Annotated in this window: 44 protein-coding genes and 3 pseudogenes; 22 read left to right on the plus strand and 25 right to left on the minus strand. The window is 58.1% G+C overall.

Annotated features, from left to right (window positions below; all coding sequences use genetic code 11):
• Positions 1 to 125: 125 nt before the first annotated feature.
• The 7 genes and pseudogenes from MRBLMR1_RS18905 to MRBLMR1_RS18935 form a co-directional block, all read left to right on the plus strand.
• Positions 126 to 299: pseudogene (locus MRBLMR1_RS18905) on the plus strand (autoinducer binding domain-containing protein); the annotation flags it as partial.
• Positions 279 to 560, plus strand: a complete 282-nt coding sequence (locus MRBLMR1_RS18910; protein WP_500065698.1) for a helix-turn-helix domain-containing protein — start codon at positions 279 to 281, stop codon at positions 558 to 560. The pseudogene MRBLMR1_RS18905 and the gene MRBLMR1_RS18910, both read left to right, overlap by 21 nt.
• 237 nt (positions 561 to 797) lie before the next feature.
• Complete coding sequence (locus MRBLMR1_RS18915) at positions 798 to 1,541, plus strand: helix-turn-helix transcriptional regulator (RefSeq protein WP_148148661.1); 744 nt, start codon at positions 798 to 800, stop codon at positions 1,539 to 1,541.
• Between the two features lie 75 nt (positions 1,542 to 1,616).
• The gene (locus MRBLMR1_RS18920) at positions 1,617 to 2,378 is read left to right on the plus strand and encodes an acyl-homoserine-lactone synthase (RefSeq protein ID WP_148148662.1); all 762 of its coding nucleotides are present in this window, start codon (positions 1,617 to 1,619) and stop codon (positions 2,376 to 2,378) included.
• Between the two features lie 710 nt (positions 2,379 to 3,088).
• A complete protein-coding gene (locus MRBLMR1_RS18925) occupies positions 3,089 to 3,982 on the plus strand; it encodes a DUF3991 and toprim domain-containing protein (RefSeq protein ID WP_500065655.1) in 894 nt (297 codons plus the stop codon).
• A gap of 233 nt (positions 3,983 to 4,215) precedes the next feature.
• Positions 4,216 to 4,398, plus strand: a complete 183-nt coding sequence (locus tag MRBLMR1_RS18930; RefSeq protein ID WP_404946139.1) for a DUF1419 domain-containing protein — start codon at positions 4,216 to 4,218, stop codon at positions 4,396 to 4,398.
• 13 nt (positions 4,399 to 4,411) lie between these two features.
• Positions 4,412 to 4,537, plus strand: a complete 126-nt coding sequence (locus tag MRBLMR1_RS18935; RefSeq protein ID WP_500065657.1) for a hypothetical protein — start codon at positions 4,412 to 4,414, stop codon at positions 4,535 to 4,537.
• Between the two features lie 419 nt (positions 4,538 to 4,956).
• On the opposite strand, the gene MRBLMR1_RS18940 is transcribed toward MRBLMR1_RS18935, so the two are convergent.
• Positions 4,957 to 5,217: a hypothetical protein gene (locus MRBLMR1_RS18940; RefSeq protein ID WP_148148665.1), complete on the minus strand. Its 261-nt coding sequence runs from the start codon at positions 5,215 to 5,217 to the stop codon at positions 4,957 to 4,959.
• 292 nt (positions 5,218 to 5,509) lie between these two features.
• Here MRBLMR1_RS18940 and MRBLMR1_RS18945 point away from each other — a divergent pair, with 292 nt between their 5' ends.
• Entirely contained in the window at positions 5,510 to 5,812 is a 303-nt protein-coding gene (locus tag MRBLMR1_RS18945) for a hypothetical protein (RefSeq protein ID WP_148148666.1), read from the plus strand.
• Between the two features lie 33 nt (positions 5,813 to 5,845).
• Here the strand turns inward: MRBLMR1_RS18945 and MRBLMR1_RS18950 are convergent, their stop codons facing one another.
• Entirely contained in the window at positions 5,846 to 7,315 is a 1,470-nt protein-coding gene (locus MRBLMR1_RS18950; RefSeq protein ID WP_148148640.1) for a sensor domain-containing diguanylate cyclase, read from the minus strand.
• Between the two features lie 362 nt (positions 7,316 to 7,677).
• Between MRBLMR1_RS18950 and MRBLMR1_RS18955 the strand changes: the two genes are divergently transcribed.
• Entirely contained in the window at positions 7,678 to 8,130 is a 453-nt protein-coding gene (locus MRBLMR1_RS18955; RefSeq protein ID WP_500065701.1) for a hypothetical protein, read from the plus strand.
• A 230-nt stretch (positions 8,131 to 8,360) separates the two neighbouring features.
• Positions 8,361 to 8,669: a DUF736 domain-containing protein gene (locus MRBLMR1_RS18960; RefSeq protein WP_183686418.1), complete on the plus strand. Its 309-nt coding sequence runs from the start codon at positions 8,361 to 8,363 to the stop codon at positions 8,667 to 8,669.
• Positions 8,670 to 9,355: 686 nt separating this feature from the next.
• Here MRBLMR1_RS18960 and traG read toward each other — a convergent pair.
• From traG to MRBLMR1_RS18975, 3 genes are read right to left on the minus strand one after another with little or no spacing between them, the layout of a single operon-like run.
• The gene (gene traG, locus MRBLMR1_RS18965; RefSeq protein ID WP_148148637.1) at positions 9,356 to 11,314 is read right to left on the minus strand and encodes a Ti-type conjugative transfer system protein TraG; all 1,959 of its coding nucleotides are present in this window, start codon (positions 11,312 to 11,314) and stop codon (positions 9,356 to 9,358) included.
• Complete coding sequence (gene traD / locus MRBLMR1_RS18970) at positions 11,301 to 11,516, minus strand: type IV conjugative transfer system coupling protein TraD (protein WP_148148635.1); 216 nt, start codon at positions 11,514 to 11,516, stop codon at positions 11,301 to 11,303. The genes traG and traD overlap by 14 nt, the downstream gene beginning before the upstream one ends.
• 4 nt (positions 11,517 to 11,520) lie before the next feature.
• Positions 11,521 to 11,784 carry a TraC family protein gene (locus MRBLMR1_RS18975; RefSeq protein WP_148148633.1) on the minus strand — a complete coding sequence of 88 codons (264 nt, stop codon included), beginning with the start codon at positions 11,782 to 11,784 and terminating at the stop codon, positions 11,521 to 11,523.
• A gap of 250 nt (positions 11,785 to 12,034) precedes the next feature.
• Here MRBLMR1_RS18975 and traA point away from each other — a divergent pair, with 250 nt between their 5' ends.
• The 5 genes from traA to traR all read left to right on the plus strand — a co-directional run bounded on the left by traA (position 12,035) and on the right by traR (position 19,289).
• Complete coding sequence (traA, locus tag MRBLMR1_RS18980) at positions 12,035 to 15,667, plus strand: Ti-type conjugative transfer relaxase TraA (protein WP_500065662.1); 3,633 nt, start codon at positions 12,035 to 12,037, stop codon at positions 15,665 to 15,667.
• Positions 15,664 to 16,230 (plus strand): conjugative transfer signal peptidase TraF, encoded by a 567-nt coding sequence (traF, locus tag MRBLMR1_RS18985; RefSeq protein WP_148148630.1) that lies wholly within the window; start codon positions 15,664 to 15,666, stop codon positions 16,228 to 16,230. The genes traA and traF overlap by 4 nt, the downstream gene beginning before the upstream one ends.
• A complete protein-coding gene (locus MRBLMR1_RS18990; protein ID WP_148148628.1) occupies positions 16,220 to 17,383 on the plus strand; it encodes a conjugal transfer protein TraB in 1,164 nt (387 codons plus the stop codon). The genes traF and MRBLMR1_RS18990 overlap by 11 nt, the downstream gene beginning before the upstream one ends.
• Positions 17,384 to 17,396: 13 nt before the next feature.
• A complete protein-coding gene (locus MRBLMR1_RS18995; protein ID WP_500065664.1) occupies positions 17,397 to 18,008 on the plus strand; it encodes a TraH family protein in 612 nt (203 codons plus the stop codon).
• Positions 18,009 to 18,584: 576 nt separating this feature from the next.
• Positions 18,585 to 19,289 carry an autoinducer-binding transcriptional regulator TraR gene (gene traR / locus MRBLMR1_RS19000; RefSeq protein WP_500065666.1) on the plus strand — a complete coding sequence of 235 codons (705 nt, stop codon included), beginning with the start codon at positions 18,585 to 18,587 and terminating at the stop codon, positions 19,287 to 19,289.
• Here traR and MRBLMR1_RS19005 read toward each other — a convergent pair.
• Positions 19,282 to 19,599, minus strand: a complete 318-nt coding sequence (locus tag MRBLMR1_RS19005) for a transcriptional repressor TraM (RefSeq protein WP_500065668.1) — start codon at positions 19,597 to 19,599, stop codon at positions 19,282 to 19,284. The genes traR and MRBLMR1_RS19005 overlap by 8 nt on opposite strands.
• 424 nt (positions 19,600 to 20,023) lie before the next feature.
• Between MRBLMR1_RS19005 and MRBLMR1_RS19010 the strand changes: the two genes are divergently transcribed.
• Both MRBLMR1_RS19010 and MRBLMR1_RS19015 read left to right on the plus strand, forming a co-directional pair.
• Positions 20,024 to 20,332 carry a type II toxin-antitoxin system TacA family antitoxin gene (locus MRBLMR1_RS19010; protein ID WP_206828908.1) on the plus strand — a complete coding sequence of 103 codons (309 nt, stop codon included), beginning with the start codon at positions 20,024 to 20,026 and terminating at the stop codon, positions 20,330 to 20,332.
• Positions 20,332 to 20,874 carry a GNAT family N-acetyltransferase gene (locus MRBLMR1_RS19015; protein WP_500065670.1) on the plus strand — a complete coding sequence of 181 codons (543 nt, stop codon included), beginning with the start codon at positions 20,332 to 20,334 and terminating at the stop codon, positions 20,872 to 20,874. The genes MRBLMR1_RS19010 and MRBLMR1_RS19015 overlap by 1 nt, the downstream gene beginning before the upstream one ends.
• An 11-nt stretch (positions 20,875 to 20,885) precedes the next feature.
• Here the strand turns inward: MRBLMR1_RS19015 and trbI are convergent, their stop codons facing one another.
• The 11 genes from trbI to trbB are packed head-to-tail and all read right to left on the minus strand — an operon-like array spanning position 20,886 to position 30,426.
• A complete protein-coding gene (trbI, locus tag MRBLMR1_RS19020; protein ID WP_500065672.1) occupies positions 20,886 to 22,187 on the minus strand; it encodes an IncP-type conjugal transfer protein TrbI in 1,302 nt (433 codons plus the stop codon).
• 15 nt (positions 22,188 to 22,202) lie between these two features.
• The gene (trbH, locus tag MRBLMR1_RS19025; protein WP_500065674.1) at positions 22,203 to 22,649 is read right to left on the minus strand and encodes a conjugal transfer protein TrbH; all 447 of its coding nucleotides are present in this window, start codon (positions 22,647 to 22,649) and stop codon (positions 22,203 to 22,205) included.
• Between the two features lie 3 nt (positions 22,650 to 22,652).
• Positions 22,653 to 23,483 carry a P-type conjugative transfer protein TrbG gene (gene trbG / locus MRBLMR1_RS19030; RefSeq protein ID WP_500065699.1) on the minus strand — a complete coding sequence of 277 codons (831 nt, stop codon included), beginning with the start codon at positions 23,481 to 23,483 and terminating at the stop codon, positions 22,653 to 22,655.
• 15 nt (positions 23,484 to 23,498) lie between these two features.
• Complete coding sequence (locus MRBLMR1_RS19035) at positions 23,499 to 24,161, minus strand: conjugal transfer protein TrbF (protein WP_500065675.1); 663 nt, start codon at positions 24,159 to 24,161, stop codon at positions 23,499 to 23,501.
• 24 nt (positions 24,162 to 24,185) lie between these two features.
• A complete protein-coding gene (gene trbL / locus MRBLMR1_RS19040; protein ID WP_500065677.1) occupies positions 24,186 to 25,364 on the minus strand; it encodes a P-type conjugative transfer protein TrbL in 1,179 nt (392 codons plus the stop codon).
• A 4-nt stretch (positions 25,365 to 25,368) separates the two neighbouring features.
• Positions 25,369 to 25,545, minus strand: coding sequence for a DUF2749 domain-containing protein (locus tag MRBLMR1_RS19045; protein ID WP_500065679.1), 177 nt, complete (start codon positions 25,543 to 25,545; stop codon positions 25,369 to 25,371).
• Positions 25,539 to 26,306: a P-type conjugative transfer protein TrbJ gene (trbJ, locus tag MRBLMR1_RS19050; protein WP_500065681.1), complete on the minus strand. Its 768-nt coding sequence runs from the start codon at positions 26,304 to 26,306 to the stop codon at positions 25,539 to 25,541. The genes MRBLMR1_RS19045 and trbJ overlap by 7 nt, the downstream gene beginning before the upstream one ends.
• Positions 26,307 to 26,340: 34 nt before the next feature.
• On the minus strand, positions 26,341 to 28,776 hold the full coding sequence (locus MRBLMR1_RS19055; RefSeq protein ID WP_148148420.1) for a conjugal transfer protein TrbE: 2,436 nt from the start codon (positions 28,774 to 28,776) through the stop codon (positions 26,341 to 26,343).
• 10 nt (positions 28,777 to 28,786) lie between these two features.
• Entirely contained in the window at positions 28,787 to 29,086 is a 300-nt protein-coding gene (locus MRBLMR1_RS19060; protein WP_148148419.1) for a conjugal transfer protein TrbD, read from the minus strand.
• Entirely contained in the window at positions 29,079 to 29,471 is a 393-nt protein-coding gene (locus tag MRBLMR1_RS19065) for a TrbC/VirB2 family protein (RefSeq protein WP_148148418.1), read from the minus strand. The genes MRBLMR1_RS19060 and MRBLMR1_RS19065 overlap by 8 nt, the downstream gene beginning before the upstream one ends.
• On the minus strand, positions 29,461 to 30,426 hold the full coding sequence (trbB, locus tag MRBLMR1_RS19070) for a P-type conjugative transfer ATPase TrbB (protein ID WP_148148417.1): 966 nt from the start codon (positions 30,424 to 30,426) through the stop codon (positions 29,461 to 29,463). Before trbB ends, MRBLMR1_RS19065 begins: the two co-directional genes overlap by 11 nt.
• A 356-nt stretch (positions 30,427 to 30,782) precedes the next feature.
• Here trbB and MRBLMR1_RS19075 point away from each other — a divergent pair.
• The 3 genes and pseudogenes from MRBLMR1_RS19075 to MRBLMR1_RS19085 form a co-directional block, all read left to right on the plus strand.
• A pseudogene (locus tag MRBLMR1_RS19075) lies at positions 30,783 to 30,980 on the plus strand (plasmid partitioning protein RepA); the annotation flags it as partial.
• An 85-nt stretch (positions 30,981 to 31,065) separates the two neighbouring features.
• Positions 31,066 to 31,705: pseudogene (gene repB / locus MRBLMR1_RS19080) on the plus strand (plasmid partitioning protein RepB); the annotation flags it as partial.
• A gap of 29 nt (positions 31,706 to 31,734) precedes the next feature.
• Positions 31,735 to 32,181 carry a helix-turn-helix domain-containing protein gene (locus MRBLMR1_RS19085; protein ID WP_500065683.1) on the plus strand — a complete coding sequence of 149 codons (447 nt, stop codon included), beginning with the start codon at positions 31,735 to 31,737 and terminating at the stop codon, positions 32,179 to 32,181.
• 339 nt (positions 32,182 to 32,520) lie between these two features.
• On the opposite strand, the gene MRBLMR1_RS19090 is transcribed toward MRBLMR1_RS19085, so the two are convergent.
• From MRBLMR1_RS19090 to MRBLMR1_RS19115, 6 genes are read right to left on the minus strand one after another with little or no spacing between them, the layout of a single operon-like run.
• On the minus strand, positions 32,521 to 33,291 hold the full coding sequence (locus MRBLMR1_RS19090; protein WP_500065685.1) for an amino acid ABC transporter ATP-binding protein: 771 nt from the start codon (positions 33,289 to 33,291) through the stop codon (positions 32,521 to 32,523).
• Positions 33,292 to 33,325: 34 nt separating this feature from the next.
• Positions 33,326 to 34,000, minus strand: coding sequence for a 4-carboxy-4-hydroxy-2-oxoadipate aldolase/oxaloacetate decarboxylase (locus tag MRBLMR1_RS19095; RefSeq protein WP_148148847.1), 675 nt, complete (start codon positions 33,998 to 34,000; stop codon positions 33,326 to 33,328).
• Positions 34,001 to 34,017: 17 nt separating this feature from the next.
• On the minus strand, positions 34,018 to 34,749 hold the full coding sequence (locus MRBLMR1_RS19100; protein ID WP_500065687.1) for an amino acid ABC transporter ATP-binding protein: 732 nt from the start codon (positions 34,747 to 34,749) through the stop codon (positions 34,018 to 34,020).
• Entirely contained in the window at positions 34,746 to 35,456 is a 711-nt protein-coding gene (locus MRBLMR1_RS19105; protein ID WP_148148849.1) for an amino acid ABC transporter permease, read from the minus strand. Before MRBLMR1_RS19105 ends, MRBLMR1_RS19100 begins: the two co-directional genes overlap by 4 nt.
• On the minus strand, positions 35,456 to 36,154 hold the full coding sequence (locus MRBLMR1_RS19110; protein ID WP_148148850.1) for an amino acid ABC transporter permease: 699 nt from the start codon (positions 36,152 to 36,154) through the stop codon (positions 35,456 to 35,458). The genes MRBLMR1_RS19105 and MRBLMR1_RS19110 overlap by 1 nt, the downstream gene beginning before the upstream one ends.
• Before the next feature lie 33 nt (positions 36,155 to 36,187).
• Positions 36,188 to 37,024: a transporter substrate-binding domain-containing protein gene (locus tag MRBLMR1_RS19115; protein WP_500065689.1), complete on the minus strand. Its 837-nt coding sequence runs from the start codon at positions 37,022 to 37,024 to the stop codon at positions 36,188 to 36,190.
• A gap of 125 nt (positions 37,025 to 37,149) precedes the next feature.
• On the opposite strand from MRBLMR1_RS19115, the gene MRBLMR1_RS19120 reads away from it, so the two are divergent.
• The gene (locus tag MRBLMR1_RS19120) at positions 37,150 to 38,070 is read left to right on the plus strand and encodes a LysR family transcriptional regulator (RefSeq protein ID WP_500065691.1); all 921 of its coding nucleotides are present in this window, start codon (positions 37,150 to 37,152) and stop codon (positions 38,068 to 38,070) included.
• Between the two features lie 52 nt (positions 38,071 to 38,122).
• The gene (locus MRBLMR1_RS19125; RefSeq protein ID WP_500065693.1) at positions 38,123 to 39,160 is read left to right on the plus strand and encodes a LacI family DNA-binding transcriptional regulator; all 1,038 of its coding nucleotides are present in this window, start codon (positions 38,123 to 38,125) and stop codon (positions 39,158 to 39,160) included.
• 15 nt (positions 39,161 to 39,175) lie between these two features.
• On the opposite strand, the gene MRBLMR1_RS19130 is transcribed toward MRBLMR1_RS19125, so the two are convergent.
• The gene (locus MRBLMR1_RS19130; RefSeq protein WP_500065695.1) at positions 39,176 to 40,207 is read right to left on the minus strand and encodes an L-idonate 5-dehydrogenase; all 1,032 of its coding nucleotides are present in this window, start codon (positions 40,205 to 40,207) and stop codon (positions 39,176 to 39,178) included.
• Between the two features lie 9 nt (positions 40,208 to 40,216).
• Positions 40,217 to 41,161 (minus strand): 2-hydroxyacid dehydrogenase, encoded by a 945-nt coding sequence (locus MRBLMR1_RS19135; RefSeq protein ID WP_500065696.1) that lies wholly within the window; start codon positions 41,159 to 41,161, stop codon positions 40,217 to 40,219.
• Positions 41,162 to 41,281 lie beyond the last annotated feature (120 nt).

Genomic DNA, 41,281 nt, shown 5'->3' on the forward strand with positions numbered 1-41,281 from the left:
CCCTTGAGACAATCGCTACGATGAGCGATGATCCACTCATCAGCCTGCCAGCAGCAAGCTGACACTCATCCGGCCCTCTGGGATGAGCCGTGGCCGTCTAAGCTACACCACTCCCTGGGACACGATCGTTTCGCCTTGAGGCTTTATCTTACGACATCGGCCCAAACGGCCTCTCGGTCCCTGTTCGAGGACCGAGAGGTGCTCAAAGCCTGCTTTCCGCTTCATCTGCGGTCGATGGTACGGAGTGGTTTAAGTTCCGCGATCACCGTACTCACGACATGCTGGTCTTGTCCCATTATCTCTACGAGAAAATCCTGCGCATCAGCGGATTTATCCAACACGACCGCCCTCATCATTTGTCAAAGCGCGAGCGCGAATGCCTCTGCTATTTGGCGAACGGTTCCATCGCAAAGCAAACAGCAATGTATCTGCAAATTTCAGAGAGCGCCGTGAGGCTATATCTCCAATCTGCCAGAAGAAAACTCGGGGTTCGTACGAGCCACCACGCGGTCGCGAAAGCCATCATCCTTGAGATCATCTCCGCAGACAGCGAGCGCTGATAAAATCCGTGCCTCACTCGAAATCGTCAATCTGTTGATTTCGATAGGTTGTCGAAAGCAGCGTCTCAGGCACGATGCGCCACGGCCATGGTCACTACGACCTCCGGTTATGCCTATGAAGCCGGCCTTTTGAAAATTCGTTAAGCCAAACTTCATTATTGTGACAGTTTATCATATTTTATACAGGCTGTTTCATAGCGGCCATTCTCCCGATCGAAACTATTCAATCAAGGAACAATGACTACCGAATTTCACTCGAAAACACTTCTAGCAGCGTCAGTGCGAATATCCGAAGCTACTGAATTAACTGACGCTTTGATTGCTTTACAAAAAATCTACGACATTGATTTTACGACCTATCATCTCGCACACACGATTTCCGACATTGTCGATACGCCTTTCGTCCGTACGACCTATCAGGACGCCTGGGTCGCTCGCTACCTCCTACGCGGCTATGTCCGGGTCGATCCGGTCATTCAGGAGGGGCTTGTCCGGCAGCTACCGTTCGACTGGCGTGAGATTGCGGTCAAAGACAGCGCTGTTCGAGCGTTTATGCTCGATGCTCGAAAACACGGCGTTGCGCAGAATGGTTTTTCCATTCCAATCATCGACAAGTCACGGCGCGCGCTGTTGACCCTCAATTCAGGCGTTGACGGCCCAGCTTGGACTAGAAGGATAACACGATATCGAAGTGAATGGATTGAAGTCGCGCAGCTAATTCACCGCAAAGCCGTTCTACAATTATACGGCACTCGCGATCCTATACTTCTCCTTAGCCAGCGCGAGCTCGAGTGCCTCCATTGGGCCGCTCTCGGAAACGATGCCACGGGTATTTCAACAATCCTCAACCTGTCGCAGCATACCGTCAAAACTTACCTGAAATCCGCTCGTTATAAGCTCGGCTGCATCACCTTGGCCGCAGCGACCACCAAAGCCAGACATCTTCGTCTCATCCATCCGTATGGCAATACCCCCATATGAGGGAACGCATAGAAGGATATTTTTCGTCTCCGGGAGCAGCTCCATGCTGCAGTGCACCAAGCACTGGAGATGAACATGTACCTCCTCATTCAAGCACATCAATATGACAGGTATCCGGATCTGCTCGACCAATCCTTCCGGCTGAGAAAGCGAATTTTCGCTGACCAATTGGGATGGTCGGTCTCCGTCGTCGGCGACTATGAAAGAGATATCTATGATGATCTCAACCCGGCCTATTTCATGTGGTGCGATGACGACGCGCTCACGCTGTACGGCTGCGTGCGGCTGATGCCGACCACTGGACCGACGCTCCTTTACGACGTGTTCAGAAGTACCTTCCCAAATGCTTGTGATCTTGTGGCGCCATCAATCTGGGAAGGGACGCGAATGTGCATTGATGACGTGGCGATTTCCCACGATATGCCTGATCTGAAACCCGAGAGGGCCTTCTGTTTGCTGCTCGTCGCGCTTTGCGAAGTCGCGATGACAAACGGCATCGATACCCTCGTGTCGAATTACGAACCTCACATGCGACGTCTTTACAGGCGGGCGGGCGCAGAGCTCGAGGAGCTCGGACGCGCAGATGGGTACGGCCGACTTCCCGTCTGCTGCGGGGCCTTCGAGGTTTCGGCCAGGATCCTGTCGAAGATGAGAGCGGCTTTACACGTGACACAGCCGCTAAGCGGTTATCGACAGTCCATTCCGGAACCAAGTACACCAACTCGCGTGGCACGTTTGCCGTTTGTCGACCATCGGCATCAGCTCTATCTCGAAAGCGTGAAAGTGGTGGGCACGGCTAAAGGAGACAAACCACTTTCTCAATGGAAGCAAGGCTGATGCCTCCAGTGATTAGTGTCGCACCCTCGCCCATTGAACGCCGCGAATTTGAATGCCGGGGATGACCGATGGGCAGACCCTACAGTGCGGTCTTGGCGAGGCGGCAGTCATGTCATTCGGCGAGCTATCATGGAGGCGAACCAAACCCGCTCTCATGTGATGGCGTTCTAGGCTCAGGGCCGGATCTTCCACGTTCAACCCGCAAGGGGTCGGCAGCCATGCTGCGGCCGCTTGGCTTCGCCAGCGCGGTGATCGCCCCCGTCCACAGCCTCTTGAAAAGCCATCGAGCGGGAATTTGCCCGCTTGCAATCGGAGCCTCTCAGATGTCATACGATCTTGTCTTGCACAATCCCAAGCTTTCCAGCTTTCCCGCGACCTGAGGGTCCCGGTTACCGTCTTTGAAGTTGACGGTGAATATAGCGTGCTGCCCTCCGACGAAATCGACGCAAGCGACGACCTCGACATCGTGCATGAATTTTCCCTTCGCCAGCTCATTGAGCCGGCCGTGGCCGTTCAGGCCAGGGTGGTATCGCTTGCGAGCAGGCGCCCGCAAGGGAGGCTTCCCCGCGGTTGGAGTGTGAAGAACCCCATTTTGGGGAACAGCCTGCTGCGCCCTTGCAGGCTTTCCTTTTCGCGGTGGACCAGAAGTGCACCGCATATTGCGGATAAATTGAGGTGAGAGGACCGATCTTAGTGTGATCGGATAAGGAATGGACAGAAAAGAGATAGAAGAATTGCGGGAGCGTGTTTCATGCGTCGCTGTGCTTGAGACGGCGGGATTTGCGATCGACGCCAAGGAAAGCACAAGGCGCGCGGTCAAATACCGACGGGCATCGGAAATCGTCATCTTGACCCATGAGGGGCAAGGATGGTTCGATCCGCTTGGCGATGCGAAGGGCGATGTGTTTGCACTCGTCTCTCATCTCGAGAGCGTCGGGTTTCCGCAAGCGTTGGAGCATGTGGCCAGCCTCAGCGGATTTCGATCCGCTTCGCCCGTATGGCAGACTGGACCTAAAAAAGTGACGATAGTGCCAGTGTTCCAACGATGGCTAGCACGGAGCAGTCCTGCACCGGCGTCCGGCGTTTGGCGCTATCTAAACAGGGATCGTTGTCTGCCAGATGATATTCTTCGACAAGCCATCCGACAGAATCTTCTTCGCGAAGGACCGTCCGACAGCATGTGGGCCGCTCACACCGACGACACGGGCACGGTCACCGGCTGGGAGGAGCGTGGGCCCGACTGGCGCGGTTTTTCGAGCGGCGGCACCAAGGTGCTGTTCCGATTTGGCGCTGCTGCCGGGTTGCGGATCTGCGTGACAGAGGCCGCAATCGATGCGCTGAGCCTCGCGGCAATCGAGGGTCTTCGGGACGGTACGATCTATCTCAGCACCGGTGGCGGCTGGTCGCCAAATACCGAAACTTCGCTTCGACATCTGTTGCGTCAGCCCTCTGCGCAACTCATCGCGGCGACAGATGCCAACTCGCAGGGTGAGACTTTTGCGGATCGCTTGCGCGCCCTCACTGACGAACTGGATCGAGACTGGCTGCGCCTGCGTCCAACTGCAGACGACTGGAATGAGGTTCTGAAGCAAAGAGGTGGGTGAAAACAGGAGGTGGAAGGACCCTGCCGCATGCGCGCCGGCCGCATCAAGGGAGGCTTCTCCCGGCTAGTGCCGGCGCTTGACCCGCCCGGACACGAGAGCGGCCGAGCGGGACGGGTGATGAAGGACTGAAGAGACGGGTACGTCGACAGGACACCACCCGCTTCGGTGCCTGAACCCTGGAAATCGACGAGTTCTGCTACACCTACCTGCTCGATATCCTGCCGCCGCTGTGGATGCGTGGGCCGATCTTTGCCATGCGTGAGTTCATGACCGGGTCGATGACCTCGATCTTTTACGCTATCCATATAGACGGCGCTCTCCGTCACTTCCATGCCTATTGCGACCTTTCCGATGCCACTTCCGTGCAGATAATACGTGCGGCGATTATCGCACGCGAAAGTCCGGCGGTCAGGTAATGCGCCGCGAGGAGTGCCTCGAGCATATCTGGAGCACGACCGCTGGCCGAGGCCGATGCAGGGCCATCGCACAGTGATGCTCTATCGCGGCAAGGAAGGCAGCTTCCTCAAGCTTCTCAACGCGCTGACCGACGAATAGAGCGCCGCCAAGCTGCAGGTGCATCTGCGCCGCCTGCCCTCAGACCTGGCCACCTGAGCCAAATCTGATCCTCAACAAATCTGCGCCGCGGCTGGCGAAGCACAGCGTCGATTGGTGTCTAATCAAACGCGCACCGGTGGCCTCTTGCAGTTCGCCGCCGAACTGGATGCCAAACTCAAACAGCGTCGGGACGACGAAGATAAACTGGCTGCGGAGGTATTCACCGAGGCTAATGCAGCCAGGGCCGCACCGGCTGCATAGCTGCGCTGCACAATAAATGGATGCGGCGCGATCAAAAAAGGATCATAACGCCCGGAGCTGATGCACATTGCGACCTCCCAGTCGCGCAGCAGCTGTTCCCCTCTGGAGGTTCAAGATCTCCACACTTCATGGGCCGCGTTCTCCGCAGGCCCATTTTTTTATGCCTCGGTCGGCTCGTTCGGCATTGCCAGGCGCGTTCTGCCAACACGGCTCCTCCAACTGCCGCGCCGCTCGGCGGCCTGGAGCGCCAGTAGGTCCAGATATCGCTCGCGCATTTCCTTGAACTCGATATCCCCTCGGATCCAGTCACTCAGCAAGGCGATGAAGGCTGGATCCTGATCGATCGGAGCGCCTCGGGCTGCTGCGCGGTCGATGGCGCGTTGCGCGATTGCTTTGCGGGTCTCGGGATCAGCGACCATATGGACCTCAGCTTCTGTTTGGCATGGGCCGCGACCTCTAGCAGGCACTTCCGCATGACGCGACTTGAAATCCTCCTTCGTCAACAATATCTGACGATCACTTCCCGATGAAACGACGTCCTGCTCGCGGCAATCGCCGCGGCGTTCGACATTGTGCCGGGACACAGAGAAAGGCGCTTCCCTGATGGGTCGAGCGCCTTTTTCCTATTTGTGACGGCGGCAACTGATCTGTTGCATCTTGACCGGGATCGCATCGAAGATGAGATTTGCGCATAAAAAATCATGGGAACACATGCCATTCTATCTTGTAACGCAGACATTGCTGGTCGAAGCCGCCGCTGAGACGGAAGCTGCCCAGCTCCGCTCCGGCGCGAAAATCACCGTCTCCGTGACGTCCGATGAAACCACGATAACGCATATCACTGTCGCTGCGACAGGCGACGGGCAGCCGCCTGTCTTGCACCCGATTGTGGAAGCCGCTGAGCAACCACACGTCGCTCAATCGGAAGCCGTCCTCGTCACGCCAACTGATAGGAAACTCATATTGAGGCGCATGATGGCGGATGCGGTTGCGCTTTTGAGACCGCGAACTTAGTCCGTTCGTCCCTTTACGGCGCTTGCTGTTATCCTAGCGTGTCCGAGTGTCGACGCGTCGTATGCCAGCGCTGACGGCGGCCGCGGCATAATGTGCCTTCTTGTGCTCGTACATCAGAAAATCGGCACGCCTCACGACGGATTCCATCGCTTCTCCGGTCTCGCTGGTCGCGACCCCGTAAGACATGCTGAGCGGCATGGTAGAGTAGAACTGATTATTGATGTTCAGTAGTTCCATGATCGTTTCCACCATCGCCCCAGCGGTTTTGGCGTCTGCACCTGGCAAGAGGACTGCAAACTCGTCGCCGCCTATGCGGCAGGCATGGTTCGGCGCAGATACGGCGCCGTTGAGGATCTCGCCGAACCGGCGCAACAGACCGTCGCCGGCATCGTGCCCGAGTTGATCATTGGCATCCTTCAGGCCGTTGAGATCGATCACGATCGCCGAGACCGGACGTAGCGACTTGCGCTCCAGCCGGTTCATCTCATCCGCATAGAATGCGCGGTTATAGAGCTTGGTCAGAACATCGTGCTTGCCGAGATATTCGAGATAGGCCTCCGCTTTCTTGCGCGCGGTGATGTCGGCGAGTGCCACCTGAACTCGCGACCAGTCGCGCTCGTGGCCGGGAAACACGGAAAAGTGCAGCAAAATATGTCGCTGGGAGCCATCGAGCGCGTAATTGATCACTTCACGATGGTGAAAAAGATTGCCATTCCAGAGCTCCATTAGCTGTTCGCGGAATGGCTTTTCCATATCGTCTCGGAAAACTTCGCCGAGGCGCTGCAGGAGATCTGACCGGTCTTTTGCGCAGAACAGGTCGAGCGTCGCCTGGTTGACATCAATCACCCTGATCTCGCTCATGCATTGGCGCACAAACTCCGGATGAACGTCCATGAATGTGCGGAAATCGCTGATACCGCGATCACGTATGTCCTCGATCAGCGCCCGGATGCGGCTGAAATCCTCGATCCACAGTGACACGGGTGAATGCTCGAAGACGCCCTCTGCCTGGCGACGTTGCTCGGCTTCGGCGCGGCGGGCATCTTCGCGGTCAGTAATGTCTTCGGTCGTCAGAAGCAGCCGGTCGAGTGTCCGTTCATAACCGGGTAGCACGGCGCCACGCAGCTGGATATCCAGCCGCCGCCCAGCGATCGTGTAATTCACCGTCGTGCTCGTAAATGTTTGTGCGCCATCGAAAAGTGCTGCAAGCTCGTTGATATGGGTGTCCAGCATATCGTCGCGGAAGACGGAGGCGATATTAGCTGTCAGATGATCGAGGCTTTCAGCCTCGAATAATTCCAGCGTCTTGGAATTGACGTCGAGAACCCGGATGCGGGTTGAACAGGCGATGACCCGGTCGCGATTCTCGCGCAGGAAGGCCCTGATATCAACCACGCCGTCTGCGCGCCAATCATCGAATAGTGCCTTCACCCCGCTGAAATCCTCGATCCACATGGCAATCGGCGCGAGGTTGAAAATGTCGGAATCAAAAACAGCGGTCATGAAGAGTGCCTAAGAGAAGACTGATACAGCCGGACCTACGTATCCGGAAAGGCCACCTTATGGGCAAGAGGTAAACCGCTGCTTGCCTACACGCTTATTAAGTGAGGTGTGAAGGTGAATGAGGAAAGAACCCGATCGCCGATCGTTCCTCCTGCCGCCGCTTTCGCTCAACTGCCGCCTACGCGATCCCGGCCGCTCGTCGTTCGCAGGGCTCAAGAGCCCCGCTTGTCCGGCGCAGCAGCGATGCTCGGCCGCAGTTGCGGCAGTCCGGCCGCCCGGCGGTTCGGGGGGTGTCCTCGAGAAAAATGAAGACAGGAAGGGCTGGCAAGGTGCCGGTCCCAAGCCTCAAAAGGACACATCACATGCAGATCATGAAGGCTGACCCGCGCGCTTTGAAGGAAAACCCCGACCGCATGCGCCAGTCTAAGTCGTCACCGCAGGCAGACGTGCTAATGCTGGCGACGATCGAAGCCGTGGGCATCGTCCATGTCCATCCAGCCTTCCCCAGATCGGCGGCTTTGGAGCGTCGCGCCTGGGTTTGCGGGATGGTTGCGTTCGACAATGAACGGCTTGGTCTGCTGCGGCATTTGTCCTCCTGGCTGCGATTCTCGGTTGCAACGATATCCCACAGATCGTTGCGGGCAAGCGGGGCTCTGTTTGCGATGAGCGTATCTTTCTCGAAGAGGCAAGCAATGACGATGGTTCTATGGGGCATGATCGTGACTGCCACTCGTAGTTATGGCAAATGCGGCGGAACGCCATTGTCAGATCCCTTCACGTCAGAGCCTCGGGCAACCCATCTGCGGGCTCGATGAGGCATGTCTGACCGGAGATCGGCTCGCCTCGATCGTCTTCCCGCAACGACAACGTTCAGATTTCTTGCCCCGGAGCCTTACTGGCTCCTCCTTTCCCACCAACAAATTTGCACCTTGCCGTCCTCCATTTCATTGCGGCCTTATCAGGTGCGGTCCGATCGTCACCGGTCTTTCGACAGCCATCGAGGCCGCGATGGGCGCGGCCCGATACACAAGAAAGGAATATGACAATGGCTACCATCGGCACCTTCACCTCTTCCGAAAATGGCTTCACCGGCTCCATTCGCACTCTCGCCCTCAACGTCAAGGCCCGCATCGCCCGGGTCGAAAACCCCTCCGACAAGGGCCCGCAGTTCCGCGTCTACGCCGGTAGTGTTGAACTCGGCGCCGCCTGGCAGAAAACCTCCGAGCAGGGCCGCGACTACCTCTCGGTCAAGCTCGACGATCCGAGCTTCCCGGCTCCGATCTACGCAACGCTCGCTGAGGTCGAAGGTGAAGATGGCCTTCATCTCATCTGGTCCCGCTCGAACCGGGACTGATCGACATCATGAGGCTCCGCCACCAGCGGGGCCTTCTTCGCGACCGAAAAGCCAAAGCCGGACCTGGTATCGAGCCATGTCCCGCTTTTTCGGGTGGGGAACCTGCTCAGAATGCGTGATGGTACAATCGTCACTGCCTGCGTCAGAGAATGAACGGTTTCCCCAATTTGCTCCAGCCCCCCCCTGACGGACCTTCTTCGCAAACCGTCTCCCCCGCTCGCCGGCTTTGCCGGTCGCTTGCGAGATGATCTACGAACTAGCAATCCAGATCGAAGAACTCCGGACTGAGCTGCGCAACGCTGAAAACGGTGCGGAACGCCGTCAGATCCAGGCCGAGCTCGAAATCGCAGGCAGAGCTGATTGTCGCGGGCGCCGAGGTGGACGGCTTTGCAGAAAGCTAGCCGTCTTTCTGAGGCGGTTTCCATCGTCCGTCGTCTTCGAAATCGAGCTGCCGCAATATTCCAATCAATCCCATTTCATCGGCATCGGGAATGATGCGGATCGTGCGTCCTGCCGCAACCTGATACCGGCAGAATTTACCTTGGCCTTTGGCTCCTCGCGCAGGATATGTGAACACCCCCTTCGTCAAGCCTTTCCACAATCACAAATCGCATTCCGCAATAGCCTCGTCTGCCGTCACATTCGCCTCGCAAGCTTCCCAGTATCGCATCGCTGCCTCCCGTCCTTTATCCAGTTCGATCAGCAGCCTGCGACGAGACGTCCGCGGTGGTGGTGCTCTTCTGGAACCGGTTTTCTCCGACGCAGGATCTCATGTCAGCGCGGCGGAACCAGATCGCGCGCCCGCAGCGCAGCGGCGCGTTGCCCGCCGTAAAGACAATCTGCTCGTCGGCACGCATGCGCAGCACCTCGTGCGGCTGGATCAGTGGCCTCGACGCCAGTTGCTTGGATCGCGTGCGAGAGGATCCGCGCGCCTGGAAACCGTGGCTGACCTGATCGATCTCGACCGTGGTCGTGCCGCAGCGCCGCGAAATGTAATCCGCGGTCTCTGGATCGTTGATCGCAGCGAACGAGATCCAGCTGGCACTCTCGAACCATTTGCTCGCCGCGTCCCGCCCGCCATAGGTTTCGCGCAACTGGCCGATCGACTGATAGATCATCGTCAGGCTGATGCCGTACTTGCGGCCAGCGTCTCGCGCCGTCTCCAGGATCCGCATGTACCCAAGGCGCGCCACCTCATCGAGGAGGAAGAGCGCCCTGCCCTGCATCGCGCCATCGCGATTGTAGATCGCGTTGAGGAACGAGCCGATGATCACTCTTGCAAGCCCGGCATGCGTCTCCAGCGTCTTCAGGTCGATATTGATGAAGACGTCGGTCTGACCGTCTGCCAGCGCGTCAGTCGAAAAGCTCGATCCTGAGACAAGCGCGCCGTAGTTCGCGTAGCTCAGCCAATGGGTTTCCTTGATCGCATTCGCATAGACGCCGGAAAAAGTCTCAGGCGTCATGTTGACGAACGCGGCGACATTTTCCTTCACGAAATCCGATTCCGAATTGTCATAGATCTCCTGCAACCGCGCCCGCAATTTCGGCTCGGGCTCCGAGAGATTGGCGCGGACCTGCCGCAGCGTCTGATCCTTTTCGGCCGTGTGCCCGGACAGGCAAACATCTGCGATCATCGCCGTTAGCAGATGAAGGCCGGAGGCTCGGAAGAAGTCGTCGCGGACACCCGTGGCGCGGCCGCTGTCGCTCATGATCCAGGAGGCGATGGCCGCGATATCCTCTTCCTTCGTCCCGCCGTTCCGGCCGATCCAATCCAGCACGTTGAAGCCCGATTGCGGGTTCTTCGGGTCGAGCACGACGACGCGACGGCCTGCCTTGCGCCGGTGTCCGCTCACCATCGGCGCTACTTCGTTCGAGGGGTCGAGGACGACCAGCATCCCGCCCCATTTCAGTGCCGTCGGTATGGTCACCGACGTCGTCTTGAAGCCGCCGGAGCCGGCAAAGACGACACCATGCGATGAGCCGAAGGATCCGTCGAAGCACAGGAGCGGCGACTTGCCGCCGCTGCCCCAACTCGTGGGATCGTCTGATCGAAATGCCAGAGCCGCGACATTGTCACGATCGACGCGATACTTTTCGCCGATGACAATTCCGCCGGCTCCGGAAAACAGCTTCTCCGCCTCCGGCATCTTCATCCAGTCGGCCTCGCCATGGAGTGAGCGCTTCCCACGCATCCGCTTCGGCTCATCCCGTGCAAAGGCAGCATTGCCCTTCACGGCGACCCTGAGCGCGAACGCCCCGGCGACGACGGCCGCTCCACTTCCGATTACCGTAGAGGGGTCGGTATAGGAGAGCAGATTTCGGCCGGCTGGCAACTGTCCGATTAATCCGGCAAGCCTTGTTCCTTCCCGGATGAACGCGATAGCCAGCACGCCCAGAGTGCCGCCAGCCACGCCCCATCCAGCCGCCTTGATGCTCCGCGACCCTTGTGCGGAAAACAGGATGGTGACGCCCGATGCGGCGGCGAGCACATAGGGCGCCACCAGTCCAATCCGACCGAGCGTCAGCCTGGCTTGCTCCGATTTGCCAAATGCTGCCAGCCAGTTTTCGATACCAGGAAAGACCAGGCAAATCGTTGCCATAAGCACGACCGGCATGATGACAAGCACGATTCTAATGATCGTCATGGCCGAAGGCCTCCGCACCGATCGCCAGCAGCCGATCCCGTTCCTCGCCGTCCGCTTTCACGCGCAAGGCGCCGTCGATCAGAAGACCCAGCAACAGCGCGCGCTTCTCAAAGCGCAGACCGGCCTTGACGATCAGTCCGCCGAGCTCGATTTTCTCGCGGGTGTCCTTCCTGCGGCCTTCGGTGATACTGGTCCGGGTCATCCGCTCAAGCCTCCTGAGATTGGCCCGCAGCCTGGACAGCCCTGACCGCCGTCTTCGCGTAACTGCCCGCTGCTTTGCTGCCGTTCCGAAACCGATTGGTGATTTCCTCGAAGGCCGATTGAAGCTCACTTGCCTCGACCTCGAAATTTCCGAGGCCCGCCTTGAGAGCAATGCGCCCGATCCGCTCGGCATCTCGCGTTTCGGCTTGCTTCAGTTCTTCCTGAAGTCGAGCGAGTTCCTCGCGAAGTTTTGCTGTTGGCTTCTTCATGCTGGCGATCTCCTGTCTTCGCTACGGGATGATGAGGTCCAACCGTCCCTCAATTTTCTCCCGCTCGAAAGGTGCAAATTTGCACCTCGCCAAAGCGCCAGCTGTTGGCGAATGATCCCGCCGTTTCGAAGAAGCGGATCCAAGGGCGCAATTATACGTCGCTGGCGCGACGTGCTCGAAGAGCGGCCTGGCGGCGCCGCCGTTATCTTCGAACCGATTAAAATCGCTTGCAGAAAGGAGAAATTACCTCGTGGCCGTCCCGCATTTCTCAGTCAGCATCGTTGCGCGAGGCTCCGGCCGCAGCGCGGTCCTGTCTGCGGCGTATCGGCACTGCGCGAAAATGGATTTCGAGCGGGAAGCAAGGACGATCGACTACACCCGCAAGCAGGGTCTTCTGCATGAGGAGTTCGTGATCCCGGAAGATGCGCCCGACTGGTTGCGGGCGATGGTGGCTGAGCGGTCCGTCTCAGGGGCGTCCGAGGCCTTCTGGAACAGGGTGGAGGCGTTCGAGAAGCGGTCCGACGCCCAGCTTGCAAAGGACGTCACCATAGCCCTGCCAATCGAGCTGTCGGCCGAGCAGAATATCGCACTGGTCAGGGATTTCGTTGAGCGGCATATCACGGTAAACGGCATGGTGGCCGACTGGGTCTATCACGACGCGCCGGGCAATCCGCATATCCATCTGATGACGACGCTGCGACCGCTGACCGAGGATGGTTTTGGGGCGAAGAAGGTTGCAGTCCTCGCGCCCGACGGCAAGCCTCAACGCAACGATGCCGGCAAGATCGTCTATGAGCTTTGGGCCGGCGGGGCCGATAACTTCAACGCCTTCCGCGACGGATGGTTTGCCTGGCAGAACCGGCATATTGCGCTTGCTGGATTGGACATCCGCGTAGACGGCCGCTCCTTCGAAGAGCAGGGCATTGCGCTCGAGCCGACAATCCATGTCGGCGTCGGTGCAACTGCGATCGAGCGGAAGGCAAATGGACCTGGTGACACCGCATCCGCCGCTGCGGTCAAGCTCGAACGGATCGAGCTTCAGGAAGAGCGCCGCGAGGAAAACGCGCGGCGGATTCAGCGCGACCCCGGTCTCGTCCTCGATCTCATCACCCGCGAAAAAAGCGTCTTCGACGAGCGCGATATTGCCAAGGTCCTGCACCGCTATATCGACGATCCGACCCTGTTCCGCGATCTGATGGCGCGGGTTCTGCAGCACCCTGATGCGCTGCGGCTGGACAAAGAGCGGATCTCGTTTTCGACGGGTGCCCGGTCTCCGGCAAAATACACGACGCACCATCTCATCCGCATCGAAGCGGAGATGGCGAACCGGGCGCTGTGGCTCGGCCGACAGCAGACGCATCACGTTGAGAGCCGTGTGCTTGCTCAGACTTTTGAACGGCATGATCGTCTTTCGGACGAACAGAAATCGGCAATTGAGCACATCTCGGGAAATCGCCGCATTGCAGCTGTGGTCGGGCGCGCTGGCGCCGGCAAGACGACAATGATGAAGGCCGCCCGCGAGGCCTGGGAAGCGGCAGGATACCGCGTTGTCGGCGCGGCCCTTGCCGGCAAGGCCGCAGAGGGTCTGGAGAAGGAAGCGGGTATAACTTCGCGCACGCTAGCGGCTTGGGAGCTGCGCTGGGATCAGGACCGTGACCGTCTCGACGAAAAGACCGTCATGGTCATGGACGAGACCGGCATGGTCTCCTCGCGGCAGATGGCGCGCTTCGTCGAAGCAGCGACACTATCAGGGGCCAAACTCGTTCTCGTCGGCGATCCCGATCAGCTCCAGCCGATCGAAGCAGGTGCGGCCTTCCGCGCGATTTCCGAGCGGATCGGCTATGCAGAACTCGAGACGATCTACCGGCAGCACGAGCAGTGGATGCGCGATGCCTCGCTCGAGCTTGCCCGTGGAAACGTATCGGATGCGCTCTCCGCCTACGAGAGCAAGGGCATGGTGCGAAACGGTTGGACTCGGGACGATGCCATCACGATGTTGATCGACGACTGGGACCGCGAATACGACCCAGCCAAGTCCTCCCTGATCCTTGCCCATCGCCGTATCGACGTCAGGATGCTGAACGATCTGGCACGCAGCAAGCTCGTCGAGCGCGGCCTCGTTGAGCCCGGCCATGCGTTCAAGACGGAAGATGGATTGCGTCAGTTTGCGGCAGGAGACCAGATCGTCTTTCTGAAGAATGAAGGATCGCTCGGTGTCAAGAATGGCATGCTGGCGCGTGTCGTTGAAGCGCAGCCAGGCCGCATCACCGCTGAGATCGGTAATGGCGGTGACCGGCGTCATGTCGTCGTCGAACAGCGCTTCTATACCAATGTCGACCATGGCTATGCCACGACCGTTCACAAAAGCCAGGGCGCCACCGTCGACCGAGTGAAAGTGCTGGCATCGAGAACGCTGGACCGGCATCTTTCCTATGTCGCGATGACCCGCCATCGCGAGACGGCCGAGCTCTATGTCGGGCTGGAAGAGTTCGCCCAGCGGCGCGGCGGCGTGTTGATGGACCATGGCGAAGCGCCCTACGAGCACAAGCAAGGCAACCGGGCCAGCTACTATGTCACGCTCAACTTTGTCGACGGTCAGGAACGCACGGTCTGGGGCGTCGATCTCGCGCGGGCGATGCATGAATCGAGAGCCGAGATTGGAGATCGCATCGGTCTTAAGCATATCGGATCGGAGCGCGTTACGCTGCCTGATGGCACCGAGGCGGATCGCAATTCCTGGAAGGTCGTGCCCGTCTCGGAACTCGCGATGGCGCGCGTGCATGAACGGCTGTCTCGTGACGGCTCCAAGGAAACGACGCTCGATTATCAGCACGCCTCTGCCTATCGCGGAGCACTCCGGTTTGCCGACACGCGTGGCCTGCATCTGATGAACGTCGGGCGCACCCTGCTGCGCGATCGGCTGCAGTGGACCATCCATCAGAAGGACAAATTGACCGATCTCGTTTCGCGGCTCGCTGCCATCGCGAGCCGTCTCGGATTGGGTCCAGGTTCTGCCAGCGAAATCCACACCCGCGGCGCATCCGAAACCCGCAGCCAGACCAACTCTGTCATACACGAGGAAAGGAAGCCCATGGTTGCTGGCATCAGCACATTTGCAAAATCGATCGAAAAATCCGTCGAGGACAAGGTCTCCGCCGATCCCGCCTTGAACAGGCAATGGCAGGAGGTCTCGGCCCGCTTCCACCTCGTTTATGCCGATCCGCAGGCGGCGTTCAATGCGCTCAATGTCGACGCCATGGTTGTCAATTCCGAAACTGCGCAGACAACAATCATGACGATTTACAAGCAGCCGGAAACCTTTGGCGCGTTAAAGGGCAAGACTGGTCTATTCGCCGGCAAGGCCGAAAGTCAGGCGCGCGAGACGGCGCTTGTGAATGTTCCGGCTTTGGCCCGTGACCTCGACGGCTATCTGCGGAAGCGGGCTGAAGCCGAGCGTCGCTACGAGGCCGAAGAGCGCGCAGATCGCTTGAAGGTCTCGATCGATATTCCGGCGCTGTCCGGTGCGGCCAAGCAGATCCTCGAAAAGGTGCGTGATGCTATCGACCGCAACGACCTTCCCTCCGGATTGGAATATGCGCTTTCCGACAAAATGGTGAAGGCAGAGCTGGAGGGATTTGCCAGAGCCGTCTCCGAGCGTTTTGGGGAAAGGTCGTTCCTGCCGCTCGCTGCGAAGGAGGCAGATGGCAAGGTGTTCGAGAAGCTTTCCACCGGCATGGCGCTGGCCCAGAAGGCCGAACTGGAGTCAGCATGGAACACGATGCGGACGGTGCAGCAATTATCTGCCCATGAGCGAACCGTGACCGCCCTCAAGCAGGCCGAGACCATGCGCCAAACGAAGACCGCGGGACTCTCCCTGAAATGAGCACCGAAACATTGTACAAGCGTCGTCCCAAGAGCGCAGGCCGACCTGTGGCTTTCATCCTGCTGGGCGCCTTGCTCTGCCTCACGGCGGTCCTGGCGGCAGGCTTCGGTGCTGGCATTAGGATCAACACGACACCGAGCGAGCCGCTCGGGCTCTGGCGCATCGTGCAGATCAATCGCCCGGTCGAGATCGGCGATCTCGTCTTTGTCTGCATGCCTGACAGCACCGAGCGTGAGGAGGGAAAATCGCGTGGCTATCTGAGATGGGGAATTTGCCCTGGCGGGACCGGGCCGCTGATCAAGGAAGTCGTTGCGATGGCTGGACAACAAGTTGCAATCGACACGAGCGTATCGATCGATGGTGTAAGGTTGGACCGCTCCCTACTCGTCAAACGTGATGGTCTCGGCCGGCCGCTACGCCCCTATCTCGGTGGGATCGTGCCGGCGGGACGGGTCTTTCTCCACTCTCCTTTCGAAGGCTCATGGGACAGTCGGTATTTTGGCCCGGTTCCGGTTTCGGGAATACTCGGACGCGCGCGCGAGGTGCTGACCTATGCGCCCTGATCGGTGGAAGACAGCGGTCCTCATAGCATGCGCGGTTGCAACTGGCTGGGTTGGATGGAGCGGCAATCTGTCCCTTCTGCCGGTTTCAGTGGCCTTCCCGTATCTGTGGTCACGCGCGCCAAGTCGGGCTTCGGCGGCGCTCTTGTCCGCGGGGTATTTCCTGGCAGCCTCGCGGGGATTGCCGTTGGGTGTCGCGGCCTTCTACCAATCCGATATTTGGCCAGGATTAATCTTGTGGCTGGTGGCGTCGAGCGGGTTTGTCTTCGTCCAATCTGTGCTCTGGACGGGTCGACAAGGTGGTCGAAGCGGTCTGGCCTATCTCATCGCCATGATCCTCATGGCTTCGCCTCCATTCGGAGTTCTCGGCTGGGCTCATCCAATCACCGCTGCAGGCGTCGTCTTTGCCGGCTGGGGTTGGGTGGGGCTGATAGGGATGGCAGCCGGCCTCTCGGTCATGGCGACGCGGTTTTGGCCGACTGCAGCCCTCACCTTCGCAGGTTGCTGGCTGTGGTCCGCCGCATTCTGGACACAGCCTCAGATAGGGCGCGAATGGCGGGGCATCGACCTCCAATTGGGGGCCAGAATGGGCCGTGAAGCAGGACTCGCCTATCAGCATGATCTTCTTGCAACGATCGTTCGAAGCGAGACCCCGAACCGGTTCGTCGTCCTGCCGGAAAGCGCTCTTGGCTTTTGGACGCCGACCGTCGCGACCGTGTGGCAGGCCAATGCTGTGAAGGGCCGCATGACTGTTGTCGCCGGGGCCGCCGTCGTCAACGAAACGGGATACGACAACGTTCTCGTCCGGATCACAGGCCAGCGCGCCGAGGTCGTCTACCGCGAGCGAATGCCGGTGCCGGGCGCGATGTGGCAGCCTTGGCGACAGCTGGCCGGCGAGAGCGGTGGTGCGCGCGCACATTTCTTCGCGAACCCTGTAGTCGAAATAGCCGGGAAGAAGATCGCCCCCCTGATTTGCTACGAGCAGCTCATCGTGTGGCCCATCCTCCAATCCATGCTGCATCACCCTGACATGGTCCTAGCCGTAGGAAACGGCTGGTGGACGACGGGCACATCCATAGTCGAAATCCAGCGCACGAGCGTCGTGGCCTGGGCTCGCCTTTTCTACAAGCCTTTCGTGATGTCCTTCAACACCTGACGGAGAGAGAAAAATGTACGCTGCCTTGACGAACGATTGCCTTGACGCAGCATTGCCCCCTGCCATAATCGAGCAGTTCGTTGCATCCGCCGGCTCAGACGATCCTTTGGCCATAACAATCAAGCAAGGGGGGCGCCTTGTCCTGATCCCGAAGCAGCGAACGCCCGAAGAGGCGCTGAGCACTGTAAGGGACTATGTGGGGCGCGCAGCGGTTAGAGTCGGGGTAACCCAGCTCCCCGCCGGAATAGGACTTAACGAGCCGTCTCAACTGCAGCCGGGTATTTTTGACCGCTGTGAGAATATGCGCATTGGGACCGCCCTGTTCGCGAAAGTCGCCCGGATCGTGACCAAGTGGTATGGCCGCCCAACTAACATGGAGCTTCTTCCTCAAATGATGGATGACGCGATCTATGCCTGGAGAACAGGAGAGTTTGAAGGACAGAATGTTTTCAAGACCGAAGATCCGGGCGGTCCTACGTTTTTCTTCAATGGATCCGGGGAAGTTCAGCCGATGGCGCTTATCAACGAACCGACGCGCCGCGACGAGAGGGAGAAAAACACTGCCCCCAAAGACGCTGCAACTACAGGCATCCGCATCGATCTGTCGCGCATCGGTGGGCAGTAACGATGTCGATATTGAGAGCGAGGCCGAAATGACACGAAAATGCTCTAACGGATGCGTCGACACATTTGAATCATCATGGGGCAGTTTGCTTACAGAGCTTGTCGGATCTCTTGTCATCTTCCGCATCGCCAATCGCGTCGAAATGGCCTTTCAACAAGCGGTAGCTGGTCTGGACGGGGGCTATTACTTGCGCGTGATCAGATCAAGGCGATTACCACCATTGACGATCGCGCCCAGAACGTACGGCTCGCTGTAAGTCCACTGGCGGCTTTATAACTCGGGCCGATCGACCCGTTGTTGTAGGTCGTTCTTCCTGAAGTAGGTACCCGAACCAGGCCACTCGTGGCCTTCAGAAACGGCCTGTTTGACCCATGGGTGAGATAGACAATGGGTATAATCTGTTTGCAATTCAACCAACTCACGTTAAAATATGATATTTAGTCCGATATGTTTATGAAGTTTGCGATCTAGTATGCCCCATATTTTCGGCGATCACCGTCCGATCGCGCTGTAGTTTTATGCTTCCCTCTGAGAATTAGAGTCGATCGCGGGGCTTAAAGAGATGAGGAATCATTGATGGCCCGGTGGGTTGAAAAGCTTTTGGACATTAACGCGATAGCTCGTGATCAAAAGACGCTGAAATCGGCGCTTGCAGAACTCGCAGATAGGTTCGACTGTTCTGGATATGCTTTCGTCAACTTGCAACCCGGTCAGGCTTATGGAATCTCGAACTATCACCCCGAGTGGCAAGCGCGATATCGCGACAAAGGTTTTCAACTGGTCGATCCGGTGATGACGCAAGCGCGGCGCCTCATGCGCGCATTTTCATGGTCTGGTGACGCGCTGCGAAGTTCCCTATCCGCCAAGGAGCGGGGCTTCTTTTCTGACGCTTCCGATTATGACATCAGATCGGGTGTCTCCATCCCGATCGCCGCGCCGAACGGGGCAATCTCCATGCTGACTTTTGCATCTTCTAAACCAAAGCTGGTCATGGAGCGAGACATCAATGCAATTGCAGCGGCTTCTGCTGTCGGGCAATTGCATGCTCATATTGAGCATTTGCGGGTAAGGCCGACCATTGAGGAACAGGTTTATCTGACCCCTAAGGAGGCCACTTACCTTCGGTGGATCGAGCTTGGTAAGACCGTCGACGAGACGGCCGACCTCGAACAGGTGAAGTACAGCGCGGTCCGCATCACCCTGGACGGTGCCAAGGAACGTTACAACCTAACCAACAATACGCAGTTGGTAGGACTGGCGATCCGGCGTGGCCTTATATGATTTGCGTAATCAAACCTTTTGGGGGCCGGCCCAGAATTTTCAAAAGCGTCGTCAATGCGGACATCTGCGCGTGCATTTCGATCGTTGCCTGAAGGTAGGCTAGATGTTCATTGCTACCGGCTGCAGCACCTAATCTCTCCTCGGTAGGAAGCGCCTCAAATAGGGCTTCCGCTTTCTCTAAAAGATTGCGATGAGTTTTCATCGCTAGGGTAGTCAAATGTTCTACCACAGGCTCCGGCAAGCCTGCGAGAAGACCCACGAGGGGTCTGAGCTCGACGTCGGTGTATTTACCATTGGTTTCATCGGACAAGGACGCTCCTCCCAAAAAAGACAATGCGCGGTACGCCCCCGCATTGTTCCTGACGCCTGGCGATCGGGGAGTTTGTAACCGAGCATACTCAGCCATGGACCTTTAGTCCCAAGGAACCTGGACATACGTCCACGGCTCCCCGACCATAAGTCGAGGAATTCGGCACCCTGACGGCGGACACCAGATCAGTATGCTTCGGGTTACAAAGCCCGGAGACAGCGCGTACTGCCTCGCAGGTGCTTATAGCGGTTGGCTTTTGAATCTTCCACTGCAGTTTTGTAGATGTGCTGCGAAGCCCCTCGATAGCTTGCGCTGAGCAATGGATCGCAGAAAAGTGTGGTCAGAGGGCGAGGTATACCATCCCTGTTGATATGTACGCCTATATGACGTACATTTTAGAGCAGTTTCACGGCTGGGGGGATCCATGCATTCATCCAACGATATCACTGCCGACATCGATGAACCGAGCAACGCCCGGATGAACTTCCGCACCAAGCCGCGCATCAAGGATGCGATCCACCGGGCAGCGGCATTGTCTGGCATGGACGTCTCTGCCTTCACGATGAATGCGGCGTACAAGTTTGCTATCGAAACGATCGCTGCTCACGAGGCGACCATCCTCAAGTCTGCAGATCATGCGGCGTTTTTTGCAGCCCTCGACAACCCGGCTGCTCCTACAGATGCGTTGAAGAACGTCTTCAAACGTCACCGCGAGACTATCGATTCACGCTGATGCTGGAGAATGCAGAACCTACTTTCATCATTGAGCCGCTCGACCCGTCGAAGCACGATCGAGCGGCTTTCTCATGCGGCGTGCCTCAGGTCGACAACTTCATCAAGAAGACGGCTAACATACTAACCATGGCAGATAACCTCCGTGTCTGGATCATGACCGAGGATGGGACCTCCATCATCGGCTTTTATGCCATCAACGCCCATTCGATCGACTACCAGGATCTTCCAGAAAAGTTCGCTCGTAATCGGCCAGGACACGGATTTATCCCTGCAGCCTATATCTCAATGATCGGCCGTGATGAGAGATTCAGGGGCGGCGGACATGGAGGTGTTCTTCTTGCCGATTGCTTGCAGCGCATAGCGGCGGTCGCTGACCAGATCGGCACGGCAATCACTGTGCTTGACGTTTTGGATTGTGGCGATGCTGAAAGAACAAGGCGACGCATGGAGCTGTACGCTGGGTACGGTTTCTTACCGTTTCCTTCGAAGCCAATGCGTATGTTTTTGCCTGTCGCGACGATAAAGCAGTTGCTCGGCTGAGTCTTCTCTACTCATTGGGTATAAAGGCCTGGGAAAATGATATCCTGGTCAACAAGTACATTGAACCTGTAGCCTGGTCTGATCGTGATCGTCGGCTGCACGCCGAGGTTTTTCGAAATAGCCTGTTCCGCAACTCGCCCAAAGGTCTCGGCAAAGTTCCGGCGCGCTGCGTCAGAGGCCGTATCTTGTGTGGCCAGCGTCGAACTCTGGGGCATCGACATGTCGATGCCGGTTCCGATCAAGGCGATCATTGCTGCGGATCCGAACGTCCTCAGGTAGTGATTGTCGACCTTGTCGGTAAAGCCGCCATAGCCTTCAGAGTCCGTGCCAGCCATCCCACCTATCTGCAAGGTCGAGCCATTCGGGAAGATGATGTCCGTCCAGACAACTAGGGTGCGGCTTTGGCCGAAAGAGACCTTGCTATCGTAGCGGCCGAACAGCTTCGTCCCCTGTGGAACCAGCAGAACATGGCCCGTAGAACTGTCGTAGACGTTTTGGCTGACCTGCGCAGTGATACGGCCGGGCAGATCGGAATTGATCCCTGAAATCAGCGTGGCGGGAATCACGGAGCCGCGCTTGAGTTCATAGCGCGATTGCTGTGGTACAACCTGACCGGGCAAATAGCCGAGATCCTTGATGTCGGCATTGAAAAAGTCTTCCTTCGAAGCCTGGCCATTCTGATCGCCGCCTGCTCCCACCGCGCCCGCACGCAATGCCGCGGCGTAAAGGTCGGATGCTTCACCAGCCGGCTGCGCCCCCTGTTGACGGGTCGCCGCACCGGCGGTTCCAGCCCCCTTGGCTTCGACATCTGAAATATCGACTTTCAGGGGTGAGTCGAGCGCGGCACCTTTGGCCTGGAGACTTGCCATTCGCTGTCTTTGCTGCTCGCGCGCGATCTGTTCCCGTTGTTCGCGCAGCATGCGTGCGTTCCATTCTTCATCGGATTCCGTCTGCGGGCGCCGCGCCTGTTGCGGTTCTTGCCTCGCTTCCGGCTGCTTCTCCTGCACAATAACGGGCGTGGTCGTGACCGGGGTGGGTTGGAAGGCTGATGGATAGTCTCGGTCCCCGATGATGCCGTCCTTCACGCCGCGCTTCATTTGCTCGGCGAAATTGGACGCTGGAGCGTTCGTGCCGCCATCTTGCGGAGCCTGCTGCCCAAACCGGTATCCGCGCGAGGAAAGGCCGTAGACAAGGACGGCAAGGAAAAGCACCGCTATGCCAATCCCGATGAAAAAGGGCATGCGGTTAAGGCGCTTCATCCCCGTGTCGTCGGAAGAAGGATTGGAATTACCAAGTTGCAGCGATTGGACCATGAGCCTCCTCCTTCGTCAGTTACGCTTCATGAGAGAAAGAGGGCTCGCAGGGACTGCGACGCCGTTGGTGATGGAATAGGCGCGGCCGAGTTCAAGAGTATCTGTCGAGAGGCGTGCCAACACCTGTCCGTCCAGGCTAGCAAGCGAATAAGCAATCTCCACCGGTTTCGCAGCATCCTTGGCGGATCCAAACTTCTCATCCGAGATGACCGAATAGCCCCAGCCCTTCAGGGCGGCCTCCAGCGCGACGGCAAAATCGGACGTATCCTTGTGCAATTTGATGGGCGTTGCGGTCGATCCCGCCTGTTCGGCGAAACGGCCGGCCATATCGCCGGCGATTGCGCTTGCCGCCGGCCCTGCGATTTCGGGCGGCGCAGCGCTAGTGGTCAGGCCATCGGACGCCGTCTGGCAGCCGGTCAATCCCATTGCTATCGCGAGCGGAAGGAGAAAGCGGGTCCGCATCGTCTACCCTCCCCGCCGAATGGTGATCTTCTGCTGTTTCCAGCCAACGCCGGAGATGAGGACGGCCTTGTCGATATTGTAGTCGACGATCATCATGTTGTTCTTCATTCGGTAGTTGACGATCCGGTTCTGGCCTCCGGAGACGACGAAGAGCACGGGTGCGTCCTGACCGGAAATCGCTCGCTGGAACTGGATGTATGTCTTCTGGCCATCCGAAAAGACCCGGCTCGGGCGCCATGGTGCGCTGCCACTCAAGGAATAGGAAAAAGCGAGCTGCTCTGGAGGCACGCCTCCTCCTGGCCCGGTCATCGCATGGATCCGGGCATTGATGTCCGAGAGTTTTGTCGCAGCGTCTTCCGGATATTCGAAACCGATGCGCGCCATGTACTGGCTCGGGTGGGACTTGAGCTGGATGTGATATGTCCTGCGCGATGTCGTCACCACCATCGAGGTGACGAGGCCCGGCTCCGACGGTTTCACGATGAGATGAATCGCCTGCCCGCCGGCCGCCCCGGAGGTTGCCGGTTCGACTTTCCAGCGGACTGTATCGCCGACCAGGACGTCGCGGACTATCTCGCCCCCTTGCAGTTCGATATCGCAGACTTGCAAGGGCGAGCAGACCACCGAGGGCTGCGTCTCGCCGAAGAGAAAAATGACCTTACCGTCGGGACCGCGTGTTACAAGGCCGGCTTGCCCACGCCATTTTCCTGAAAGTGTCGTGCCTTTCACCTCATTCCTGTTCAGGCTTTGCGACCGGACCGGTTCTGCCATTGTGAGCACCGCCGCGCCTAGCAACAGAAGGCCGGCGACCGCGTTTGAAGTTTTCGTCCCCATTTCCATTCCCTGCTCCTACAGTTGCGCGGTCCAATCGAAATCGGTCACATAGACGCCGATCGGATTGAGCCGGATCGTTGCTTCGTCTTGCGGTGAGGTGATCGAGACGGTTGCGATACCGCGAAAGCGGCGGGTTGCCGTTTCCTTTCCCTTCCGATCTCGCTCATACTCGGTCCAATCGATCTGATAGGTCTGATTGGACAGCGCCACGATATTGTTGACTTCGATCGCCACGGTCGCGTTGACCGCCTTCTCGAATGGTGAGTTCCCCCGAAACCAGGCATTGATCTTCTGGGTGGAGGGATCGGATGTGCGAAGCAGGGCGTAGGTCCGGTCGATATACTGCTTCTGCACGACTGCATCCGGCGTTATCGATCGAAAGCTCGAGATGAAATTGCCAAGCGTGGCGCGAACAACGCGGGTATCGGCATATTCGATCTGCTGCGGGAAGCCGCCCGAAACGGTGCTGCCGAGTCTGTCCACTTCAACGATGTAAGGGACAAGCCTCACCTCTGTGCTCAGATAGAGCGCATAGCTGAAGCCGATCACGGCCATGCCGAGACTCAATATGCCGACGGCCCGCCAGGCGGAGGCAGCCCTCACATAGGAGCCATATCGTTCCGACCACTCCTGCCGTGCGGCAAGATACGGGTTATCCGGTGCGCGCGTCGCTGCCATTATGACCATCCTGTTTTAGAGAATCTATTTGTCCGGGCGCTCTGGTGGCGTCGGTGATGAGGATGACTTGCCACGCGCCTGATCAAGTTTTGCGTTGGCCAACCCCAGGATCGAACCTGCATAGGCCCCGGGAGATCCGATCGCCTTCTCCTTGGCTGCGGATCCCGCCGCCGATGCTCCGGCTCCGAAGCTTGCCCCCATGCCACGAAGGGCGGCTCCAGCAACCGACGATCCCCCTGCCCTCGCCGATTGCGCGGCTGAGAAGCCGGCGCCCACCGCGCCAGCCGCGAGAAACGCACCGCCGGCCGCAAACGACGCGGCCTGTCCGCCATGTCGAATGCTTTCCATGCCGCCGGAAACCGACGCACCCTGAACGATGCCCTGTATGATGTTGGGGACATACATCGCGACAATGAAGACGACGACCGCGATACCAGCGATCGCTAACGCTGTCTGGAATTGATCACCGATGTCAGTTCGATTTGCTAGTCCAATCAGGACCTCGGAGCCGATCCGAGAAATCATGACCAGCGCCATCAATTTCATACCGACTGAGAACGCATAAATCAGGTAGCGGATAGCAAAATCCTTCGTGAAGGATGATCCACCCAAACCAAGCATGATCATCCCGGCGAGCAGGCCGAGATACATTTCGACCATCACAGACACGAAGATCGCGGCAACGAGCGAAAATGCCATTACCGTCACGACCATCGCAAGCGCCGCTGAAATTGCGAGTGCATTGTCCTCGAACAGGCCAAACTGCACCTTCTCGGACATCTTGGTCGCAACGGCCAAACCCGCGTTGAACACATCGGCTGGCGACGCCGAGCCTCCACCAGCGCCGATCTGAAACAGGCTATCAACGACCGCCTTCGCGAAACTCGGACCCTGCGCGAGAATGAAAGCGAAGAAGCCCACGAACATGATGCGCCGGACCAATTCGGCAAACCAACTGTCGAGGGAGGCGGCCTGAATGGCCAACCATACCGCCGCTATACCGATCTCGATCCCCGCGAGGATCCAGAAGAGCGATATCGCCGCATCCGTGACAGTCGTCTCCCATCCTTTGGCGGCAGTAGTGATCTCGCTCTGAAGAGCGGTTAGGATCGATCCCTCCTGTGCGAGCGCGGGCTGAACCGCTAACATCATGACTACGACAAGCCCGGCAATGCGCCTGATCCTTTGAAGCTTAGACGTCATGCGATCACCACTCGACCTTCATCTTCTCGCCGCCCGACGTTGGGTACTCCTTCCTCGGCGCGTAGAACTTTTTGCGCCGTTCTTGTGCCGTGTGTCTCTCAGAAGTCAGCATCCAGAGCCCTGCTCCGCCGAGGCAGACGATATCGGCTGCTATAGCTATGATCAGTTTCCCTCTCACCATTCCACCTTCATTTTTTCACCGCCGGATGTTGAGGGTGCTGTCGCTTTGAAGAATTCTTCACGGCGTGCCTGGGCCAGATCCTTGTCAGTCTGTTCGCTTTGCAGCCAGGTCCCCATCAGCGTGGTCTGCTGCGAGACGATGCCTCGCAGCTTCTGCATCTGGGCAACTTGCTGAGCGGCAATCTGGTGACCGACCTGCAGCGCCTTCATCTGGCCATCTGCCGACTGCGACATCGAGCGTAGCTCGCTCATCGTGTCTTCTTCGCTATCGAACTGTTCGGCCGTCAGGCTCGCGGCCTTCAGCGTGCTGGCGATCGTGTCGCGGTTGGTATTCGACCAGGTCTGATAGGTAGATGAGAAAGTATCTGCGTTTGGCAAACTGGTTTTGAGATCCGCATAACTCTTAAAGCGTTGCTTCAAGAGGTCATCGGCATTGCCCATCGAAAATGCGATGCCTTGCCCCTGATTGACGAGATTTCGCAATCGGTTCAGATCGCCTTCGACGTGGCCCCAGAAATGGCTCGGCAGCTGCGCCGTGTTTTGCAGCATATTCCCGTAGATGTTGAGCTGATTCTGGATTTGCTCGGCAAGCTGCGTGATTTGGGTGATCTGGTTTTCGATTTGGGTGCCGGACTGGCCGACCAACGAGATGAGCTCACCGTTGTTGAGAAGCTGCGTCCACTCTGTTGCCTGGCCCGTGGCCGCTCCGGCGAATGATGTGGCGGGCGTAAATGCCATGCCGAACGCGATGGCGATCGACATGATTGTTCGCCCTGCCATAGGTGACTGGTTTCGGTTATCCATGGTAAGTGATCCCCCTTTCGATAAGCCACTTCCCTGGCCATTCTGGCCCGTGGGCGGATTGCAGTGCCCGAATGCGCGCGAGGTCGGATTTTCCCGAAGCGCCGACGAATGACAGCGTGACCGGGCCGAGCGCCATATCGAACAGGCGCCGCCCATCCGGGGAGGTCACGTAATATTCGCGCTTGGGGATGGCGTTCGCGACAATCTCGATCTGTCGCTCGTTGAAGCCGATCCGCTCATAGAATTCTCTCGTGCCGGTCTCACGTGCAGCCCCGTTGGGTAGGCAGATCTTCGTCGGGCATGACTCCTTCAGAACGTCAATGATCCCCGAGCGCTCGGCATCCGAAATCGATTGCGTCGCGAGAATGACGGCGCAGTTCGCCTTACGCAGGACCTTCAGCCATTCCCGAATCTTGTCGCGGAAAACCGGGTGGCCGAGCATGAGCCAGGCTTCATCGAGAACGATGAGGCTCGGACGCCCGTCGAGACGCTTTTCGATGCGCCGAAACAGATAAGTCAGGACGGGCACTAGGTTGCGCTCGCCCATGTTCATCAATTGCTCTATCTCGAAGCACTGGAAACGGCCGAGCGTCAGGCCGTCGGATTCAGCGTCGAGAAGCTGGCCCATCGGGCCATCAACCGTATAGTGATGGAGGGCATCCTTGATCTCACGCATCTGGACCCCGCTGACGAAGTCGGACAGTGAACGACCGGGCGCAGAAGCCATCAGGGCGATCTGCCTCGAGATCGCATTGCGGTGATCCGGTGTGATCGTCACGCCCTGCAGGGCGACCAAGGTCTCGACCCACTCGGACGCCCAGGCTCGGTCGCCGTCAGTCGAAAGTTCCGAAAGCGGGAAGAAGGCGAGGTTCGCCCCCTCCCCCATATCGCCACCGATCTCGTAATGGTCGCCGCCGGCAGCCAGCGTCAGCGGCAGCATGGAATTTCCCTTGTCGAAGGCGAAAATCTGGGCGTTCTCGTACCGGCAAAACTGAGCCGCAGTCAGGGCCAGCAAAGTCGATTTTCCCGAACCGGTCGGCCCGAAGATCAGCGTGTGGCCGACGTCGTCTACATGCAGGTTCAACCGAAATGGCGTTGAGCCGGAAGCCACCTGCATGAGCGGCGGCGCATCCGGCGGATAGAAGGGGCAAGTGGCCGTTGGACTGCCCGACCAGACAGAATTGAGTGGGACGAGATCAGCGAGATTACGCGTATTGATCAACGGCTCTCGAATATTGCAGTACCAGTTTCCAGGCAGGCTCCCGAGAAATGCATCGGTCGCATTCAGCGTCTCAATCCGGGCGCCAAATCCCTCGGCCTGGATCAAACGACGGACAGCTTCGGCTTTCTCCTGAAGCATTGCGCGGTTTTCGTCGAACAGGATGATGACAGGCGTGTAGTAGCCATAGGCGACAAGCTGCGATGATGCCTCGGCAATTGCATCCTCGGTCTCCGCCACCATCGACATGGCATCCTGATCGACGGATCGGGATTGCGTCTGAAACAGCTGATCGAAAAACGGCCGAACTTTCTGTTGCCACTTCTTGCGGGTCCGCTCAAGACGCTGCTTGGCCTCTTCAGCATCGAGGAAGATGAAGCGAGACGACCAGCGATAGGTGAGCGGCATGAGGTTGAGGCTATTGAGAATACCTGGCCAGCTCTCGGCCGGAAGGCCGTCGATCGCGATCACGCCGAGAAATCTGCTTTCGATGCGTGGCGTCAGGCCATGCTCCAGTTCGGCAGTCGCCAGCCAGTCGAGATACATGGGGATTTCCGGCAGCCGCACCGGATGGTTCTCGCCGGTGATCGCGAAGCGGATGAATTGAAAGAGCTCGTCATAGCGCGCGACACGTTGACCGCCTCTCTCGCCTGCTTCACGGGTCTGCATTCGCTGCACCGAGACGACATTGCCTAGATACTGCTCGATCTCGCGGATTGAGCGCCGGAAGGTTTCCAGCACTGTTTCCGCATAGCTAGCCGTCCGGCTTTCGGTGTCGGAATAGATGTATCTCGTGAGACCACTGCGGCGTCTCTCCGGCGGCCGGTACGTCAGGATCAGGGCATGCCGGCTTTCGAAGTGGCCCTGCTCGCGTCCAAAATGCCTGCGGCGTTCATCATCGATCATCGCGGTAACAGCGTCTGGAAAGTAACTCCGATCAGACGAAGGATAGTCGATGGTCGGAACGCGCACGGCTTCCACCTGAATCATCCAGCCGGACCCGAGGCGGGAGAGAATGGCGTTGATCTGCCGGGACAGTTCGTTGCGCTCGAAGTCGGTCGCGCTCTCCGAATCCGGACCGGCGAAATACCACCCGGCCATCAGGCTCCCGTCCTTCAAAAGCAGGATGCCGTTATCGACTAGGCCGGCATATGGGACGAGATCGGCGAAAGACGGGCCGGTCGATCGAAAGGCGCGCAGTGCCACCATCTTGGAAACCTCAGTAGCTTCGCCAGGGGGAGGATGTCGGCAGGTAGTGCGCGCGGTAGCGCATGTGGCGCACATACACCTGCCGCATCACCGGGTCGGATTTCGCCATCATCCGCAGCGCGCCAACAACGACGATCCAGATCGCAACACCGAAAAGGGCAGAATAAAGCGTGAGCACCACGAAGATCAGGATCACCGAGGCGAGCCCCGCCAAGAGCACCAGTTCTCGATCCGCTCCCATCAAAAGGTGCGGGCGCGAGAGCGCGCGATGAATGCGATTGCGACGGAGCGCGGAGCCGGCGTCAGCCATTGGCCCTCTCCTCTCTCGCTGGCTCCGATCCAAGTGGCGGGTTCGTTTGGTCGGCGACTGTAGAAATCCCGATCGATGCACCGGTCGCCCCGAAGAGACCGACAATTGTCGTTGCGCCGAGCAGGATGCCGGCAACGAGCACTACATACATGAGGCGCCGCGCGAAATCGTTGAGCTCGCCGCCGAAGATCAACATGCCGCCGGCGATCGCAACGGCGGCAAGTGCGATATAGCCGGCAACCGGGCCAGTGATTGATTCCTGGATCTGCTGGAGCGGTCCTTCCCATGGCAGACTGCCGCCCGAGCTGGCAAGCGCCGGCCCGACGATCGATGCGCCGAAGATGGCTGCGAGAATTCCCAAACGGAGCAGACGATTATGCGGCATGGCTGTCCTCATCGATTTGTGGATAATGTTCAGTCTGGTAGCGGGAACCGGTGAAGCCCTCGACATGAAGGACTTCCCTCACACGCCGTCCGCGGCCGGCGCGCTCAATCGAGATCACCAGATCGACCGCTTCACCGATGACAGCTTGCATCGACTGTTGGCTCGCCTCGGCGGTCAGTTGCTCAAGGCGGCGCAGCGCCGACATCGCCGTGTTGGAATGGATTGTCGTCACACCGCCCGGGTGGCCGGTGTTCCAGGCCTTGAGTAACGTGAGAGCGGCCCCATCGCGCACCTCCCCGACAATGATCCGGTCAGGACGCAAGCGCATCGTGCTCTTGAGAAGCCTAGCCATATCGATGGCGTCGCTCGTATGGAGGCTGACGGCATTTTCCGCTGTGGACTGGATTTCGGTAGTGTCCTCAAGGATGACCATACGGTCATCGGGCGCCGATTTGACAACTTCGGCGATGACAGCGTTCGCGAGCGTCGTCTTCCCGGACCCTGTACCGCCTGCGATGACGATGTTGAGCCGATTGGCGATAGCGCTTCGGATGATTGAACGCTGTGCTTCCGTCATGATGCCTGTGGTGACGTAATCGTCGAGCGGAATCAGGTGCGACGCGCGCCGCCGGATGGTGAAAGTGGGAGAGTTGACGACGGGAGGGAGGAGCCCCTCGAAACGGTGGCCACCCATAGGAAGCTCACCGGAGATGATGGGGCGCTCACCATCGGCCTCGGATTGCAGAGAGTGAGCAACGGAGCCGATCACCGTTTCCGCGGCTGCCGGCTCCATCTTGCCCGCCGGGGCGACACCGTGCCCGAGCCGTTCGATGAACAGCTTGCCATCGGGATTGAGCATGATCTCGACGACGGTTGGGTCGTCGAGGGCAACACATAAGCGCTCACCAAGCGCGTTCTGCAGTTTCCGGACAAGGCGGTAGTGCGATTGAAGCATTGATGAGATCGTCCCCTCGTTTGAATATGCGTGGAGACAAACCGTGAGCAGGCGGTGTTGTCGAGGTGCAAATTTGCACCTCGCGAGTTGGGAGGGCTACCAATGTTGCCGCAATTCTATCGCCCTAGAAGTGCAATCAAGCGTCAAAGTCGTTTTAACGAAGCTGCCCGATGCTGCCAAGCAAGAGCCTAATTTCTAAAGGATTTATTGACACTTGGTGGAGCTGCAGTGATTGCATTAAGTTATCGTTAACCAAAAATCTCTCGCTCGCCGTTAGAAATCAGAGCTTAGTGCCAATGGCGAAACTTTACAGGTTTTGCGGAAAATATCGCCACTGGTAGGGAATGGATTTTGGGATGGCGAAGAGCGCCGTAAAAGCAGCACCGGCAATAGAAGGTCAGACGGCCTTGATGGAGAGGCACGCCGACGCGTTGCCTACGCAATTGCAAGCCCATCACCTCAAGGTCTTTCCGCCAACTGCTGAAAAAGGCATTCGCTCCTTCGGTCCATCAGAGGCTGCTAAACTCCTCGAAATTGGGGAAACGTATCTCCGCGCAAACTGCTACTGGCCCATGAGGCGATGAATGCAGTTCACGATTAAATCGAAGGTCTAATCAAGAAAGCGTGGGGTAGGTCTGCATGAGCCGCAAGCACATCCTTGGCGTAACAACAGAAAACGCAGTTACACACGTAACGGACAGCCGTGCCGCAAGACCTCGCGCGATGCCGCTCCTTGGAGTTGCACGTAAGGAGCGCGATCCTGCGACCAAGTTAACGGCAAACATTGCCAATGCGCTTCGCGAACAGAACGACCGTTTGGGACGTGCAGAAGATATTGAGCGTCGGCTCTCGGAAGGCCAAACGGTTGTCGATCTGGACGCGGGAACAATTGAGCCATCGTTCGTTCAAGAACGTGTGTCAGGGGACATATCCGGCTTACTCGCGTCCATCAAAGGATCAGGGGCAGCAGGTGCCCATCCTGGTTAGACCGCATCCTGATCAACCAGGTCGCTACCAAGTAGCATTCGGCCATCGCCGTCTTCGTGTCCTTGCGGAACTTGGTTTGCCAGTCAAGGCTATCGTTCGCGAACTGAGCGCTGAACAGCTTGTGGTCGCTCAAGGACAAGAGAACAACGAGCGGGAAGATCTTAGCTTTATTGAGAAGGCTCGCTTTGCACACCAACTGAATAAGCAATTTCCTCGAGAAATCGTGATTGCCGCGATGTCGGTCGATAAGAGCAACCTCTCAAAGATGCTTCTTCTCGTCAATTGTGTCCCCGAGATTGAGCCAGTCAAAAAAGCTGACAAGTGGAAGATCTTTCGCGACACGTCGGTCCCCTACGAAAAGCTTGGCTTCAGTCCAGCAGCCCCGCTGTTCTCGATGCTCTCTTAAGTTTCTACCCGGAAAATGAACTCCGACACGATGCACAGATGATCGTCTTTCCATCGAATATCCAATTGTGCCTTCGAGCTCACAGAATGGCGCCATTTGCGGCGCTGGTTGAAGCCGGACTAATCATTCGCAGAGATAGCCCCAACGGCAAGCGGTATGCCCGTAGGGACAGAAGCGGCGATATTGAAACGCGCTTTTGGTTTCGACCTGTTCCCCCCTGCTCTCTCGTTCCGAGGAGCTGGCGTTTTTTTCCCAAGAAGTTGCCGCGGAACGTGAAGCGTTCCAGAGAGCAAGAAAGCCTCACGATAAGCCGGCGTGATTGCCGAAAGCTCATAAGCGCGGCTCTGGAGGAGGGCGCGTAAGGCGACTGGGCGGGGATAGAAGACGCATACCTATCGCTGGTCTCCAAGATTCCTCGATCGCCAATCTTAGCGGATCTGCTTGATCTTCGTGATGAGTTGGATCTGCTCCGTGAAGAGGTAGTCAACAGATTGAAAATTCGCATAAAAGCAGAAAATTGTAGCAGCAATGATGCTCTTGGTGAGCAGCACACACAGAATTCAAAACCAGAATCTACAATTGAATTTGAACCAACCTCCGAGAAAGAGCAGGGAGCGAAAACTGTGCCTGACAAGCTCAGGCAGACATGTTCTCACCGCTCGCATTGCTAGCTTTCGTTCGTGCACTGCAACGTTTAAAAATCAGTGCAGGATCTGGCTGAGGAAGAGTTTGGTGCGCTCGTGCTGCGGATTGTCGAAGAACTCGGCCGGCGAGTTCTGCTCGACGATCTGGCCCTGGTCCATGAAGATGACGCGGTTTGCGACCTGGCGGGCAAAACCCATCTCATGGGTCACGCACAGCATGGTCATGCCTTCTTCGGCAAGCGAGACCATGGTGTCGAGCACTTCCTTGACCATTTCCGGGTCGAGCGCCGAGGTCGGTTCGTCGAACAGCATGATCTTCGGCTTCATGCAGAGCGCGCGGGCGATCGCCACGCGCTGCTGCTGGCCGCCGGAGAGCTGGCCCGGATATTTGTTGGCCTGTTCCGGGATCTTGACGCGCTTCAGATAGTGCATCGCGATTTCTTCGGCTTCCTTCTTCGGCATCTTGCGGACCCAGATCGGTGCCAGCGTGCAGTTTTCCAGGATGGTCAGGTGCGGGAAGAGGTTGAAGTGCTGGAACACCATGCCGACTTCGCGGCGCACCTCGTCGATCTTCTTCAGATCGTTGGTAAGCTCGATATTGTCGACGAGGATATTGCCCGACTGATGTTCTTCCAGCCGGTTGATGCAACGGATCATCGTCGACTTGCCGGAGCCCGAAGGCCCGGCAATGACGATACGCTCGCCCTTCATCACCTTCAGATTGATGTCGCGCAGCACGTGGAAATCACCATACCACTTGTTCATGCCGATGATTTCGACTGCAACCTCGGTCGAGGAAACGGTCAGTTTTTCCAGTGCTGCGCTCATGTCATATCCAAATGGTGTGTGTTCTGGCTGGAGCTCAGGCTTCGACCACGAGACCCTTCGCCTTCAGGACCGGCTCGAGCTTGCTGACTTCGATCACCGATTTTCCGGCCTTGTAGGCTTCGATGAAACCGGCTTCGGCGTCTTCGCGCTCCTGAGACAGCTTTGCCGCTTCGGCCACTTCGCTGCGGCGAACGACGACCAGACCATCGGCATCACCGATGATCACGTCACCCGGATTGATGATCTCGCCGCCGACGATGATGCTGTCATTCGTCGTGCCAATCGTTTCCTTGACCGTACCCTTGATGCAGGTGCTGAGCGAGAAAACTGGGAAACCGAGTTCGCGAAGCTGCAGCGTGTCACGAACGCCGGTATCCGTAACCAGGCCGCCGATGCCCTTGGCAAGGCAGGCATTGGCCAGAACGTCGCCGAACGAACCTGCTTCTTCGTATTCACCCGCCGAAACGACGATGATGTCGCCGGGCTTGGCATAGTTGATCGCTAGTTGCAGCATGATGTTGTCGCGCGGCGAGGATTTGACCGTGAAGGCCGGTCCACAGAGTTTCATGCGGTAATCGACCGGCTTCAGCCGCGACGACAAGGCGCCCCGACGGCCCTGTGCTTCGTGAATGGTGGCGGGCGAAAATTTTGCCAGTGCATCAATGTCCGACTTGCTCGGGCGGGCGGGAATATCCTTGATATGGACCATGTTTTGCTCCTGCGATTTCAATGATTTTTACGAACAGCCGAAAGGAAGTTGCGAACATCGTGATGGGCATCGTCCGAAAAGAATGCGGTGGGTTCGGCGTCGAAGGTCAGCGTGCCGTTGCGCAGGAACCAGATGCGATCCGCCACTTCGCGGGCGAAACCCATTTCGTGGGTGACGCACATCATGGTGATGCCATCGGCCGATAGTTGCCTCAGCAATTTCAGCACCTCACCGACCATTTCCGGATCGAGCGCGCTGGTCGGCTCGTCGAGAACAAGCACTTCCGGCTTCAGGATCAGCGAGCGCGCAATCGCGACGCGCTGAGACTGACCACCGGAAATGTCGGCGGGAAGCGAATGTGCCTTGTCGGCGAGCCCTACCCGCTCCAGCATCTGCATTGCCACAGGCCGAGCTTGGGCACGCGATTGCTTGCGGATGCGCAACAGCGGCAACATGACGTTTTCCACGACCGAGAGATGCGGAAAAAGATTGAACTGCTGGAAGACGAAGCCGATGCCGCTGCGCAGCACGTTGACGTCGATATCCTTCGCGTAGATGTCATGCCCGGCCAGCGTGATCTTGCCCTGCTGGATGGGTTCCAGCCGGTTGACGGTGCGGATCAGTGTCGACTTGCCGGAGCCGGAAGGGCCGCAGAGAACGGTCGTGGTTCCCTTGGCTACCGTCGCATTGACATCGCGCAGCACCTGCAAGGCACCGAACCACTTGGAAACGTTTTGGAACTCGATCATGCTACGGCCTCCACAACGACCTGCCCCGTTCTGCGGGACGAAATGCGGCGTTCCAGCCAATTTGTTGCCTGGCTGAGAGCGAAGCAAAGGACGAAATAGACCGCAGCGAGGATGCCGAAGATCTGCAGCGGCTTGGTCACCTCGTTGGAATTGACCTGCAGCATGACATATGAGAGTTCCGAGACAGCGATGATCGAGCCGAGCGAGGATTCCTTGATGATCGTTGTCAGCTGATTGACGATGCCCGGAATGACATTGAAGATCGCCTGCGGCAGGATGATCCTGAACATGGTCGGGATATAGCCGAGGCCGAGCGCTGCGGCGGCTTCCCGCTGCCCCTTCGGCAGGCCCGTGATACCAGCCGCGATGATCTCACCCAGATAGGCCGTTTGATAGATGACGATGGCGACGATTAGCGTGAAGGCAGCATCTATCGGAAAGCCGATGATCATCGGCACGGCGAAATAGGCCCAGAAGATCAGCATCAGCAGCGGAATGGCGCGAACGCTATGAACGAAACCGTTGGCAATCGACTGGATGATGCCAGGTTTTCCGGTTCTGGCGAGTGCGATGAGAACTGCGCAGGGAAATGTTACGATGAGGCTGACGAAGGAGATGATCAGCGTCATCGCCAGTCCGCCGAGCTTGCCGTGCGGATATTCGCCGATCAGCAACAGAAGCCAGTATTCCTGAATGATTTCCAGCATTACTTCACCCTCAGCTCATATCGCTTGGAGAGGATCGACGAGAGCCACATGATCGCAAACGAGATGAGCATGTAGATCGCCGTGGCGATGCCGTAGGCCTCGAAGATGCGGAAGGATTGTTCCTCGATATAACGAGCCTGATAGCTGAGTTCGGCGACGCCGATGGCAGCGGCAAGGCTGGTACCCTTGAAGAGAATGAGGGTCTGCCCGAGCAGCGCCGGGAGCGCCAGGCGCCAGGCCTGCGGCAGGATCACCCAGGTCATGGCACCGAGATAGGTAAGCCCGATCGATCGCGCCGCCTCCATCTGCGCCGGATGGATTGAGCGCAGACCGCTGCGGAAATCCTCGGACATATACGCCGCCTTGTTCAGGGCCAGCGCCACGATGGCATATCCGATCTCCGCCCCGATATCGTTCAGATAATCGTTGACCGCATCCGGCAGGACGACGGCAAAACCGAAATACCAGACGAACAGCTGGATCAGCATCGGCACGTTGCGATGATATTCAACGAAGGCAGCGACCAGAAACTGTGTCGGCTTGAACTCGATCGCTCGAATGACGGTCAATACGACCGCCAGAACCAGACCGATAATCCAGGAGAAAACGAAGACCACCATCGTGGCCTGGAGACCCTCCAGGATGAGTTCGAGATACTCACCCTGCAGGACCTTACCAAAGTCGAATTGGTAACCCATGAAAGTTGACCTGTATGCAGTATGCGGAGGAGATCAGTTCGTGAACCAGGTTTCCTGGGGTTTGCCGAACTCGAACTTGCGCGTGGCCTTCAGGTCAGAATCCTTGCCCAGCCACTTGTCGTAAAGCTTCTGGCCTTCCCCATTGGTCTCCAGTTCGGCGAGGAATGCGTTCGCCTGCTTGACCAGTTCCGGCGATCCCTTACGGAAGCCGAAACCGGACGGCATGGAGAGAAGCGGTTCGTCAAGGAAGCGCAGTCCCTTGATCTCGGAGCCGGCATTACGCTGCACGGCCTTGCCTTCGGAATAGCGGTAAACGGTCGCCTTCACCTTGCCCTGCTGCAGGGCGAGGAAGGATGCGGCACTCGTTTCGAACGAGAGGATGCGGGCATCCGGAAGGCGCTTTTCCGTCAGGGGGATCAGGACCGAGCCCTTTACCAGCCCGATGCGTTGGCCGGAAAGGTCGGCAACAGTCTTGATATCAGACTGATCAAGCACGACGAAATTGAAGTCCTCGGCAATATAGGCGCCGCTGAAATCCACCTGCTCGGCGCGTTCCTTGCTGTAGCTCAGAAGCGATGAAAGGATGTCTACGCGTCCCTGGGTCAGTTCGGCCATTCGGGTCTGTGGCGAGACGGCGGTCATCTTGGCGCTGACGCCGAGATATTTTGCGAACATACGGCAAATCTCGATCTCGTAACCGTTAGGCTCACGGGTCTTGGGGTCCTGGAAACCAAGCGGCGGCGAGTTCGTCAGAACACCGCAGTTCAGAACTCCAGCCTGCTTGATGTCATCCAGCTGCTCGGCGGCGGCGACATTTGAAAACAACGCAGCGCCGATCGCGGCTAGCGTCATAAGACGAGCAAATTTCATAGTGTCCTCCTTTTGACAGCGCTTCCTCTCGCTGCATGGAAAACCTAGGCCAAGCTCGATATTCGAACAAATATATATTGCAGATACGTACTATATCTTTACGGTATAGAAAGTGGAGGGGATGCATGGTTCTCGATCTTTTAAAGATGCGCTATTTTGCCAAGATTGCGGAAGTGGGGTCCTTCACCAGGGCATCACGGGAACTGGGTGTCGCTCAACCGCCGCTGAGCCTGCACATGCGCTCGCTGGAGGACTATCTGGGCGTCCAGCTTCTCAACCGTACATCCCGCGGAGTGATACTTACCGATGCGGGACACACGCTGCTCTCTCACGCCCAGTCGATCCTGCGCGCGGTCGAGCAGGCTGAGGCGGAAACCAGACAACAGGATCTGACGCCGAGGGGAGATGTCTCGCTTGGCATGCTGAGCTCGCTCTCCCCGATTCTCTCCGTTCCCGTGTTGGAAAGCTGCGAGAAGATGTTTCCGCAGATCCGCCTGACGATCAGCGAGGGCGACAGCCAGACGTTGAGAGCTGCGATCGACACGCATCTGCATGATCTTGCCATCAATCTCGTTGATGTCGCCAAGGCAAGTTCCCTGCCCCTTTTCGACGAGCGGCTTTATGCCGTGGGAAGGATCGGCAGCTTTGACGACATAACCGGGCAGATGTCGGTCGAGGACGCACTTTCTCTGCCGCTGATCATGCCGACCCGTCGTCACGGCATTCGTGTCCTGCTTGAACGGCAGGCTTTGATGCTGGGCCGCGACCTCAACATTGTGCGCGAGATCGAGGGCTTGGCTAGTACCAGGGCTGCCATTCGCGCAGGCCTGGGCTTTGCCATCCTCGGCAGGGGTGCCGTGTATACGGATATGCAGCAGGGAAACCTTGCCGCAATTCCCCTCTCCGCCCCCATACTCTCGCGCCGCCTCATACTCGACATGCCGGTCAACCACCCCCCGACCCGCGCGATGATCGAGGTACGGAACATTCTGACATCGGTGATAAAGACGCTGGGCCAAGAAGGGCATTGGACATGCTTGCCTTGACACGCGCCCGAAAGCACCCTTTCAGCTGGATCATCCCGTAACAGGAGAAAAGATGTCGATCGAGCAGGAGCCCCGACCAACCGAAGCCGGTAATGGTCCACCGACAATGGCGGATGTCGGGCGAGTTGCCGGCGTATCCGCGATGACGGTGTCGCGTGCCCTCAAGGGCAATTCCTATATCGCCAGGGGCACGTTCGAGCGCATCATGGCGGCAGTTGACCAGCTTGGTTACGTTCTAGATCAGTCGGCCGGTACCCTGTCTTCACGCCGTAGCGGCTTCATCGCCGCAATCGTCCCCTCAATCGACAATTCGAACTTCGCCGACACCGCACGCGGGATTACCGATGCGCTTGCGCAGACAAGCATGCAGCTGCTCCTCGGCTACACGAATTATTCGGTCGAGCGCGAGGAAGAGCTGATTGAATCCATGCTGCGGCGTCGGCCAGAAGGTATCATCCTGACGGGCGGGGAACATACGTCGCGTGCACGGTCGATGCTTGCAAATGCCGGTATTCCGGTGATCGAGACCTGGGATGTGCCGGAAAACCCAATTAATGCCGTCGTCGGTTTCTCCAACGCCGATGCGATGGAAGCACTTGTCGACACTCTCGTCCCCCAAGGCTATTCGCGTTTCGGCTTCATCATTGGGACCGAAGCTTCCGATGCACGCGGGCGTCAGCGTCATATCGGGTTTGACCGCGCCCTGCTGCGGCATGGCCTGAGCAGCCACAGAGTTGTATCGGTGGAGTCCACGCCAATGCGCATGGCGCATGGAGCAGAAGCTATCCGCCAGTTGCTTCGCAATTTTGCGGACACCGATATTGCTATCTGCGTCGGCGATCTCCCCGCTTTCGGGGCAATGACGGAATGCCGTAGAATGGGGCTTTCTGTGCCGGGAGACATCGCCATCGCCGGCTTTGGTGATTACGAGATCGCTTCGGTATCTGAACCCGGAATAACCACCGTCAATGTCGACAGCTACGGGATAGGCGCGCAGGCAGCCGGGCAGATGATTGCCATGCTTGAAAAGCGCAGCACCGCCGCGACCATCAAGACGAGCTATCAGGTGCTGCTTCGCGGCAGCACCTGATAGGTTTCATTCGGCTCAGAAGCTGAGCTGGACCTTCATCGAACGGCCGCGATCCCCCGCAACCTCGAATGCCTTAACCGCATCAGCGACCGGGTAGATCTCTGACAGGAGTGGTGAGAAATCGACGCGCTTCTGGTTGATGAGGTCGACCGCCTGGCCGAATTCCTCGTGGAAGCGGAACGTGCCCTTCACCTCAATTTCCTTGGCGACGATCGTGTTCTGCGGCAGCGAGATATCACCGCCGAGGCCAAGCTGGACGAGAATGCCGCGAGGCTTCAACACCTCCAGGCCTGAGCGGACGGCGCGTTCATTGCCAGAGGCCTCGAAGTGAACGTCGAAATAGCCCTTGTTGGCCGTGTAGGCGTTGAGAGCATCGGGGTGTGACGCGGTGTTGATGGCACGGTCGGCGCCGATCGCCTTCGCTTTTTCCAGCACGGCATCCATGATGTCGGTCGCAACCACTTCGCGTGCACCATGCAGGCGGGCGGCGATGATCGACAGGACGCCGATCGGACCGCAGCCGGTGACCAGAACCCGCTTGCCCTGAAGCGAACCGGCGCGTGAGACCGCGTGCAGGGTCACGGCAAAGGGCTCGGCGAAGGCCGCCTCGTTGATGGAAATGCCTTCGTTCACCTTGTGGCACTGCCAGGCTTCGGCCACTAGGCGCTGGCGGAACGCGCCCTGGATATGCGGCATGGGCATGGCGCTGCCGTAAAAGCGCATGTTGAGGCAGTGGTTCTGCTGGCCCTTGAGGCAATAATCGCAGTTATTGCAGGGACGGCTCGGCGATACGGCAACACGATCGCCGACCGCAAGATGGGAGGCGCCGCTTCCAAGCGCGACCACACGACCGGCAACCTCATGTCCAAGGATCATCGGCTCACGGACGCGCACGGTGCCGAAGCCACCATGATTGTAATAATGCAGGTCGGAGCCGCAGATACCTCCGGCTTCGATGGCGATATCCAACTGTCCCGCACCGGCGGCCTCGACTTCGCGTTCCTCGACCCTGAGATCCTTGGCGGAATGAATGACGACAGCTTTCATGACACGACCTCAGATGACCGGAGTGGAAAGGGGCTGGCCGGCAAAATGCGCTGCCAGATTGTCGCGTACAAGCTTGCCCATCGCCTTGCGCGTCTCGATCGTGCCGGACGCATGATGCGGCTGCAACAACACGTTTTCGAGCTTGAGGAAGCGCGGGTCGAGATTGGGTTCGCCATCGAACACATCAAGCGCTGCCGAACCGAGCCTACCGTTTTCAAGCGCGTCCAGAAGCGCCAATTCATCAATATTGGAGGCGCGTGAAATGTTGATCAGCATGCCTTCCGGCCCGAGAGCCTCGATCACCGGCTTGGAGACGATATGCCGCGTGGCAGCGGATGCCGCCAGCGTCACGAACAGGAAATCCGAATGTTCGGCAAGTGCCACCGGATCGGCAATGAACGTCATGCCCTCGGCATAGGACTTTTCGGAGACGTCGCTATAGGCGATATCCATATCGAAACCGCGCAGGCGCTTGGCGACCTCGAAACCGATGCGGCCAAGGCCGAGAACACCGGCCTTGCGGCCCCAGACCTTGCGCTTAAGCGGGTAAAGTCCCTTGGCGGCCCAGCTTCCGTCCTTCACCCACTGCTCGGCGCCGATCATGCCGCGCGACTGGCAGAGCATCATAGCGACGCCGAGATCGGCAACGTCGTTGGTAAGCACATCGGGTGTGTTGGTGACGCGGATACCGCGTTCGCGGCAGGCGTCCAGATTGACCGCGTCATATCCTACCCCGTAGACCGAAACGATCTTCAGATTTGGCAACCTGCCGATCAGCTCCGCCGAGGCGCCAAGTTCACCACGCGTAGCAATTGCCGTTACCTGGCTGGCTTCATTGGCGATGAAGGCGTCTCGATCGCTGGCTTCATAGAGCTTCTTCACATCGTAGCTCTTTTCGAGCTCAACCATATCCCACTCCGGATAGGGGCCGATGACGAGGATTTGTGGCTTCATTTCTCACTCCCGCGTTTTGTTTTCGATTGCATATGTTATCGATAACATCTATGTCAACTTCAAAGACGCTTATGAACCGGGAGGAATTTCTGATGTCATTTCCGCTGTTCGATCTGACGG

It is taken from the genome of Neorhizobium sp. LMR1-1-1.1 (assembly GCF_040675795.1).
GTDB lineage: Bacteria > Pseudomonadota > Alphaproteobacteria > Rhizobiales > Rhizobiaceae > Neorhizobium > Neorhizobium cellulosilyticum.

Excerpts from the sequence above, each read along its gene's own strand:
- trbI (WP_500065672.1), bottom strand. The coding sequence starts at position 22,187 with ATGGTCCAATCGCTGCAACTTGGTAATTCCAATCCTTCTTCCGACGAC.
- trbH (WP_500065674.1), bottom strand. The coding sequence starts at position 22,649 with ATGCGGACCCGCTTTCTCCTTCCGCTCGCGATAGCAATGGGATTGACC.
- traR (WP_500065666.1), top strand. The coding sequence starts at position 18,585 with ATGGCCCGGTGGGTTGAAAAGCTTTTGGACATTAACGCGATAGCTCGT.
- MRBLMR1_RS18910 (WP_500065698.1), top strand. The coding sequence starts at position 279 with ATGCTGGTCTTGTCCCATTATCTCTACGAGAAAATCCTGCGCATCAGC.
- traG (WP_148148637.1), bottom strand. The coding sequence starts at position 11,314 with ATGACGATCATTAGAATCGTGCTTGTCATCATGCCGGTCGTGCTTATG.
- MRBLMR1_RS18920 (WP_148148662.1), top strand. The coding sequence starts at position 1,617 with ATGTACCTCCTCATTCAAGCACATCAATATGACAGGTATCCGGATCTG.
- MRBLMR1_RS18950 (WP_148148640.1), bottom strand. The coding sequence starts at position 7,315 with ATGACCGCTGTTTTTGATTCCGACATTTTCAACCTCGCGCCGATTGCC.
- MRBLMR1_RS19015 (WP_500065670.1), top strand. The coding sequence starts at position 20,332 with ATGCTGGAGAATGCAGAACCTACTTTCATCATTGAGCCGCTCGACCCG.
- MRBLMR1_RS19035 (WP_500065675.1), bottom strand. The coding sequence starts at position 24,161 with ATGGCAGCGACGCGCGCACCGGATAACCCGTATCTTGCCGCACGGCAG.
- MRBLMR1_RS19110 (WP_148148850.1), bottom strand. The coding sequence starts at position 36,154 with ATGGGTTACCAATTCGACTTTGGTAAGGTCCTGCAGGGTGAGTATCTC.
- MRBLMR1_RS19125 (WP_500065693.1), top strand. The coding sequence starts at position 38,123 with ATGTCGATCGAGCAGGAGCCCCGACCAACCGAAGCCGGTAATGGTCCA.
- MRBLMR1_RS19130 (WP_500065695.1), bottom strand. The coding sequence starts at position 40,207 with ATGAAAGCTGTCGTCATTCATTCCGCCAAGGATCTCAGGGTCGAGGAA.
- MRBLMR1_RS19010 (WP_206828908.1), top strand. The coding sequence starts at position 20,024 with ATGCATTCATCCAACGATATCACTGCCGACATCGATGAACCGAGCAAC.
- trbB (WP_148148417.1), bottom strand. The coding sequence starts at position 30,426 with ATGCTTCAATCGCACTACCGCCTTGTCCGGAAACTGCAGAACGCGCTT.
- trbJ (WP_500065681.1), bottom strand. The coding sequence starts at position 26,306 with ATGTCGATCGCCATCGCGTTCGGCATGGCATTTACGCCCGCCACATCA.
- MRBLMR1_RS19045 (WP_500065679.1), bottom strand. The coding sequence starts at position 25,545 with ATGGTGAGAGGGAAACTGATCATAGCTATAGCAGCCGATATCGTCTGC.
- MRBLMR1_RS18955 (WP_500065701.1), top strand. The coding sequence starts at position 7,678 with ATGCAGATCATGAAGGCTGACCCGCGCGCTTTGAAGGAAAACCCCGAC.
- MRBLMR1_RS18990 (WP_148148628.1), top strand. The coding sequence starts at position 16,220 with ATGCGCCCTGATCGGTGGAAGACAGCGGTCCTCATAGCATGCGCGGTT.
- MRBLMR1_RS18975 (WP_148148633.1), bottom strand. The coding sequence starts at position 11,784 with ATGAAGAAGCCAACAGCAAAACTTCGCGAGGAACTCGCTCGACTTCAG.
- MRBLMR1_RS19135 (WP_500065696.1), bottom strand. The coding sequence starts at position 41,161 with ATGAAGCCACAAATCCTCGTCATCGGCCCCTATCCGGAGTGGGATATG.
- MRBLMR1_RS19100 (WP_500065687.1), bottom strand. The coding sequence starts at position 34,749 with ATGATCGAGTTCCAAAACGTTTCCAAGTGGTTCGGTGCCTTGCAGGTG.
- MRBLMR1_RS18945 (WP_148148666.1), top strand. The coding sequence starts at position 5,510 with ATGCCATTCTATCTTGTAACGCAGACATTGCTGGTCGAAGCCGCCGCT.
- MRBLMR1_RS19065 (WP_148148418.1), bottom strand. The coding sequence starts at position 29,471 with ATGCCGCATAATCGTCTGCTCCGTTTGGGAATTCTCGCAGCCATCTTC.
- MRBLMR1_RS19055 (WP_148148420.1), bottom strand. The coding sequence starts at position 28,776 with ATGGTGGCACTGCGCGCCTTTCGATCGACCGGCCCGTCTTTCGCCGAT.
- MRBLMR1_RS19090 (WP_500065685.1), bottom strand. The coding sequence starts at position 33,291 with ATGAGCGCAGCACTGGAAAAACTGACCGTTTCCTCGACCGAGGTTGCA.
- MRBLMR1_RS18925 (WP_500065655.1), top strand. The coding sequence starts at position 3,089 with ATGGACAGAAAAGAGATAGAAGAATTGCGGGAGCGTGTTTCATGCGTC.
- trbL (WP_500065677.1), bottom strand. The coding sequence starts at position 25,364 with ATGACGTCTAAGCTTCAAAGGATCAGGCGCATTGCCGGGCTTGTCGTA.
- MRBLMR1_RS18940 (WP_148148665.1), bottom strand. The coding sequence starts at position 5,217 with ATGGTCGCTGATCCCGAGACCCGCAAAGCAATCGCGCAACGCGCCATC.
- MRBLMR1_RS19115 (WP_500065689.1), bottom strand. The coding sequence starts at position 37,024 with ATGAAATTTGCTCGTCTTATGACGCTAGCCGCGATCGGCGCTGCGTTG.
- traF (WP_148148630.1), top strand. The coding sequence starts at position 15,664 with ATGAGCACCGAAACATTGTACAAGCGTCGTCCCAAGAGCGCAGGCCGA.
- MRBLMR1_RS18960 (WP_183686418.1), top strand. The coding sequence starts at position 8,361 with ATGGCTACCATCGGCACCTTCACCTCTTCCGAAAATGGCTTCACCGGC.
- MRBLMR1_RS18915 (WP_148148661.1), top strand. The coding sequence starts at position 798 with ATGACTACCGAATTTCACTCGAAAACACTTCTAGCAGCGTCAGTGCGA.
- trbG (WP_500065699.1), bottom strand. The coding sequence starts at position 23,483 with ATGGGGACGAAAACTTCAAACGCGGTCGCCGGCCTTCTGTTGCTAGGC.
- MRBLMR1_RS19105 (WP_148148849.1), bottom strand. The coding sequence starts at position 35,456 with ATGCTGGAAATCATTCAGGAATACTGGCTTCTGTTGCTGATCGGCGAA.
- MRBLMR1_RS18930 (WP_404946139.1), top strand. The coding sequence starts at position 4,216 with ATGCGTGGGCCGATCTTTGCCATGCGTGAGTTCATGACCGGGTCGATG.
- MRBLMR1_RS19095 (WP_148148847.1), bottom strand. The coding sequence starts at position 34,000 with ATGGTCCATATCAAGGATATTCCCGCCCGCCCGAGCAAGTCGGACATT.
- MRBLMR1_RS19060 (WP_148148419.1), bottom strand. The coding sequence starts at position 29,086 with ATGGCTGACGCCGGCTCCGCGCTCCGTCGCAATCGCATTCATCGCGCG.
- MRBLMR1_RS19120 (WP_500065691.1), top strand. The coding sequence starts at position 37,150 with ATGGTTCTCGATCTTTTAAAGATGCGCTATTTTGCCAAGATTGCGGAA.
- traD (WP_148148635.1), bottom strand. The coding sequence starts at position 11,516 with ATGACCCGGACCAGTATCACCGAAGGCCGCAGGAAGGACACCCGCGAG.
- MRBLMR1_RS18995 (WP_500065664.1), top strand. The coding sequence starts at position 17,397 with ATGTACGCTGCCTTGACGAACGATTGCCTTGACGCAGCATTGCCCCCT.